Genomic DNA, 56,890 nt, shown 5'->3' with positions numbered 1-56,890 from the left:
GCCGTCTACGACGTGGAGCGCGTGCTGTTCCTGCGGCCCGATGTCGCCGCGGTCAACGTCCGCCAGCAGCCGGTCCGCCCCGACGGCACCCGGATCGCCGACAAGCCCGAGGGCCGGCCGTTCTACGTCCTGGTCAAGGAGGACGGCGCCTGGCGCGTCGGCGCCGCCCAGAACACGCTCGCGGTCGACTGACCCTCCCCCGCTCACCCCGTCAGGGCGGCGCACACCCCCCGCGCGCCGCCCTGACGGGCTCGCCGGCCCCGCCCGCCGTGCCCCGCTGCCCCGGCCGAACCCGTGAGGGCGTTGCAATGGATGGCCGCGCAGCGCAACGGCGTCCGCCAGGGCCATTGCAATGAGCCTGGGCCCCTGCCGGCGTGCCGCCGCCCGGCCGGAGGGCGTCAGGGCGCTGGGTCCGCTGGGCGCGGATATTCTGGGGAATGTGATCGAGTCCGGACGGCCGCGGCTCCATCGGCGTCCCGGCCCGGGACGGCTGGTGCGGCTGTCGCCGGTCATCCTGACCGTCGTGATCGCCAGTCTGGCGTACAGCACCCCGCCGGAAATGGCCTTCAGCCGCCTGCTGCCCGCGGCGCCGGCCCTCGCCGCCGCCATGTGGCCGGTCCTCCCGACCGTCCTGCTCGGGACGGTCTGCCTCGTGCTGATGATCGGTCTCAGCCTGGTCTTCCCCGACCTGGGCACGTGGTGGACGGTCGCGGGGATCGTCGCGGTCACCGTGGCCGCCGCGTACGGCAGCCACGTCCGGCTCCAGCGGGAGCGCACCCTGTTCCAGGTGCGGCTGGTCGCCGACGCCGCGCAGCAGGTGGTGCTGAGTCCCCTGCCGCGCCGCTTCGGGAGCGTCGAGATCGAATCGCTCTACCTCGCCGCCGCGGCGGAGGCCCGGATCGGCGGGGACTTCTACGAGGTGGTCGACACGCCGCACGGGGTCCGGCTGCTCATCGGCGACGTACGGGGCAAGGGCCTGCCCGCGGTGGGGGCGGCCGCGGCGATCGTGAACGCCTTCCGGGAGGCGGCGTACGGCGAGACCCGCATGGCCGATGTCGCGCGCCGGCTGGACGCCAGCAGCACCCGGTACAACGCCGCCTTCCCCCCGGACGAGCCGATGGAGCGCTTCGCGACCGCGCTCCTCGTGGAGATCCCGCACGGGGGCGGCCGCATCGAGGTCCTCAACTGCGGGCACCCGCCGCCGCTGCTCCTGAACGGCGGCGGGCTCCGGGTGCTGGAGGGCACCCCCTCCCCGCTGCTCAGCCTCGCGGAGCTGATCGGAGACCGCTACACCGTCGACGGTTTCGCGTGGGCACCCGGCGACCTGCTGCTGCTCTACACCGACGGGATCATCGAGACCCGCGCCCGTGACGGCGAGTTCTTCCCGCTGGCGTCGTGGATGCTGCGCCAGCCCCCGGGAACACCGCCCCGCGAACTGCTCAGCGCCCTGCACCGGGACCTCCTCCGCCACAGCAGAGGGGGGCTCGACGACGACATCGCGGCCTTGGCGGTACGCCTGCGCGAACCCTGAGGGAGGCGAGTTGCGGGCGCCGGCCCGCCCGGCCCGGGCTCCCCCTACTCGCCCGCGGATCCGTCGATCGCCTCGCGGAGGAGGTCGGCGTGGCCGTTGTGCCGTGCGTACTCCTCGATCATGTGTGTCGTGCGCAGAGTAGATGTCAGTAGGGTGCAGGGTTCTGTCAGTACCTGGCTGGCGGCCTGAGGTCGGGTCTCTGTCCCCGTCTGGTTCCACTGACCAACTCGCACACCGCGACGAGTTCCCCGGTCGGGTAAGTGCCGGGGCTTCTTCGCGTCCGAGCGTACGGGGGCGCTCTGGCCGGCGGAGGACATGTCGGCCCGCCCGGCCAAGCTTCAGGGGTGGCCGCTCAGAACCAGTTCTTGAGATGGTCGGCAATCTCGTTTACGACCCCGAGTAGGCCGTCGACTCCAGCCAGGGTGAGGCTCAGTCGGCCCAGTGCCTGAGCGACGCGGCCAGGATCGCGCTGATCCTCGGGTGCTTCGAGTTCACGGACGACCTGTCGTACATCGTCCTCGGCGCGCTCGCGGGTGAGCTGTGTCAGCGTCTCGTTGTCGCTGGCAGCGAGGGCCTGGTACAGATGCCCAAGGAGCGACTGCACGGCGGCGAGGTCGACGTCGTCGGGCAGCGGCTTCCCGATGTTGTTGTGCACGGTCGCATGCTGCATGCCACCGGAGATCGTTCCGGCGACGATCCCAGCTCCGCGCGCGTCTATCGCGGGCTGCGGCTTCTCGGCTTCGTTCATGCGCTCCACGTCTCCTCCGTGTTCCTCGAACAAGCGGCGCCCACGGGTGGTGAGTCGCCAGCAGCTCTTATTCCAGTCGTTGGGCCCACGCCTGCGACTGGGGTCGTAGATGGCCAGTCCCTCGCGCCTGCATCGCTCCAAGGCCTCGTCGACCTGCTCTCTGGTTGGCTCGATGGAGAAGCGGCCGAGGCGGAACGAATGTTGGTTGAAGCCGTGCGGGTCCATATTGCCCAGTAGGCAGTGAAGGACCGAGCGGTACAGCAGATCGGGCCATTCCGGGCGCGTATACGCGTGCTGAGTGGCGTCGTGCTGCTCTTGCCTCTCCTTGTCCCGCCTGGCGCGTTCTGCTTGCTCCCAGGCAGAAACCTGGGCAGCGAACGCGGAGGAGGGGGCTGAGCGACGAACACGGCGGGGACGTGGAGAGCGCCAGGCATCGATCACAGCACGGACCGATCCCAGCGTGATAACGAGCAACACCAACGACGGCACGGTGACAAGCCACAGCCACAACGGTGGCGGCTCCCCCGGGATGATCAATGCGTCCCCCTCGCACCAGTGTTCGTTGGGTCCGAGTGTGGCAGACAGGCGCGACGTCTGGGTCGACGGCGGAATCGACCCTCACGACACCTCCCAACGCCAGGCCCTGGAAGACCTCGCCGCCGCCGAGATGGTCGTACCCGGCGGCATCATCGACCGCTTCCACGACACCGCGCTCTAGATGTCGTGCGCAGAGTAGATGTCAGTGGCGCGCAGAGTTGTGTCGGTGGGATGGTTCTCAGCCCATGGAAGGGGCTGCGGTGTGTATGCCGGGTGCCTGACCCTGCGGTCCGTCAGGTTGGATGGCACCGTGGCGCGACGACCCAAGACGAAGAAGAAGCGGCCCCCCTTCGGCATACCGAAGGAGATCACCCTGCTGACTGGGCAAGACGTGTGGCCCTACACGTTCATCGCCGACGACTCGGGTGGCGGATGCGGCAAGGTCCCGATGCCCGCGGACGCGGCCCTTGAGGACGTACAGACGGCGATCTTCACGCAGCTTGCGGACCTCACCCGCATATTTCACGGCGTTGAGATCGACGTTGAGTGGTCCTCCCTGACGCCGGATTCGTGGGTAGGCCACATCCGGCGTGTCACCGCGGAGGAACCTGATCCGCCTGGCGCGGTACCTGAGGTCGGCTGGCCGCGGGTCGGGTCACCACAGCAACGCTGGTGAGCCGTCGCCGTGATCAGACGTCCGCCGCCGGGACCTGGTAGAACCGGGTCCTGGTGGCAGTTGGTGCACGAAGTTCTGGGGGCGGTATGGCGGGACCGGCAGTTGGACTGTGGCTCTTCGAACAACGCGGGTTCGCGGACATCCTGGCCGACGTGGTCCCGTGGTTGGAGACCTTCTGCGACCCGGTGGAGACCAAGGCCAGCGGCGATGTGGACTTCTGGGTGCGCGACGGTTCGGCCTTGGGCCTGCGGGCCTTCGATCCAGCCGGCTTCGGCGTGTTCTTCCTCTCAGAGGACGAGGAGATGCCTGCCGAGGACGAGGACTACTCATCCTTTTCGCGGCCACCGGCGCAGGGGCTGGTAGTCGGCGCCGGCTGCTCGGGTTCGGTGAACCATGTGCTGCTCGGTCACCTGACGCTCGCTCTGGCCTGCCGCCTCGATGCCATGGTCGACTTCGACGGCCTCTTGAGCAGCCGCCCCGGGACAGGAGAGGACACGGGGACCGAGACCGCCCTGGCCCGGGGGAGAGCACTGGCGTCAACCCTGCCGGGAACACTCGCGGAGGTCTCTTATGACACTGGGGGCGGTGGGCGGTGGCATCGACACGTCGGGGACGTGGAGTTTCTGAGGGCTTGGCTGCGGCATCCTGATTTCCACTTGATCAAGTAGCGGCGCGGCGTCGCCAGGCGACTGGCTCAGTTCGGTGTCATGGCCTCAGAGCCGGCTGCGCCGGACCTCATGAACCTGCATCGGCGGCCGTCCGTTCCATCCACTCCCGCACATTCACTGCTTGCTCGATGCGGTTGATGATGTCCTTCTTGGACTCCGTGTCCAAGGTCTCCGGGATCTTGTCGAAGGTGTCGGGAAGGACGTCGAGGAGGCCCCAGATCTGTTCGCCGGTGCTGACGGTCAGCAGTTGCTGGCACCTCCACTGCAGCGGCACCTCGGGACGGTGCGTGAGCCGCTGCACGAGTTTCGGGAACAGGTAGTGCGTCGCTTCTGCGGCGAGGTGCTCTCGTAGCCAGTCGACCGGGAGCCGCTGGCTGAAGCCATGCATGGCGGCCGCCTGGGCCAGGTCCAGGAGCTGAGCGGTGTCGACGGCTCGGACGGTGCGGGGAAGGGTCGGAGTCATGCCGCGATGATGCCAAGAAGCCTCCGCGGGGCCGAGCGGTCAGCCGGGCCGGGGTGCAATCCGGCGACGGGCAGACCCCCAGACTTCCTCGAACTCCTCGAAGGTGAGTGGGTCGGGGTCGTGGCCTTCCCATTCCGAGACGGGCAGCTCGGCGGTGATCCCGAACCTGCTGTTGTACTCGTCGAGGCGGCCTGCGTCGCGGGCCCTCCGCCACTCGGGGAGTGAGGCCGCTGCGATCGGGATCAGCTCAGGTCCTTTGAGTTCGACCTGCCGGATCACCCAGCCTTCGGCGTCGACCTCGAAGTGGAACCAGGTGTCTTCCTCGTCCCAGTAGCAACGCATCCAAGTGGTCACCAAACCAGGATGCCAGGCCAGATGCGTCGCGCTACTCCTCTCATGGCTGGGCGACGAACGGCACCCGTCGGGTGTCGGAGCTGGGCGTTAGCCTCGGTACATGATTCCTCCGCAGCATCTGAAGGCTGTTACCCGCCACCGCGACGGGTGGATCCACGCTTACGTGATCGACTCCGGTGCTTTCGGGGTGCTGGACCCCGCCGCGGTGTTCGAGCCGCGGGCCGGCGACGAGGTCGTGGCGTCGGTGGTATGGCCTGATCTGGAGCGAGTCGTCTACACGACGTTGAACCGGGTCGTCTGCCTCACGCGCGCGGGTGACCTGGTGTGGGCGTCGGACTTCGAGCCGCACTCCGACGTGCTCCACGGCCACCGGCCTGGCTGTGCGCTGTCCCTGGACGGGCGGACTGTGTGGGTCTACCGGCCGGACGCGATGGCGCGGCGTGGGGGCGGAGACCAGTGGGTCGTGTACGACGCCGACAGCGGGGCCGTCCTCGCCCGCCGGGAGCTGGAGACGGTCGGACACGGCGCCGGCCACCACGTGCACCCCGTGGACGGCAGTATCTACCTCGACATCGGTGAGGGCCAGGACGGCTCGGTCATTCTCCGGGGTACGGCCGGTGCCGACGGCGAGGTGGAGTTCGTGACGTACCCGTGGTCGGATCGCTGCCTGATCGACCTGGCGCCGGGCGGGGAGCAGTTCATGACCGTAGACCACGGGCAGGCGGACGTCTCCTTCCACCGCCACCCCAGCGGGGACGTGCTCTTCACCCTCCCTGTCGAGGCATTCGGGTACGACCCGGAGGAGACCTTCGTGGAATGGAGCGGCGGCTACCTGACCCCGGACACGGCTGTGGTCACCCTCGGCAGTGAGACCGAGGACGGGGAGGAGTGGTTCCGCTACCACCTGATCGACGTGCGCACGGGCACGATCAGTGGCGAGATGGCCGTCGAGGCGGCCCACCCTTACGACGTGGAGCCCATGGGTGACGGCTCCTGGCTCACCGCCGGCCCCGTCCGCTGGTCCCGTGATTCGTTGCCGACCGCACCGCCGCACTCGGCAGGCTGACGGAGCCCGCAGGCCGTTGACGACACGGGACGTGACGCGGTGGACGTCCTGCCGTGCCCAGCCGCATCCGACCTCACCCTGGATGGTGTCGAGGAGTCCGCAGTCGAGGTTGTGGGTCACCCCGCCGGTTCCCGGCCGGTGGCGATGGCTTCGTCGTACGCGGCCAGCGTCCGGTAGAGGGTGGAGCGGCCGATGCCGAGGTGCCGGGCGATCGAGGTGACGGACTCCTCGGCGTCGCGGCGGCGCAGGGCGACGGCGAGCATGTCCCCGTCGACTGCCGGCGGGCGGCCGCCATGGTTGCCATTTGCCGCGGCGGTGTCCAGGCCGATCAGGGTCCGCTCGTGGATGAACTCCCGCTCCACCTCGGCCATCGCGGCGAACACGACGAAGAGGACCTTGCCCGCGCCCTGCGGGTCGTACATCCCGGCGAGCGGACCGGAGAGGATCTCCAGGCGGTGGTCGCGCTCGGCGAGGTCCTGCGCGCTGGTGATGAGCTCGATCATGTTGCGGCCGAGCCGGTCGAGCATCGTGACGGTCAGGGTGTCGGCCGGACGCAGGTCTGCGAGGGCGGCGTTGTACTCGGGCCGGATCTTCTCCCGGGGTGCCGATCTTCTCGACGTAGATGCGCACGCAGCCGGCCCTCTTCAGGAGGCGAACCTGTCCGGAGAGGTCCTGGCCCTTGCTGGAGACACGGGCGTAGCCGATGCGGTCGCCGGCCCGCGCGAGAGTCTCGGGGTCGAGGTCAGGTTCCGGGTTGGGCTGCCAGGTGCGGCCGGGCCCGCGCGCGGCGGGGATACGGATCGCGGGCCCGGACTTCAGCGCGGGGATCTTCGCGTACCGGCCGGTGTGGTAGTCGACGGCGACGACGCCGGAGTTCGCCCGGCACACCGAGCCGGGCGGCGCCCCGCACCGCGGGCACGGCTCGCGCTCGATCAGCTCGGCGCGGGCGAGCTCGTCCAGGCCGCCGTCCACGCGTTCCCCATTCGCCCGTGCGCTCGGCACGGCCCGTCCCGAATACCCGTCCCGCATCCCGGCGGCGCCCGCCGGTTTCGGGACGCCTTTCGGGACGCCTCCACCGACCCCGGTGCCGCGGCAGGCGGCCGTCCCGGAATCGGCCGATTCCGGGACGCACGGGCGAGCGACGGCCGTACAAGTTTCCGGCCGGGCCCCGCGCCGTCGTGATCAGCGTGGACGGGCCAGGGACGACTGCCCGCCGATCACGCGTCGTTCACTCGTACGGGCGAAGGGGGCGGGTGTCCCGAACGCGTTTCGGGACGCTGCCGGAGACTTTCGATCATGGAGGGGGCGGACGAGTCGAAGCGTGCTGCGGCGGTGGCCCGGCTGATCCAGCTGCGCGACGCCGAGCAGCTGTCGGCCGCGCATGTGCGGCTGGCCGCCGAGGGCCTGGGCGTCAGCGAGCGCACGGTGTGGCGGTGGCTGTCCGCGCCCGCCCGCGTCCCCGAACACCGGGGGCCCGAGCCGTACGTGCTGAGCGAGACGGATCGGGAGGCGTACGCCCTCTACCGGGGCAACGTCTCCGCCGTACACCGCGCCCGCCAGGCCGTGGTCGACGGTGACGGGACCACCGCCGGCGCCCCGGTTCCCGACTTTCTGCGCGAGGGCTGGGCGGGCGCCGCCCCGGTCGCGCTGCGCACGATGCAGGTCGCGTTCAACCGCGAGCTGACCCCGGCCGAGCGGGCCGCGTGGAAGGTCGGCGAGTCCGGGCGCCGGGCAAAGTCGATGTACCTACGGCGCCCGGACGAGGTCCGAGGCCGGGTGTGGGAGATGGACCACAAGCAGCTGCCGATCCTCGTGCACCCGCCCAAGGGCAAGCCGCTCTCCCCGTGGATGACCACGGTCGTCGACGACGGCACCCGGGCCCTGCTGGGCTGGTCGCTGGCGGTCAGCCCGCACGCGGGCACCATCCTGACCGCGATGCGCATGGCCCTGGTCCACGACCCTGACGTCTCGCCGTTCGGCGCGGTGCCCGCGCGCGTACGGATCGACCGCGGCCTTGAGTTCGCCGCCGGCACCATCAAGGACGTGATGGCCGCGCTGTGCGTCACCGTCCACCGCCTCCCGGCGTTCACCCCGCACCGCAAGGGCAAGGTCGAGCGGGTCAACCTAACCATCGAGCAGACCCTCATCTCCCTGATGCCCGGCTTCACCGGAGGGCCCCGCGACGCCTCGGGCCGCCTGTACGGGCCGGTCGGCGACAGCCCGGCCGCCAAGCGCGCCGCCGAGAAGACGGGCGGTGGGCCGATGCTCCTCGACGACTTCGTGCACCGGCTCGCCGCGTGGGTGCGCTGGTACAACACCCAGCGCCCGCATCGGATGCTGGCCGGCCGTACCCCGCTGGCAGCCTGGCAGGAGGACGAGGCACCTCTGCACCGGATTGACGCGGACAAGCTGCGCCACCTGCTGCTGGCCGGCGACGAGCGCACCATTCAGAAGGACGGCATCCACCTCAACGGACACGCCTACGTCGCGTCCGAGATACACGGACGGGTCGGCCAAATCGTCCAGATCCGCTACATGCCGCACGACGACCGGTCCATTGAGGTCTACCTGGGCGGCAAACACCTCTGCACCGCGCTGCCGACCGGAACGCTCACCGCAGAGCAGACCGACGCCTTCCGCGTCCAGCAGCGCGAGGCGGTCGCCCGGCTCGGCCGCGAACGCCGCAAGGCGTCCCGCCGGGCCCGCCGCGAACTGGCGCCGATGACCGGCGAAAGCCCGGCCACCGAATCCCGGCTCGTGCCGGACAAGGTCGGCCGCGGCTCCTCCCGCCAAGCCCTGGACGCCGCCCTGCGCGCCCGCTCCTCCACCTCCCTGCTGGGCATTACCCCGATCACCAAGAACAACGAGGAGAGCTGAATGCCCCGGCACTTCGCCGACCTGACCGGCGCCGCGACGCTGCCGACCGGCACCTTCCAGCTCGCCCACCGCGTCGTGGACGACCTGGTCGCCAACAACGCCACCGGCGTCATCCACGGCCCGGCCGGCACCGGCAAGACGTACGCGGTCGAGGCCGCCCTGGAGGACCAGGCCCGCCGCGGCTGCCCCGCGGTGTGCGCGCTCTCTTTCACCGCCCGCCCCACCATGCGCCTGGTCGCCGACCACCTCCTGGCCGCGCTCACCGGCATCGAGGCCCCCAAGTCCCGCAACCGGTTCCACATCACCAACCGGCTCCTGGACCTGCTGTCCCACCCCAAGCGCCTGGTCGTCGTGGACGAAGCCCAGCGCCTCAACAGCGACTGCATCGAACTGCTGCGGCACCTGCACGACGACCCGAAGACGAAGTTCGCCCTGCTCTACGTGGGTGGCGACGGCTGCTGGGAAGTCCTCTCCCGCGAACCGATGCTCCGCTCCCGCGTCTTCCGCCGGCTGCCCTTCCGCCCGCTGACAGCCGAGGAGATCCCCGCCCTGATCCGGGACTACCACCCCATCTACGCCGGCGCGGACGACGCCCTGCTGCGGCAGATCGACGAGCTGTACGGGCAGGGCACCATGCGTGATTGGGCCGCTTTCACCCACACCGCCGCCGGACTCTGCCAGGCCGCCGCCCGGCCCCGCATCGACGTCGAGGTCCTCGACAACGCCCTCACCCTCCTCGGCGGCGGCGTGTATGCCTGAGGCCGCGCCCGCAGCACACGTCGTCAACCGCGACCTGCCGCCCGGCCCCCGCCTGGTGTTCGTCCGCAACCCCGGCGACGACCACCGCATCGTGCGCCGCCTCGCCGCCATCGAAGGCCCCGGCCGGCTCGTCGTCCGCCCCACCCCCGGCGGCCGCACCAGCGACCTCGCCCTCGACATCCTCACCGCCACCGGCCGCAGCCCCGCCACCCTACTCGCCGACCGCACCCCCGCACCCGAAGCCTGGCGCCAGCCGCCGCCTGGCTGACCACCGACCAGACACGCCACCTCGTCATCGACCGAGCCCACCGCCTCCCCGACGGCGCCTCGACCTGCTCGCCGAACTCGGCACCCGTGCCGACGCCACCGTGTGGCTCATCTGGCCGACCACCGAAGACGACGCGTACGTGAAACCGCCCGTGCGCGCCTTCCACGACGCCGGATACCGCTTCCAGGCGATCGACCTGACAGCCTTCGCCCGCGAGCTCCCGCCCTCGCCCCGCTCCCTCACCAACCCCCTGCGCGCCGACTCCAAGACCCCGTGGGCCGAAGGCGTCGGCCCCGTCCTGCCCATGCAGGACTTCCCCGTCTTCCTCGCCCCCTGCCGCGCGAAGCTCCCCGGCAACACCTTCACCGCCCTGAACGAGGTCTACGGCCGCGAGATCCACCTCGCCGACCAGTGGCTGGCCCACCGCGGCCTGGCCGGACACCACACCATCCCAGGCACCCTCCGCCACACCCGCGCCCTCGGCGCCCGCCTCGCCTTCTACCTGCGCGACCACCGCATCGGCCCCGCCCCCGACCAGGCCCACGCCCTCGTACGGCTCCGCGCCGTCCAGGTCGCCCTGTTCCTGCGCGGCTACCTCCTGCGCTGGCAGTACGAGACCCTCGGCGCCGCCCCCACCACCCGCCTGCTCAGCCAGCTCACCGAACGCCTCTGTGGCAAGATCCGCACCGTCGCCCCGCCCGAAGCCGCCGCCGCGACCGCCCTGTCCATCCACCTCTCCCACGGACCCACCGGCTTCGGCCTGATCACCTGCGGCAACACCGCCCCCGACGGCAGCAGCGTCCACGTGCCCGTCATCGGCAGCCCGTACGAGCCGGAGGAGACCCGCTACCTCCGCGTCCCCTGGCGGTGGAAGTTCCACCACCACACCCCGCACGAGCTCAACGCCCTCCAGGTCCTCCACCTCGAATCCGACGACCCCGTGCTCCTGCCGGCGCACGCCGCCCCGCTCGTCGCCGCCCACCTCGCCTACCGGCGCAGCCAGGGCGCCACCGACACCGACCCCCTGTTCATCCACGACAAGGCCCCAGGCAACAAAAGCCCGGAACTCCACCTGCGCGAAGCGGTCATCCGCACCTGCCACCGCATCCACTTCAACCCGGCCTGGCTCCACCGCTCCCACTGCCGCCACGGCGACGAGACCGCCCACGACGCCGCGGCCGCCGGATGGATGCACTACCGGGGCCTGGACCTCATCGCCCTCAGCGACAACGTGCGCAGCCGCCTGTGACCGAGCCGATTCCCTCCAGCCGTCGCCTTCGCCGAGAGGGCCCTCAGCGGCGCCGCGACTCGGTGCAGAGGTCGCACGTCATCAAGCGGCGCCTCCTGGCCGCCGGGATGACCGGCTGGCAGCTCGCTGACCTCCTCGGTGTCCACGAGCACCAGATAGACCTGGAAGAACTTCCGGACCTGCCCGTCCGGGTCCTGCTCGAACTCGCGCGCCGCCTCGACATGCACCCGGCCGACCTGATGCCCGGCTCCGACGAACTCTTCGAGCTACCCCGCCAACGCCAGGTCGTCGACCGCCGTCCGGCCGGCGCCGACCATGACGCGCTCACCTTCCTCACCGCGCTCGCGTACGCGGACGGCCCCCTCACCGCCGACGCCCTCGCGGCCGCCCTGTCCTGGACCCGCCTCCGGCTCGACGCCGCCCTCGACCACGCCCGCGCTCACCCCGACACCGGCGGCGTGCTCGTCCTGCGCCAGGTCCTGCCCGAGGCGTACACCGCGACCCCGCGCCTCGACATCCTCGCCCCACACCAGGTCGACGTCCTCACGGGGCAGAAGAAGCCCCACGCATCAGTACGCGGCCCGATCCAGCCCACCGAGGCCGAGGTCCTCCTCCGCGTCTGGGTCGACGGCGGAAGCGACCCGCACGACGCCGCCCAGCGCCAGGCCCTCGAAGACCTCGCCGCCGCCGAGATGGTCACCCGCGGCGACATCATCGACCGGTTCCACGACAACGTGCTCTACAGCCTTCGGATGCTCTCCGAACCGTCGCCGCCTACTGACACGGACTCTGCGATCCCACTGTCATAACCCTGCGCATCCCACTGACATCAACCCTGCGCACGACAATGTGGGTGAGGACGTAGCGGAGCGAGATCGTCTCGCCGCGGAACTCCACGGCGGCGTCGAGGGAGTCCACGGAGGCGGCCACCGCGCGGGAGCGGTCGCACTCCTCGTGCCACACCGCGAACGCCTCGTCGGCGTCGGCGTCCTCGACGTGGAACTCGGCGTGCGTGCCGTCCGCCGTGCCCGGCCAAGGCGGCCTGACGTCCTCGGCGTTGAGGACCGTACGGAACCAGCCCCGCTCGACCGCAGCCGCGTGCCGCACCAGGCCGAGGAGCGTGAGCCCCGAGGTCGGCACCGCCCGCTGCTTGAGCTGCTCGCCGGTCAGGCCCGCGCATTTCATGGCCAGGGTGGCCCGCTGGTAGTCGAGGAACGCGGTGAGCGACGCACGGTCGCCGGCCGCCTTCGAGGGGGGTGTGCGCTGGTCTTCGTCCATCGGACGATCATGGCACGGGGTGCCGGGCGTCGCGGCACGGTGGACCTTCACGGTCGCGGCCCTATAGCACCCCTGCCGACATGACACCCCGTCCTTCCAGGCACCTGCACGAAGACGACGAGGGCCACGCTAGGGCGCATCACGGCCGGATCGGGCCCTGGACCCGCTTCCGCGTCCCGGTTCACCGGGTGGAGGCACACCCACCAGAAGATCATTCAGCGCCCGTTTTGAGGCGTTGTTGTTCCGGCGCTGGGCTGCGGCCACTGCCCAGATGGCTTTCGGGCCGTCACGGTACCGGGTGACGGCGTGCCTGCCACGACCGCGGCCGGTGCTCCGCCGGTACTCGCCCACCTGCTCAGGACAGGGCGCGCGGGAAGTGCACGGTGATGGACAGGCCGCCTTCGAGGGGCGCGGCGGTGGTGAGGGAGGCGCCGTGGGCTCGTGCGACGGCGTGGACGATTGCGAGGCCGAGGCCGTAGCCCTCGCGCGGGCGGCTGCGCGGGGCCGCCAGCCTCTGGAAGGGCTGGAACAGCCGCTGTATCTGGTCTTCCGGGACGACCGGCCCACTGTTGGTCACCGTGAGGGCCGCCGCGGTGCCGGCGTCGCCGGTGCTGATCTCTATGTGACCGCCCGGGTGATTGTGGCGGATGGCGTTGTCGACGAGATTGGCCACGAGGCTCTCGACCAGCCGCGGGTCCCCGGTTGTCACCGCGGGCCCGAGGCGTTCGGCCACGTGGATGCCCCTGCCTGCGGCGTGGTCGTGGCGGGCGGCGAGCACCCCCGCGACGAGGGGGGAGAGGTCGAGCGGGTCCCGGCGGGAGATTCCGCGCTCGCTGGTCGCGAGGGCCAGGAGTGCCGTGACGAGCCCCTCCTGGTGCTCTCCGAGCGCGAGCGCCTCGTGACAGGCCGCGCGGAGGGTGTCGGCGTCGGCACGTGGGTCGGCAAGGGCGACTTCCAGGAGGGTGCGCAGGCCGGCGAGCGGGGTGCGCAGCTCGTGGGAGGCGTTGGCGACGAAGTGGCGTTGGGCGTCGAAGGAGTCTTGCAGGCGGGTGAACAGCGCGTCGAGGGTGCGGCCGAGTTCGGTCAGCTCGTCCACGGGCCCGCCGAGGTCCAGACGCCGGTGGAGGTCGCCGGCGGAGATGCTCCTGGCGGTTGCGGTGATGGCACGCAGCGGGTCCAGGAACCGGCCGGCGACGAACCAGCCGATCGCCAGCGCGACGGGAACCAGGACGACCAGCGCGACGCCCGATCCGGCCAAGAGGTGGGTGAGGCTGATCCCGCGCCCCGCCCCACTGGTCACGCCCGGCGGAGACTGCCCTTCGGGTGCGGACGCGTCGACGCTGGCGAGCGGCACGACGGTCAGGACGAGTACGAACACCCCGGCGGCGTAGATGCCCGCCGCGTAGGCGAGGGCGAGCCGGGTCTGCAGGGGCTTGCCGGCGGTCCGCAGGCGGCCGCGCCCGGAGTACCGGGACGTCATGACGGCCCGATGCGGTAGCCGCCTTCGCGGACGGTCTCGATCACGGGCGGGGTGCCGAGCTTGGCCCGCAACCGGTGCACGGTGTGCTTGACGGCGCTGCTGAAGGGGTCGGTGGCCGCGTCCCAGACACGTTCGAGCAGGTCCTCGGCGGAGATGACGAGTCCCGGTGCGGCAAGGAGGCATTCGAGCAGGGCGAACTCCTTGGGGCTCAGCTCGAGGCGCCGCCCGGCCCGGAACGCGACGCGGCGGGCCGGATCGAGGACGATGTCCCCGCACGCCAGCGTGGGCGGCACCGGTGGGGCGGCGCGGCGGCCCAGCGCCCGGACCCGGGCGACCAGTTCGGCGAACGCGAACGGCTTGGGCAGGTAGTCGTCGGCGCCGAGGCCGAGCCCCACGACGCGGTCCTCGACCGTGCCGGACGCGGTGAGCATCAGGACACGGGACGCGCAGCGGCCGTCGGCGATCCGGCGGCAGATCTCGTCGCCGTGGACGTCCGGCAGGTCGCGGTCGAGGACCACCACGTCGTAGCGCGTGACGGCGAGGTGCTCGAGGGCGGCGGTGCCGTCCAGGACGACGTCGACGGCCATGCCCTCCTGGCGGAGCCCGTTGCCGATGGAGCGGGCGAGGACCTCGAAGTCCTCGACGACGAGGACCCTCACCGGCCCTCACCCCCGGGCGTCGTAAGGGCGGGGCGGCCGGGCCGGCCCCCGGAGCGAGGTGACATGCGTCAACGATGTCAGACGCCGGGTCGCAGCGGGGTCGCAGCGGCTGCGACCCGGCCGGAACCGGGCGGCGCGTACAACCGTCGCCATGAGTCCGAAACCTGAGCGCGCCCCGACGACCGTCCCCGGGATCGTCGTCGACGGACTGCGCAAGCGATATGGGCCGACCCGGGCCCTCGACGGCATGTCCTTCACCGTCCGCCGCGGTGCTGTGACCGCTCTCGCGGGACCCAACGGCGCCGGCAAGTCCACCACGATGCGTGCGGTCCTCGGCCTCGACGCCGTCGACGAGGGCACCGCGCTCATCGAGGGCAGGCCGTACCGTAGCCTGCGCCACCCGCTGCGCCACATCGGTTCGCTGCTGGACGCCGCTGCGCTCCACCCCGGCCGCAGCGGACGCAACCACCTGCTCTGGCTGGCTCACACGCAGGGCCTGACCGCGCGGCGGGTGGACCAGGTTGCCGAGCTGGTCGGCCTCACCCCGGCGGCTCGGCGCAAGGCCGGCGGCTACTCGCTGGGCATGCGGCAGCGGCTCGGGATCGCCGCGGCCCTGCTGGGGGACCCACCGGTCATCATGCTCGACGAGCCGTTCAACGGCATGGACCCCGACGGCGTCATCTGGATGCGCGGATTCCTGCGGTCGCTGGCCGCCGAGGGCCGCGCCGTACTGGTCTCCAGCCACCTGATGAGCGAGGTGGAGGACACGGCCGACCACCTGGTCGTCGTGGGGCGGGGCAGGGCCATCGCCGACGCCCCCGTGGCCGACCTGATCACGGCGTCCTCCCGGAACCGGGTGACCGTGCGCACCACTTCCGCAACGCACGCGACGAGGGTGCTGGGGGATGCCGGTGCGGCCGTCGCGGCCACCGGCCGCGATGCCGTCGTCGTCACCGGCCTGCCCGCGGAACGGATCGTCACGCTCCTCCACCGGCACGGGGTGCCGTTCTCCGAGGTGGCGGCGTACCGCGCCGCCCTCGAGGACGTCTACCTCGAACTCACCCGCGCGGCCGTCGAGTTCCGCGCACCGGGAGACACGGGGGGCAGCAGGTGACCGCCGACCACGCACCGGACGGGCAGGGGTCCGGCCGCAGCGCTCTCGTCCACGCCCTCCACGCCGAGTGGACCAAGTTCCGCACTGTCCGCGGCTGGGTGGCCGGCCTGGCGGGGGCAGCGCTGGTGATCGTCCTGACCGCCCTGCTCGCGGGCGTGAGCAGTGATCAGAAGGACTCGCCGCCCGTTCCGGTCGGCCCCGCCGGAGGGCCGGTGACCGACAGCTTCTACTTCGTACACCGGCCACTCGCCGGAGACGGCAGCGTCTCCGTCTCCGTCACCACGCTCGACAGCCGCGTTGCAGCGGGCCCCGGAGGCCCGCGCCCCGGCACCGTGCCCTGGGCGAAGGCCGGGCTCGTCATCAAGGAGAGCACCCGTCCAGGATCGCCCTACGCCGCAATCATGGTCACCGGAAGCCACGGCGTGCGCATGCAGAACGGTTACGTCAACGACCTGGCCGGTCCGCCCGGTCCGGTGTCCCGGGCCTCCCCCCGCTGGCTGCGGCTGACCCGGTCCGGAGACCTGGTCACAGGCCATGCCTCCAGCGACGGCACGCACTGGACCGAGGTCGGCACGACCCGGGTGAGCGGCCTCGGAACCACCGCGGAAGTCGGACTGTTCGTGGCGTCTCCGCCTGCCGTCAGCGGCGGCGGCACCTCCGCCAGCGTGTCCACCTCCACCTTCGAGGATCTCCGCATGCGGGGCGGCTGGGCCGGTCGTGGTGCCTGGACGGGCAGTCAGGTGGGAGCGCGATCCGCCACCTTCGCCGGCTACCCGGAGCACGTGTCGGGTTCGTTCACGGGATCCGGCGCCCGCTTCACGGTGACCGGCGCCGGCGACATCGCCCCCGCCGTCCGCGACAGCCTGCCGACCGGTGGCCACCTGCGTGACCTCCTCACCGGTACGTTCCCCGCGCTGATCGCGGTCACCGTGGTGGGGGCCCTGTACGTCACGGAGGAGTACCGGACCAGGATGATCCGCCTCACCCTGGCAGCGATGCCCGGCCGCGGGCGGATGCTGGTCGCCAAGGCGATGGTGCTGTGGGCCGTCACCTTCGCCGCGGGGCTGGCGGGCACGGCCCTCGCGACACCGCTGGGAAGACGGCTCGCCGAAGACAACGGCGTCTACGTCTTCCCGGTGCCGGCCGCCACCGAACTGCGCGTGCTGCTCGGCACCGCCGTGCTGCTCGCGACCGCCGCGGTCCTGGCCCTTTCCTTCGGCGCCGTCTTCCGCAGCAGCACGGCCGCGGTCGCCACGGCCGTCGTCGCCCTGGTGCTGCCCTACCTCCTGATGGCCGTCCCGTTCCTGCCCGCAGGCATCTCGGATCAGGTGGCCACGGTGACGCCCGGCGCCGCGTTCGCCGTCCAGCAGACCCTGGTCCCGTACGACCAGGTCGCCGGCAACTACACGCCGTACTACGGCTACTACCCGCTGGCGCCCTGGACCGGGCTCGCCGTCCTGGCCGGCTACGCGGTCACGGCCCTGGCCGCGGCAGCCGTCCTGCTCGACAAGAGGGACGCATGAAGCCGGCCCTGCTGGCGGAGTGGACGAAGCTCCGCACCGTTCCCGGTCCGCTGTGGCTGCTGCTCACCACCGCCGCGGCGACCGCGGCCCTGAGCGCCGGGGCAGCCTCGGTACTGAGCTGCACCCCCGCCGGCTGCAACGGCGACGTGACCAGGGCCAGCCTCATGGGCGTCCAACTCGGGCAGGCGCCGGTGGCCGTCCTGGCCGTGCTGGCCATCAGCGGCGAGTACGGCTCGGGCATGATCCGCACCACCCTGACGGCCGTACCGCGGCGGGCCGCCGTCCTCGCGGCCAAGGCCGTCACGCTCGCCGGCGTACTGGCACCCGCCGCGACCGCCGCAGTCGCCGGCTCGCTGCTCGCCGGACGACTTGCCCTGCCCAGCCCCGCCGACCAGGCCCTGTCCCTCTCCCACGGTCCGACGCTGCGCGCGGCCGTCGGATCCGTCCTCTACCTGCTGCTGATCGCCCTCCTGAGCCTCGGCATCGCGACCACCGTGCGGGACTCCGCCACCAGCATCGGGATCGTCCTCGCCCTGCTCTACGTCGTCCCCGTCGTCGGTGCGGCCATCGGCGATCCCCACTGGCAGCGGTTGCTCCAGCAGACCGCGCCGACGAGCGCCGGACTGGCCATCCAAGCCACCACCGACCTCACCAGCCTCCCCATCACCCCCTGGGCCGGCCTGGGCGTCACCGCCGCCTGGTCCTTCACCGCCCTGTCCACCGCCGCCCTCGTGCTCCACAAACGAGATCCCTGACCCCCGCACGCCCCGGCGGCCGGCAGGGGACGAGGCCTCCTCGCCGGCCTCCAGGGCCCCAGGAGGGGATGGTGCGCCTGGCCACGGCGGTGGAGGCACGGCTCGCCAGGTTAGGCGTGGCGAGCAGCCGTCGTTTCGGCTACGGCTCCGAGTGCCGCCGGTGGATCCCGAGTCCTCCCGGGGCGCCCGTGCGGCCGCCGAGGCCGACGACGCGGCGCCGCCGATCCGGAGCTCGCGGTCCGGATGGCAGAAGGGACACGCTTCGACGCCGTCGGCCAGGAGGCGGAGAGCCTCGTGCCGGGTGATCTCCTTGCCTTGGCCGTCGGGCCAGTGGCCGGCGTGGACCCGGAAGGGGCGGGGACCGTAGCCGGTGCGGTGCACTTCGAGCTTCCAGTCGGGCACCCGCAGCTCCGGTCGGCGGGCCGCGGCGGCGGCCTCCTGCTGTTCCAGACGAGCCAGGGCCTCCCGGGTCTGGCCGAGCTGCCACTCCAGCCAGCCGACAACCGCCCGATGCCGGGCGATCGATTGTAGGTGGTGGGCACGTTCGGCTCCCGCCAGGGCTGTCTGATCAAGCGCGGCGGCGCGGTGTGCGGCCCTCGGCCGCCTTGGTGGTCTTCTTCTTGACGGGGAGCTCGTGGGCGGTGGCCTCGGTCTCGCCTCGGGCTTCCCGCGCCTTCTGCACGGACGCCTCCAGGGCTGCCATGAGGTCGATCACCGGGGCGGGTGCCTCTGGGGCCTGAAGGACGGGGCCTCCTCGAAGAAGAGAGGTGAAGGCGCCCGTGGCGGCCGGCCGGGCGCAGTTCCCGGCCCACCGGGGCCGGGATCCCGTTATCTGCGGAGGGCTTCGACGGGTTCGATGCGGGCGGCACGGGCGGCGGGATAGAGGCCGGCCAGCAGGCCCGTGACGAGGCCGATGGCGGGGGCGCCGGCGATCGTGGCGGGGTGGACCACCGGGGTCCAGTCGCGGGCGGCGCTGGTGGCGACGACGGCGAGGGTGCCGAGGCTGGTGCCGACCAGGCCGCCGAATACGCCGAGGGCGGCGGATTCGGCGAGGAACTGGCCTGCGATATGGCGTCCCTGGGCGCCGACGGCGCGACGCAGGCCGATTTCACCGGTGCGTTCCATGACGGCGACCAGGGTGGTGTTCGCAATCCCGACTGCGCCGATGACCAGGCAGATCCCGGCCAGCAGGAGGAAGAGGCCGCCCAGGTCGGAGGCGACGTCGTCGCGCAGTGAACGCGGGTCGGGCGGGGGGACGGGCTTGAAGTAGTCGGGGTGCTCGGGGCGCAGTGCGTACGGGGCCTCCGCCGCGACCTGGCGGGCGGCTCCGAGTTCGGTGGTGATGAGCATGGCGGCGCGCCGGCCGGCGTCGGGCGGTCCCCAGAGCGTCTCGGCGGTGGTGCGCGGGACGAGGACGGACAGCAGCAGGTCGGCTTTGCGTGCCGTGTCGGCGAGGATCCCGACGACGGTGAAGGGGATGTCGCCGATGAAGACCGCGGGCTGCGTCTCCAGAGTGGTGATGCCCAACCGGGTGGCCATGCCCTCGCCGATGACGGCGACACGCTCGGCCCGTGTCTCGTGGAACGTGTCCCAGGCGCGGCCCTCGGCGAAGCGTGCACCGGCGGCGGGCAGCAGGCCGCTCGAGGCGGCGACCACCTGGGCCTGCCGGCCGGCGGCATCGCGGCCGACCGGTGCGGCGCGGACGGTGGCGCCGGGCGGGAGGCGGACCCGCCAGTACACGCCTGCGCCTCTCACTCCGTTGAGGGCGCGGACGCGGGCGTCGGCGTCGCGGGTGAAGGCGAGCGGCAGCACCGAGGCGTCGGGCCCTCCCGTGTCCTCCACGCCGGCCTCGGTGGCGGTGAGCGCGTTGAACCGGTCGCCGATCTGGCCGGTCGCGGTTGCCGTCAGGCCCAGCACCGCGACGAACGTGCCCACGCCCAGAACCGTGCCCAGCATGGTGAGGACGGAGCGGGCCGGGCGTTGCAGCATCCCGGCGACCGCCTCGGAGAGGAGATCCCGTGCCTGCATCCGCCCGTGGGGCCGGTGTCGGGGGCTTGGAGCCGGGATGGTGTGCGTCGGGGTGGTGGCCCGGTCCGTCCGGATCGCGTGCGGTGCGTCGGCGTCGGTGCTCGCGCCCGCGGCTGTGGTCGCCCGCACTGCGGCAGTCGCACGTGTCGCGGTGGCAGCCGTGCTCGGGTCCGCGGCGGTGGTCGGGCTCGTCGCCGGGGTCGCGGTGGTGGCCTTCGGGTTCATGTGCGTACCGCCTGGGCGTCGGTCACCATGCCGTCGCGGATGACCATGGTGCGCTGGCCGCGGGCGGCCACGGCCGGGTCGTGGGTGATGAGCAGGATCGTCATGCCGTCGCGGTGCAGCTCGTCGAGCAGCGCCAGCACGCTGTGCGCGGTGGCGGTGTCCAGGTTTCCGGTCGGCTCGTCACACAGCAGGAGCGCGGGGCGCGGGGCCAGCGCGCGGGCGATGGCCACCCGCTGGCGTTCGCCGCCGGAGAGGGTGGAGGGCAAGGCGTGCAGGCGGTGGCCCAGGCCGACCCGCAGCAGTGCGCCCCGGGCCCGCGCGCCGCGTTCGCGGCGCGGCAGTCCGGAGTAGAGCATCCCCAGTTCGACGTTGTCGAGCGCGCTGCGGTGCGCGAGCAGGTGGAAGGCCTGGAAGACGAAGCCGATCCGGCTGCCGCGCAGCGCCGTGCGGCGGGCGTCCTTGAGGGTGCGGGTGTCGACACCGTCGAGGACGTACGTGCCCCGGGTCGGGCGGTCGAGGAGGCCCGCAACGTTCAGGAAGGTCGATTTGCCCGATCCGGACGGCCCGACGATCGTGACGAACTCGCCCTGCTCGACCCGCAGATCGACCGGGCGCAGGGCGGGGACGGGCGGCGGCCCGGGGTAGGTCAGGGCGACGCCTTCGAACACCATGACCGGCGCCGCGGGCGTCGTTGTGGGATGCGCCGGCGTCGTGGCCCGCCCGTTCACCGTGCACCGCCGGGGGCCGGACCGGCCGCTGCGGGCGGGTCCGTGACAGGGGTATCGCGCTTGACGCCGACGACGACGCGGTCGCCGGGGCGCAAGGTGCCGCCGACGGGTGTCACCTGGACGTATCCGTCGCCCGTCGTGCCGGGGCGTACGTCGGTGCGCTCCTGGCGGCCGTCCGCGCGCAGGACCGTCACGACGGTGCGCCCGTCGGCCCCCGCCGAGACCGCGGACAGCGGTACGACCAGTACCTTGCCCTCGGACGCCGCCGCCTCCACGGTCAGGCGTACGTCCTGGCCGGCGAGCTTGGGGGCGAGCGGGGTCGTCGGGGTCACGAGCAGCGCGAACGTCCGGCCGGCGGCCGGCCCGCCCCCGAATCCGCCGCTCCCACCGCCCGCGCCGTTCGCACCGGTCTCCGCGGTCGGCTCGTCGGCCACGGAGGTGATGGTGGCCGACGCCTCGATCCCGGACAGTTCGGAGAGGACCTTGACCTTCATCCCGGCCCGGACCAGCCCCTTCTCGTGCGGCGCGAGATTGCCCTTGACGACGAGCGCGCCTGCCGAGATGACGACCGCGCTGTCACCGACCGCACCGCCCACGCCGGCGCCCACGGCGTCCACGCGGCCCGGGAACCCGCGCAGGAACACCACCTCGGACGCCGGGACCATCGCCCCCTGCTTCGCCTGCAGTTGCGCCAGTGCCGCCTTGGCGCGCGCCAGGTCCTCGGTGGCGTAGGCCAGCTGCTGCCCGGCCTGCCTGGCGGCGTTCGCGTCCGCACCTGGAGGGTGCACAGGGGTGCGCGGGTCCCTGTCGGCCGCCTCGCTCGGCCGCGTGCCCGGCGAGGTGCGCGTGGGTGTCCTGGCCGGTGTGCCCGGCGACGTACCGCCCCCGCGCCCGGTCGCGGCAGCGGTGGCGTCCTTCGCCGCGGCGACGGCCCTCGCTGCCTGCGTCACCGCGGCCCGCGCGCTCTCGACCTGCTCCTCGGTCGCGTCCGGGGACACCGGTGCGTCGTACCCGATACGGGCGTAGAACCCGGCGACCGCCGCGCGCGTGCCCGCCCCGTACACCCCGCTCCTGTCTCTCCCCGACGCGAACCCCAGCGCCGTCAGTGCCTTCTGGAGTTGCTCGACGTCACGGCCCCCGCTTCCCGGTTTCAGGTCGCGGTAGACCGGTATCTCGCCGGAGAGGACGAACACGGGCCGTCCCGACACCTCGAGCAGCACCTGCCCCGGCGCCAACGCGTCCCCCGGCTTGACCCGCACCCCGGTGACGACCGGCTTGCCGCCGCCGGACTGTGCCGCGCCGCCGCCTTGCGGTGACACCTCCACGGTCTGCGCCGCGGAGACCTGACCCCTCAGCACCACCGTGTCCGCGAGGCGCCGTGATTCCACCGGCGCGGTGATGACGGACGGAGGCGGGGCTTCCGCCTCGGCCGCCTTCTGTCCCGGGGACTTGATGAACTGCGCCGCGGTCACGGCGCCGCCGGTCAGTACGAAGGCCACGGCCACCGCCGCGGCCATCAGGCGGCGGCGCCGAGCCATCAGTGCACCGGCGGGACGGGCCGAGCCGTGACCGGCGGGACGGCCGTCCTCGGCTTCCGGCTCCCCCGTGACGGGTGCAGCTGCGGGTGCGGCCGTCGGTGCGGGAGGTGTCAGGGCGGGTGCGGGCGTCGGTGCGGGTGGGGGTGCTGCCGGTGCCGCCGTCGTGTCGGAGTGCGTCGGTGGGGTGGCCTGTGTGGGTGCGTTCATGTCGTCCGCCTTGGTGTCCTGGCCGTCGTCGGGCCGATCGGGGCGATCGGGCGGGCGTCCGTCGGGGAGCGCCCGCAGGTACCGGGCCGTACGGGGGCGCCTCCGGGTTGCTGCGCACCACATCGGTGGCCCCGGGGCTCCGGCTCCGGCTCCGGCTCCGGCTCCGGTCAGTGGCCCTGGCTCCGGCCGCCGCCGCCCACCACCGCCGCGGCGCCCCGCACCATGGCCTCCTTGGCCTGCTTGACGGCGTCCAGAGCGGTCACGTTCTTCTCGATCAGAGCGTTTTGGAAGGCGACTTCGGCCGCGTACCAGACGCCGATCAGGTTCGTCCGCGTGCGGCACTCCAGGTCGGCGGCCGCCGTGGCGATCTCGGTGGCGGAGGCCGGCAGGGCGCCACCGAAGCGCCGGTCGTCCGGCGCGTCCATGGGCTTGGCGTAGACGAAACCCTTCTGCTTCATGCACTGCGACCATGCGGTGAAGGCTCCCGTCACGTTCGGGTCCTGCTGCGACTTGGCGTAGGCGACGTTGGCGAGGTCCTGTACGAGGTCGCTCACGGGCGAGCCGCCGGCCGTGACCCGGGTCCGGGCCTCGCCGAAGCACCCGCGGTTCGGAACCTGCTTCCCCGCGACGGTCGCCGTCCCCGTACGGGCCGGACGAGGCCCCGCACCGCCCGGCCCGACCAGCACCAGCCGCTCCGCATCGCTCATCGAGGCGTCCGCGCGCATCGACTCCTGGTTCGCGGCGGCTGCCGCCTCCAGGTCTCCCGCCGGGTGGTAGCCGCGCTCGGCGGCGAGCTCCGGGTCGTGGATGCCGTAGCGCAGGTCGGTGTCCGACACGGGGCCGACCGGCGGGGGTGGCGGGGGCGGCGCGTAGCGGAACCCGTAGCGCTGCATGCACTGGTCGGTCACCAGGTCCAGGGCCTTGTCGATCTGCCCCAGCTCGGTGTCGGAAGGGCGGTATGCAGCCAGCGGCAGCGGCTTGACGGCCGGGTCCGCGACCGGGGGCGCCGCCCGTCGGACGGGGACGGACACGTCGGTGCGCATCGCGGACGGCACTGCGGTGCCTGCGCAGCCGGTCACCGCCACGGCAACGCCGACGAGGCACAGGCCGGCGGACGACCGTGCAAGAGCATGCATGCGAACTGACTCCTTGCACTTCGGGGGGACGGAACGTGGGGGGAACCGCCCCGGGGCGCGGGCGGGGTGCCGCCCCCGGGCGCGCGCGGCAGCGTGCACCCGGGGGCGGCCCGGCCGGGGCGCGACGGGGCGTGGGCCCGGCCGGGGTCCGAGGGGAACGGGCGGGTCAGGCGCTGACGCGCTTGAACGACGCGTTCTCGTTGTACGTCGCCGAGAGGTTGCGTCCGTCGCCGCGGGCTACGTAGTCCGAGGCCCCCTGGTAGCCCTTGTTGAAGTAGACCTTCGCCGCCAGGTCGGTCTGGGCGTTCCAGGCGCTCGCCGCGTTGTTCTTCACCTCCTGGTTGGCGCCGTTGCCCCATTCGCAGAACTGGGCCGAGTAGTAGTCCACGCCGGTCTCCCGGCCCAGGTAGCCGAAGTCCCATTCGTCGTAGCCGAAGTAGCGGACCGCGCCGTTGTAGTTCGAGTTGTAGTACAGGCCGAACGTGAAGCCGCCGGTCCCGTCGCAGGCCTTGTTCTGGGCGTACATGTGGCTGTTGCGGATGTCGGCGCCGGCGGGCGTCGCCGTGGCCAGCACCGCCACCGCCGCGCCCGCTGCCGCAACAGCGGACAACAGTCGACGTGCCTTCATCGCGGATCCTCCTGTGGTCGTTTCAGCTCGGTTTCACGGCCGGAGATTCGGTTTTCGCGGCCGGGTCGGAAAGGGCGGGCCGAAGTGGTCGCGCCGCGGTGCCGGTCACGGCAGGGTGGTCAGGCCTTGGCTGACGATCTGGGCGTAGCCGGTGGTGCCGGCGCTCTTCGGGTGGAACGACTCCCTGCTGATGCAGAGCGTGCCGGCGAAGTGGCAGTTCGACCCGGATTTGTTGTCGCCTTCGCTCTGCGGGGCGCTGACCAGGCCGTTGAGCCATGCGGGCGACTCACACAGCCGGTGGCCGCGGAATCCCTCGGTCACGTCCACGAACCCGATCCGCATGCCCTGCACGTCGTGCAGGTGCCGGACCATGGCGGCCTGGCGTTCGGTCATGTACGCGGACGCCGCGCCCAGCCGCTGTGAGTCGTCCAGGTCGAAGAAGACGTCGAGGCAGGCGGGACCGTCGCCGTTGACGAGCTCCGGATAGCCGACGAGGGCGATCTTCGCGTTCGGTGCGAGGAAGCTGATGCGGTCCATCACCTGCCAGAGCGTCGGGCACTGCGGTTCCGTATCCGGGCAGTCGAAGGCCCCGTCGACGGATTCCCGGTTCTCGCTGTCGTTCGGGCAGGACCACTTGACGCAGTCGCTCACCGTGCTGGAGAACCCCGCGTCGTTGCCGCCGAGGCTGAGGGTCACGAGTGTGGTGTTCTCGTCCAGGAAGCCGGAGTTCAACTGCGCGACCTCACGGAAGTGGCCGTTGGCCTCGCCCTCGTCGAACTTCCATCCGTCCTTGGTCCAGTAGCCCTTGGGATCGTTCGTCATGAGATGTTCCGTGGTCGCCCCGGAGCATGCGACGAAGGCGAAGTCCAGCGAGGGGTCGGAGCTGTCTGCGCGCTGGCCGACCGGGGTGCCGTTGCCGGGCAGCGTCATCTTGCGGGGCCAGGCGTTGGAGCTCCGGTGGCAGGCGTTCCAGTCCCGGTTGCCGAAGTTGTTGTCGCTGACGACCGAATAGCCTTCGGCTCCTTCGCCCGCCGAGTAGGAATCGCCGAGGGCGACGACGAAGTCGGCCGGCTTGCCGGGCAGCGGGACGAAGGCCGCGGCGTCCCAGGCGATGTCGTCGTCGCCGGTGCCGTCGGCGGTGGGCGTGGCGAGCCGGACCCGGGGCGTCCCACCGCCGCGCATGTCGAACACGCCCAGGTTGACCCACTTGTCCGCGCGGTAGCGGGTCGGGATCGTCCTGGTTTTCTCCTGCCCGTTCGCCAGGCCCGAGATCGTGTAGGAGGCCTGCTGCGTGTGGGCCCCCGAGCTCGGCAAGTGGACCATGACCCTGGTCCAGGCGTTCGTCGGGCGGTCGAGGGACCAGGTTCCGGTGACTTTCAGCCGGGCTGCATCGGGCGTCTTCGGATCTCGGGTGTGGCTGAACCAGGTGTGGCTGCCGAAGCCGACGTTGCCGAGCTGGTGGAGATCGATGCGGCCGGGGAACTTCCCGAGGGCGTCTCGTTCGAAGTCGAACCGGAAGGTTCCGGCCGAGCTCCAGTTCCTGCCGCAGTTGTACCGCGGCACGTTGTCCTCGATGTCGTCCACGATCAGGGCGCCCGGCGGCAGGACGGAACTGCTGCACGAGGGGGCCGGCCGGACCTGGCCGTCACCGGGTTCGGCGAGCTTGGTCGCGTACGTCATCTTCTCGTTCCCGCAGGAGGTGGCGCAGTCCTTCCAGTTGATGGATCCCGTCCACCACAGCCGCTGGTAACAGGCCTCGTCCGGGCACTTCGGAACGTTGTCCGGGTCGCAGTTGTTCACCGCCGGCTTGCAGAGCGCGGTGCGGGGAGCGATGAGGGTGCCGCGGTCACTGGCCCTGCTCCACCAGGCGGCGGAGTAGCCGTGGGTGTTGCCGTTGTCGGGCACTCCCGCCTCGGAGTACGAACGGCCGGTGTCGATCGGCCAGGCGGCCCAGCCGAGCACCTTCTCCTGATACGGCCACAGCTGCGGCTTGGCCGCGTCCACGTAGTGGTTGTTGTCCAGGAACGGCATGCGGTCGGCCGGGTACTTGGGGTTGGCGGGGTTGTTGAGCCAGCCCATGCCCCACAGTCCGCCGGCTGTCTGGCCGGGCTTGTTGAAGCCGAGGTTGTAGTTCCACAGCGCCAGGTACCAGTTCTCCAGCTTCAGCGGGTCGTCGTCGTTGACCTTCATCGGCACCGGGAGTTCGTGCAGCTCGTTCCACTTGCCCTGGAGGATGGTCAGTGCGCGCGCCACGTTCGTGGCGTAGTCCACCGCGATCGCCCGCTTCTGGAACGAGGTGTGGATGCGGGAATTGGCCACCATGCCGTCGGTGACCTGTCCCACTCCGTAGCCGCAGTCCACCTTCTTCCCGCCGATGTCCCAGTCGTTGTCGGGGTTGGCGTCGTAGAGCTGGAGGCCGTAGTAGTCACCGATGAGCGGATTCCCGTACTGGCCGGGCAGTGTGTGCTTGGACGCCTGCCAGAGGTTGGACTCCTGCGCCATGATCCCCAGAAGGATCTGCGCGGGTACCCGCTTCCCGGGTGCGGCCCCGACCAGCGGCAGCGAGGGGAACAGGCCCTGCGGCGACCACGGCGCCCCCATGCCCGCTTGCTTCCACTGCGACAGCCGCAGCGCGTTCGTGTCGTTCAGCAGGTTCCGTACGGCGAGGTCGGCGGCCCATTCCACCTGGTTCGGGGTGGGCTGGTACACCTGCGTGAAGGTGTCGCCGCGGGGCACCGCGCACTCCTCCCCCTCCGCGGTCGGGGGGTCGGTCGGGGAGTGCGAGATGTCACCGGGGCCGGCTGCCGAACCCTTGGCTCCGGAGGGCTTGGCCGGGCGCCCGCCGCCGGTTCCGGTCATCGGGGTGCGCGTGACGGCGGCGGTCCCCATCGGGACGGTGAACTGCACCGCTTTCGCGCGGCCTGCGACCACCGCCTTGATACGGGCGGGGGAAGGCCCGTCGGCCGCGGTGCCGGCGGCACCTGTGGCCTTGGGCGCGCCGCCCGGCACGGTCTCCGGGAGCGCCTCGGTGATCGCGAGCCGGCCCTCGGTGGACAGCTCGGCCCGGGCATCGGCACGTACCAGGGCGGTGGATTTCGGGAGCGCCGCGACGTCCTGCGGGTGGCCGGTCAGGAAGACCCGGCCGGCCGCCCCGCGGGCCAGTCCCACGTCCCCGAGCCGGCCGTGCGCCAGGCGGCGCACCGGCGCACCGCCGCTCCAGCGGCGGATGTTCGCGCGGGTGCCGGAGGCCTCCATGAACTGGACGCCCCCCTCGGCGTCCGGGGTGATGCGGAACGGCGATCCGGTGGCCTTCGCCAGCCGGACCGGCTTGCCGCCGCCGACCGGGACCCGTACCAGCTCGGCGTTGCGGGCGGCCACGACGGCGCCCTTGACCGGGACCGCCGAGGTGGCCTGCCCGGCGACGACCGCGCTGCCCAGCCGGCGGCCCGTCATGCCGTCGACGGTGACCATGCGCGTCTTGCCGTTGCGCGTGAAGCCGGCCTGGGTGAAGACCGCGGACTCGCCCGTACCGCAGCCCGGGCTGTAGTAGTCCAGCGCCGAGCGGACCGCGAGCGGGGTGGTGCGACCGGTGTCCAGGTCGACCACGGCGGTGAAGCCGGCGCCCTCCGAGAGCGCCTCGGTGTTGGTGAATTCGCGGGGCGCGTACGTGACGAAGGCGCGGCGCCCCGATCCGGTGAGGCAGACGTTGCCGATCCAGCGGTCGGTCTCCAGGCCGTCCTTGCCGAGTACGGCCGCCTCGCGCCATGCGTACGCGTCACGGCTGCGGGCGGTGAGGACGTGCAGGCCCTCGGCGTCGCCGACCAGGGTGACCGCGCGGTCGCCCGTGGATCGCCAGCCGGGTGCGAGCACCTTGTCGGGGTCCGCCACCCGGGCAGGGCCGGACGGCCCGCCGGCCCGGGCGGCCGGTGCCGCTCCGGCCGCCGGCACGCCCGACGTGGCCGACGTGGCCGACGTGGCCGACGTTCCCGGTGCGGTGGGCCGCGGTCCGGCCACCGCTCCGCCTGCCCCGGCAGTGAGTCCCAGTGCGAGCGCGAGGGTCACGGTCGTGCCGGCCCGGCGCGGTGTGCTCCTCCTCATGCCTCCCCCTCCTCGAATCGCATCGGGGGGCGACTCAGTTGCAGGGGGTGGCGTAGGTGACGCGGTCGACCAGCGCGGTCGTGGAGCTCGCCGAGTTCTTCATGATCGCCGTGACCTTGGAGCAGAACACCCCGTTGCCCGCGATCCGTACCGGGCCGGCGTACTTGCTGTAGGTGCCGGCGTCCGACACGCAGCCTTCGTCGATGATGTTCGAGCACAGCTTGACCTTCATGTACTTGGCCGAGCCGGTGTTGTTGGTGAACACGGCGCATGCCGAGTCGAAGTTGCCGCCGTTGTAGACCCAGAGGGTGCCGAGGACGTTGGCGTGCGGCGGCAGGTTCTCCGCGGACTCCAGGTACATGCCGGGTCCGCAGAGCGCGGCGGTGTCGACGGCTGCGGCGGCGTTGGCCGCCGCGACGGCCCGGGTGGACGCACTCGCCTCCGCCGCCACGGGGACGGGAGCCGAGGCGCCGGACGCCTGCGGCGCCGCGAACCCGAGGGTGGACAGCGCGGCGAACGCGACGAGGCTGCGGAGCGCGTGGTGGCGGTAGTGGTGACGGTGCAGGGTCATGGGGCGGTCTCCTCTGTGGGCGGAGGGGCTGGTGGAGGGGGCGGGCAAACAGGTCTTCGGTCAGCCGATGGAGGTGAAGACGGTCTGGACGGTCCCGGCCCGCGAGCTCCAGCCGATGGCCCGTACGGGCATCCCGTCGCGCGGGTAGCGCACCGGCCCGGCGTAGTAGCGGAAGGTGCCCGAGTCGCGGGGGCTGAAGCCGCCCTCGCTGCCCTCGATCTGGATGGCCGTCGGGTACGCGGTCCCGTAGGTGCCGTTCACGTGCACCGCCACCGCGCACCAGTAGTCGGCTTCCTTGTACAGCTCCACCCGGAGGTCCCCGACCGGCTGAACGGTCTCCCACACCTGGCCTCCGCAGCCGTACGCCGCATGGGCCGTGCCGGTGCTGACCACGGCTGCGCCGGCCAGTGCGGCGGCGGACACCGCAAGGCTGAGGACACGCCTGAACTTCATGCTCGACTCCTGAGTCTTGTGTGAAGGGGGCTCACAGCGGTGCTCAGAGTGGCGATGCCCGGCAGGGCTCGTATTGTCGGAACGCGACAGCTTCCGGATGGTCGAGATCCGCTTGGCTGGCGCTTGGGAATCCGGCCACCGGAAGACCTCTGGTTGGCGGAAGACCGTGTTGTTGTGCGGGATTCCGGGCGGCACGATCAGTGCCGAGCGCGCCGCGATCTTGTCCCGTCCCGCGGCGCCGGCGGCGGCCCCGTCCTGCCCCCGCTCCGGTCCCGCGCGCCCACCCGTCCCCTTCGACCGGCAGACGTCCGCGACCCGCAGCACCGGCGGTCGCGGCTCCTCATGCGAAGGAGTTCATCCGTGTCCGCACCCGCAGCCACCGATCGCCACGGCCGTCACATCGCACCGAACGCCGCACTCGCCGGACTCGTCCACGGCTACTCGGGCTTCTCCTACGGGCGCATCAAGCCGATGAAACGGCTGATCACGCCGAACACCCTGGCCACCATCAGCTTCAGCTTCGGCACGCCCATCTCCACGGACAGCCTCGTCGACCCCAGCCGCTCCCTGACCTGCCACTCCCGTGCCGACCTGCCGGCAACGACCGCCGTGACGGGCCGGCACGCCGGCCAGGTGCGGGGCATCACCCTGCGCATGAACCCGCTCGGCGCGTACCGGCTCTTCGGCATCCCGATGCACGAGTGGGACCAACAGCACCTGGACCCCGCCCACCTGCTGCCGCCCGCGCTGCGCCACCTCCCCGAGCAGCTGGAGGCGTACGCCGCCGCCAACCAGGCCCGGCTCCTCGACGAGGCCCTGCTCCCCCTCCTGGACCGCGGGCCGAGCATCGCCCCCGAGGTCCGCTGGGCCTGGTACGAGCTGCACCGCACGCGCGGCCGGGTCCGGTTGAAGGACCTGGCAGCCCGTACGCACTGGAGCGTCCGCCATCTCGAACGCCGCTTCCGCGAGCACGTCGGGCGCTCCCCCGCCGCGATCGCGGGGATCCTGCGGTTCACGTACGCCCTGCGGTTGCAGGACCGGGGCCTGCCGCTGGCCAAGGTCGCGCAGCTGGCCGGCTACCACGACCAGGCCCACTACAACCACGTCTTCAAGGCCAGAACCGGCCTGACCCCCACCCAGCTGCCCACCGACCGCCTCGACTGGACCCCCCGCCACACCCCGCTGCCCGCCCTGGCCTGAGCCGGCGGGCCGGTGTGTGCCGGACGCGGGCGGAGAGGCGGAGAGGCGGACCGACTGGAAGGATCGACCGGACACGGGCGGCGTCACCGGCCCCACGAGGAAGAAGGAGCAGCCGGCATGGCGATTCAGCGGATGGACCACGTCGGCATCGTCGTCGAGGACATGGACGCCGCAAGCCGCGGCCCGGCCATGACGCGTACGTCGAGCACCTGATCATTCATCAGCGGGCCACGGCTCACCCCTTGGTACGCGTCCTCCCCGAAACCGGCGAACGCGTCCTGTTCGTGAACGGCTTCTACGTCGAGCAGATCATCGGCCTCTCCCGCTCGGAGAGCCGGAAAGTGCTGGAGATGCTGCTGGAGCAGGCGGTCCGCCCCGAGTACACGGTGCGCTTTCGCTGGGAGCCGGGCAGCGTCGCCTTCTGGGACAACCGTGCCACCATCCACATGGCCCCTCGCGATGCCGCACACCTCGATTTCCCGCGGATCATGCACCGGGTCCTGATCGCCGGAGACGTGCCGGTCGGCGTGGACGGCAAACCGTCAGAGCTCCTCACGGGTGGCGATCCGCAGCACGACCACCCGTAGCCGGTACACGGGCCGGACCCGAGGGGCGGTCGGTGGGGGTCAGGGGGTGGTGTGGTGGCGGAGGGAGTCGGCGAGGATGATGCCGAGGGTCGGGGACACAAGGTAGGACCTGAGCGCATGGGCGTTCGAGGCGCCCGTGTCGATCTCGTGGTGCGCCGCTCCCTCGTAGTTGTTCCGTACGCCGTCCCGTGGGATGGCCACGACGTCGGCGGAGCCGGCCAGGTTGAACCACCGCCCCACGCCGGGGGGCCGTCGGCCGCCGTGCGCGGCGAGGCGGGTCACCACGGCCTTCAGGCCCAGCGGCGAGCCCGTGGTCACCAGGGTGCCGACATACGGGTGGGGGGCCCGCCACAGTGCCTCGTACGCCCCCACCGACCCCAGAGAATGGGCCAGTAGGACGTGCGGTCGGGTGTTCGTGACGGACTGGTGGATGCGGGCGATCACCTGGTCGCGGATCTCGTCCGTGAAGTAGCGCGACAACTCGCGCAGGCCCGTCGTGAGGACCCTTTCCGCCGCCCCGGACGGTGTGCCCCCGGCAACCAGTCCGGCCACCCGCCGCACGGCGGCGTACACGTTCAGGAGCCGTGGCTTGGCGCCCTCCGCCGCATCGATCCACTCGGCGAGGAGATCGGCCTCCGCCGGAGTGGAGTCGTCCGTGCCCGTGTGGTCGTCCGTCCCTGCGGGGTCCTGGACGTCGTCGCCGTCGGGCCCGTGCGGGCCTTGGGCGCGTGGCGTGCGGAGGAGGTCGGCGAAGTACGCCACGCTCACTTCGATGGCGGACGTGTCGAGCGAGGGGTCGGCCCGTCGGACTCCGTCGCGGATGAGTGGAAGCCATTCCGCGGCCAGCGCACGGGGGCCGCCGTACTGGTGGCCGAAACCGTGGACCACGAGCACCCGCAGCGGCCGCGACGGGACCGGTTGTGACGGGATCTGTGGCGGCGGGGCCACGACCGGGATGAACGCGGGGTCGCCCCCGCTGGGTCGGGGCCCGCTGAACGTGACCGTCTGCTGCACCGAGGGCATCGCCTCGCGCATGCCGCGGTCGAGGGCGTCGACGAACGTGCCGAGCGGCACCGCCGCGCCGGGCCGTCCCGGAGCGAGCCTCCCTTCCGCGGCCCGTGCCAGGACCTCGGCCAGGCTGTGGCTGAAATTGTTGTCGTACGAGGTCTCGCCGGCGGCGCAGGACGCCACCACGTAGGCGGAGGGTGCGGTGTCGTTCGGATGGAAATCGGCGGCACGGCCGGAGAAGCAGGCGTCCAGCAGGAACAGGGTGTGCGCGCCGTGTCCCGAATCCACGAGCAGGCGGTGGAATCGGCGGTAGTCCACGCCGGTGACCTCGACGAGATCCGAACGCGTGTCCCGGGCGGCGAGGAACAGGTCGCCATCAATGGTCACCAGCCCGTGCCCGCTGAAGTACACGATCCGCAGCCCGTCGCCCCGATCCATGAAGCGCTTGGTCTCCGTAAGGACCTGCCGCGCGGTGGGGTCGTTGAGCATGCTGCACACGTAGCCGAGGCTCGTGAGCACCCTCACCACGTCGCGGCCCGCCCGGTGCGCGCCGGGCAGCGGATCGAGCTCCTCGTACCGGCTGCTCACGATGCACAGGGCCGTCCGCCGCGGAGCCGGTTCCGGCGGCACGGTCTCCGACCCCGCCGTCCCCCGCCCCGCCGTCCCCCGCCCCGCCGTCCCCTGCCCCGCCGCCTCCGGTCCTGCCGTCTCCAGCTCCACCACCTCGTAGGCCGGGTGCGGCTCTTCCCCGGTCCGGCGCGCAGCGGCCGCCGGCGCCTCGTGGACGTCCACCGGTACTTCCACCGATCCCATGACGATGCCGTTCGAGGTCAGCGGGGTCAGTCGCAGCGCATGGCGGCCCGGCGCCGACCGGGCGGTCACCACGAACTGCGCGGGCCCGTACGAGCCGCCGAAGCGGTGCACCACCACGCTCGCGTCGTGGACCGCTTCGACCCGGAAGTGCCGTGCCCCGTCGAGGACACAGGTGAACTCGAACTCCTCGGCCTCGAACGGCCAGGACTCGGCCCCTTCGCCGACCAGGGCGAGGTCCACCGACACCAGGAAGGGCTCGCCGGGCACGACGGAGCGCGGCCAGGTGACGCGCGGCTCCACTCGGGGGGTGCTCATGTTCCCGCCGGGCGGGGTGTCAGGGCGACCCGGGTACGGGGACTGCCGTAGTAGACGTACATGAACCGGTAGAGCAGGGGGAGCAGCCGTCGCTGCGCCTCCTTCGGCTCGGCATCGAACACGTCGGACGGCGTCAGGTGGGCCAGCTCCGAACGCAGTTCGCGCAGGGCCGCGGCAACCGGCGTGCCGGGGCGGTCCCGTAACAGCCGCAGCAGTTCGCCGGCCATGCGGTGGGCGTCGGCGTCCCCGACCTCCCCGCTGGTGGCGAGTACTCCGGCGGCACCCGACCGCAGGAAGAGCTCGGAGAACCCCCGCTGGTTCTGGTCGGCGTAGTCGCCGTCCTCGGCGAGGAGCCGGCCCGAGTGGCAGGCGTTGAGGAACACGAGGGTGGCCGCGGAGACGAGGCGCTCGAAGGCGTCGTCCTCGCCGCCGTCCAGCATGACCAGTTTGACGTTGTCCAGGTGGCAGTCGTCCTCGTCGGAGCCGAAGGTGCCGTGGCAGGCGATGTACACCATGCCGAGCGGATCCCCCGCGGAGAGTGTCTTCGGCAGGCCGCGGATGCCCCGGATGGGTTCCGAGGCGAAATCCTGCAGCAGCGCCTCGTCGTGACTCATGTCGTCGGCGATGTAGGCGGCCACCGGGCCCTCGCACGCGTAGGGCGACGCGTAGTCGCGCACGACGGACCAGGCGCTGTGGATGGACAGCCAGCGGGTGACCGTGACCAGGCCGCCGAGCCAACCCGGCCGGTGCGGTGAGCCGGGCGGGGCGCCCAGCCAGAACAGCTCCCAGGGGATGCCGTAACCCGTCTCGTCCCAGATCACCAGCTCGAGTGCGTCGCCGTGGGCGCAGCGGCGGGCGTGCAGCCAGCGCATCAGCTCGGGCTTGCCCCTCGACCACGTCCGCATCGTGGCGACCACCTTGGCGGGCAGGCTGCCGCCCTGTGTCACGAGGTCGGCCAGGGCGATGTCGGGGCGCGAGTACTCGGGGAACTCCTCGGCCGCACCGCAGCAGCAGACGGCGCGCATCCGGAATCCGGGCCCGTGGCTGCGGCGGACGGGCAGCACGACGAGCAGGGCCATCCCGGCGGGGAGTCTGCGGTTCAGGTCGGCGCCGAGCGCGCCGAAGGTGCGCGTCTGGCCTGCGGCCGTCCCGGGGGACGGTCGAGCCGGCGCCGGAACGGCGGGCAGGGGGCGGCGGCGGTACGGGGTGCGGCGGACGAACGCGGCCTGCCGGTTGCCGCGGTTGAGCTGGGCGATGTAGCGGCGCGCCTGGGCGCGTTCGTCGTCAGGCGGCATCCGTCCCCGTCCGGTCCACGCGTACGGCTTCGGCGCCGAGCTCGTCTGCCAGGCGGGTGACGAGGTGCTCCTGTGCCCGGGGCCCGGGGTGCAGGAGCAGACTGGTGACCCGTGACAGCCGGGCGATCCGCCGCGCCTGCTCCCACGCGTCCTGCAGGCCCCGGCCACCGACGTCGCTCGGTGGGTTGAAGGTCAGGGAGGCGTCCAGGGGAACGTTGGCCCGGCCGTCGGTGAAGACGAGCAGCAGCGCGTCGTCCACGGGGGCGCCGCCGTGCTGGGTCTCGTGGCGCAGGAGTGATGCGGTCAGGTGCAGGGCGTGGGCGAGGGGCGTGGCGCGTCCCGGGGTGCGGGCCAGGGCCTGCATGACGCGGCGGTCCAGCAGGCTGCGGCAGACGGACAGGGACGCGGCGAGCTCGGCGGGTGCATCGCCGGCGCCCACCTCGACCACGGCCACCCGCGAGCGGGAGGTGTAGGCCCAGTTCAGGTACGGCGACAGGACCGGGTACCAGTCGATGCCCCGGCGGCTGGTGTGGTCGAGGAGGAGGACGAGGAGCCGGGAGGACTCCGCCGCTCTGCGGTGGGCTCGCAGGTCGGCGGCCGTCAGGTGCAGCGGATGGCTGCCGTCCGCGTGGTGGTCGGGGCAGCGCAGGGCCTGGTACTTGGCCGCCTCGCGGGCCGTCGCGGTGAGGGAGAGGTCACGCATGGAGGTCGCCTTGACGGCGCCCACCGGCAGGCCGCGCAGGGTCGCCGCCGTCGACCGGTGGTGGGGCGGGCGCAGCGGGGTCGCCTCCCGCTCGTCGAGGAGGGTGTCTTCCGGATACGGTCCTGCCCCCACCGCGGGCAGTGGCTGGGACGGCAGCGGGGTGGGGGCGTCGCCGGCGGCGCGTACCCGGCGCTTGTGCCGCTCGGCGCGGGGCGGCTCTGCCGGAGATGGCGGGGCTTCGGAGCGGTGTCCGGGCTCGTCGGGGAGTGGACCGGGAGCCGGGAGGTCGTGCGGTCCGGCGGGAGGGTGCAGGCCGATCAGGGCCGCCGCCGCGTCGACGTGGTCCGCTTCGGTGGAGCGGTCCCCGGCGAGCAGTGCGAGGGCGCGGGCCGTGCGCGCCAGTGACAGGTCGCGGCGGGTGCCGGTCCGGCTCATGGGGAGCAGGGACGTGACGCGGTCGGCGGCGGCGCTCGTGAAGGACGGGAGCGGTCCGCCCTCGTCGGCGGCGCGTACGGCCTGCCGCCACCTGTCCGGCGGATCGTCCAGCACGGTCGGGCGGTGGGAGGAGGACATCGGACCGTGGGACGAAGGTGCCGAGCCCTGGGGAGGTGGGGGCGTCAGGCCGGGGGACGTCGGGCCGGAGGACATCGGGCCGCAGGAGGGGGGTGTCAGGCCGCCCGCGTCGACGCGCAGGCCGAAGCGGTCGAGCAGATGCCGGGACACGCGGGCCGTCCGGTCCGCGGCGCAGCCGGCGATCCAGCGGTCCGCAGGGCCCCAGGTGACGCTTTGGCCATCGCGTTCCAGATGGGCGACGGCCGCGGTGAGGGTCGTCACCGCGGCCACTGCCACGGCCAGGCCCGACCGGGCGAGGTCGGGGACCACCACGACGCCAGGCCGGCGCCCGGCGGCGAGCAATGGACCCGGAGCCGGCCGGAACGTCCGCTCCGCGCCGACAGACGGACGCATCGTCACCCAGAGGTCTTCGTCGGTGGCGTCGGAGGGCAGCACCCTTGGCCGCCCGTCTCCGGGCAGGAGCGCGGCGAGCCATGCGCCGAGCGGCGCTGCGAGCGCCGGGTCGAGGTCGAGCAGCAGGACGCCCCCCAACCCGGGGTCGAGCGCGGCGCACGCCAGCGCGGTGGCCACGTGCTCACGGACTTCCATGCACCTGCTCACCCGCCCGTACGTCGGCCTCGGCCACGGCCTCGTATTCGGCCACGGTGTGGTCCAGCAGTTCCTCGTCCTCCGGTTCCCAGGTGGCGGCGTCGCCGTACGCTGCTTCGGGCCGCCGGTGCATGAGGGCGTACGGTGCCACGAAGGCCACGTCCCGGGCGGTGACCTCGCTGCGTCCGTCAAGTGCGGCGACGGCGCGCGCTGCCTCGGCCATGACGATGTCGCCGCGGTGACCGGTCACGCCGAATTCCACGGCGAGGCGCGCGCACAGCTCCGCCGTCTCGGGCCCGAGCACGACGTGGCCGACGGCCGCCCGGGCCGCCTCGATCCGCGCCCGGTGGGCGCGGTCGGCGGTGGCGCCCTCGGCCAGCCAGGCGGAGTCCGCCTTACGGCGCTCCTCCTCGAAGCGCAGCACGGTCAGCAGGATGTCCCTGCGCACGGCGGTGTCCCGTTCGGTGGTCACCGGGACCATCAGGCCGAACCGGTCGAGGAGTTGCGGCCGCAGCCCGCCCTCTTCGGGGTTCATCGTGCCCACCAGGGTGAAGGAGACGTGGACGTCGGCGCGGTCCAGGCCGTCGCGCTGGACCACGAGCAGTCCGGTGGACACCACGTCCAGGATGAGGTTGACCACGTGGTCGTCGAGGAGGTTGACCTCGTCGACGTAGAGCAGCCCGTCGTGGGCCTCCTCCAGCAGCCCCTTCATCTGTTTGGGTTCGCCCCGCAGGAGGGCGTCGACCTGCCAGCCGCCGACGATGCGGTCGTCGGTGGCGTTGATGGGCAGGGTGACCGGCAGCCGTCCGTACATCATGTGCGCGAACGCCCGGACGGCGGTCGACTTGGCGGTGCCGCGTTCCCCGCTGGCGAGCACTCCGCCGACCGAGGGCATCACGTAGGCGATTTCGAGGACCTTCTTGAGCTCGTCCTGCCCGACGATCCGGCTGAAGGGCAGGATCGAAGGCTGCAGGTCCAGGCGTCCGGCGGTCACTGAGCGAGCGGCCGCTCGCCGTTCGGGCCGTCCTGCGGCGCCTTCCACCGCAGGACCACCTGGAACTGCGCGCCCGCCGTCGCCTCGACGATCTTCGCGCCGACCTTGGTGTCGAGCTTCACCGCGAACTGCATCTCCAGCTCCTGCGGGCGCCTGCCCTCCGGCAGGGCGCGGAAGGTCTCGTGTACCTCCTCGGCGCAGGACCCGATGAGGTCGAGTGCCTCCGAGAAGAGCGGTCGCGCCAGCCGTACGACCTGCTCGCGGACGGCGCGTGTCCTGCCCTCGTAGATGTCCGAGGCGTCTTCCGCCTTCTCGTCCGGGATCTCCGAGACCTCGACAAGGATGGGCGCTGCCCCCGTGCGCTGCTCTACCTCGATCACCGACGCCAACGCGACCTCCCGCTTTCGACCCCTGCGCGAACGGCCCCAGTCTGGCCCAAAGGCGCGTTCTCCCGCGCCGATTCGCCAGAAGAGCGGGACGGGGACAGGAGGCGGACAGGAGGCGCAGACCCGACCCCGTCGCGCTCCGACGCGAACGGTCAGGAGTCCGTCTGCCGTTCGCCGCACGCGGCGAGCTCGCCCTGTACGAAGGCATCGGCCTCTGCCGTGTAGGGGCCGTCGTGGCCGGCCAGCAGGTCGGTGATCCGCTGCCATTCGGCGACGGTGGCCCGGGTACCGGCGTCCGCGGCGTCGAGGGTGCCCGCTGCCCGCTCGGCCGTGTCCAGGGCTTCGGCAGCCTGGTGATGTCGCATACCGGCGGCTTGTCGACGGACCCGGTCGCGAGCCGCGTGCTCGGTGGGAGTCGGGCCGTCCGGCTCGATCGACGGGGCAGGCTGGTCCTGCGTCATGGCTGAAGACCCTTCTCGAAGACACCGGTCGTCTGGTCGCGGATACCCCGTACCGCCCGAAGCATCCGTGACGCGGGCGAGTGGCCTGGCCGGAGGGTTCGTGGGCGGTTTGTTGTCCTAGGACAGGTCGAAGAGGTGCGGCGGCTCCTCGGCCGGTTCGGCCAGGGGGAGTTCCTCCTGCCAGGCGCGGGCGTCGCGCAGCGGCACGTGGACCATGCTGCCGGGGCACAACTGGAGGGAGCGGGGCTCCCGTTTGTGGTCCACGACGCTCACCATCCCGATGGCCCGGGTGGGCGCACCCCCGTAGACCCCTCGGCATTCCGGGCACTCCACCCGCGGATATCTGGCCATGCGCCCAGTCTGACGCATGGTCACCGGGTAGCGGCAGGGCGTGCGTCGGGCCGGATCAGCCGGGCCGGTCCTCCGAGGCCGCCGACGCCCCCGGTCCCGTCGGCGGCTCGGGCTGCGCGGGCGGGACGACACCGGCTCCGGCCACGATGGCGTTGAGGGCTGCGATGTGGCGCTCGTACGCCCGGCGGCCGGCGGCGGTGAGGCGGTACCAGGTGGCGGCGCCCCGGCCGCGGCCGGTCTTGTTGACCTTGACGTAGCCGGCGTGCTCCAGCGCGGTCATCTGCTTGGAGAGGTCCGAGTCGCTGATGCCGAGGTGGTCGCGGAGGAAGCCGAAGTCGGCGTGGTCGCTGTGGGCGAGGACCGACATGGCCGCCAGGCGCTTGGGTGCGTGGATGACCGGGTCGAGGTCGGCGAGGCTCACGCCGCGCCGCCGAGGCGGCCGCGGGTGCGCTCGGCGGCCCGCTCGTACGCCTTCTCGTACGCGTACAGGCCGGTGGTCACTCCGGCCAGGGTCACGGGCACGGCGGCCACTGCGCCGACGAAGAGGGCCAGGGCCGCGACGACGGCCGTCAGCGCGCCCGCGCCGAGCACGAACGCCCGGATGGCGGGCTTGAATTCGGCGGGGGCCGAGCCGATCTTCGGCCAGGCGGTGCGGACCTTGCGGTACCAGGTCGCGAAGGCCAGCTCCAGGGCCACCAGTCCGGCGACGGCCCCGGCGAGCGCCGAGCCGTCCAGCTCCGTGACGGCCAGCACGAGGGCGGCGGCCCAGAGGCCGCCGGCCGGGTAGTACCAGGCGGGGGTGCGGGGGTAGTCGATCCACGGGGCGGCGGCCCCGCGCTCGGCCACGGCCAGGGCCTGCTGCGGAGAGAAGTCACTTTCCATGCCGGAAAACTATCCGAATGCTTTCCACTTCCGCAAGTAGAAAGTGACCGGCCGGTGCGGGCCCGCGCCCGGCGGGCGGCCTCACGCCCCCGGCGCCCCCGGGGCGGGCAGGGGCGGGAGGGCGGGTTCCCGAAGCCAGGCCGCCAGGAGCTCGTCCACCGGGGCCGGCGCATAGCGGGCCGCGTGGGCGGTGAAGGCCTGCGTGGTGACCGTCCCGTGCCGGTTCGCCGCCGTCCAGTCGCGCAGCATCGGGAAGAAGGCCCCGTCGCCCAGGGCGCACCGCAGTGCGTGGACCGCGAGGCCGCCGCGCTGGTAGAGGCGGTCGTCGAACATCAGCTTGCGTCCCGGGTCCGCCAGGTGCAGGTCCTGGGGCAGGCCGGCCAGCAGGCGGTGGGCCGCGGCCGCCTGTTCCTGGGCGGTGCGGCCGCCGGAGCGTTCCGACCAGAGCCATTCGGCGTACTTCGCGAAGCCCTCGTTGAGCCAGATGTGCCGCCAGTCGGCGATGGTGACGCTGTTGCCGAACCACTGGTGGGCCAGCTCGTGGGCGATCAGCCGCTCCGAGCCGCGTACGCCGTCCACGTGGTTGGTGCCGAAGTGGGACAGGCCCTGGGCCTCCACCGGCACGTCGAGCTCCTCGTCCGCGACGACCACCGCGTACTCGCCGAAGGGGTACGGCCCGAACAGCTCCTCGAACAGCCGCATCATCGCCGGCTGCCGGGCGAAGTCCCGGGAGAACTGCGGCAGCAGGCGGGCCGGGACGTACGCGCTCTGCGGTACGCCGCCCAGGCCCGGCTCGCCGAGCAGCACGGTCTGGTACACGCCGACGGACAGCCCGACCAGGTAGCTGGAGGTGGGGGCGGGCTGTTCGTAGACCCAGGTCGTGGTGCTGGCCCGGGTGGTCCGGGTGAGCAGCCGGCCGCCGGCGACCACGGTGTACGCGGACGGGGTGTTGACCGAGATCTGGTACGAGGCCTTGTCGGCGGGGCGGTCGTTGCAGGGGTACCAGGAGGGCGCGCCGACCGGCTGGCTGGCCACCAGCGCGCCGTCGGTCAGTTCCTCCCATCCGAGGCCGCCCCAGGGGCTGCGCACCGGCCTGGGGTTGCCCGACCAGTGCACTTCCACGGTGAACGCGGCCCCGGCGGGCAGGGGTTTGGCCGGGCGCAGCCGCAGGCGGCCGCCGCGGTGGGTGTAGTGCGGGGCGCGGCCGTCGACGAGGACGCGGCTGGTCCTGAACTCGGCGAGGTTGAGGAAGAACTCGGCGAGCGGGGCCGGTCCCGCTATGGCGCTGAGCCGGGCGGTGCCCGCGAGCCGGTTGGGGCCGGGGCGGTACTCCAGGGCGAGTTCGTACCGGTGGACGCGGTAGCGCGGATCGCCGTTGTCCGGGAAGTACGGGTCGGCCGCCGGGCCGCTGCGGCCGTCGGGTCTGCCCGGGCCGCCCGTACCGCTGCCGCTGCCCGTCCTGGTCTGGCCGCCCATGGCCGCCGTCCTTCCCTGCACCGTGCTCGTGCCCTCCGTCACGGCCGCCAGGCCTCGATCGGATTGCCCAGCCAGCGGGTGTCGGCCGGGACGGATTCCCCGGCCATCACGAGGGAGGCCGGGCCCAGGGTGCTGCGTGCTCCGACCGTGCTGCCGGGCAGCACGATCCCGCCCGGTCCCAGGGTGGCGCCCGCACCGAGGACCACAGTATCCGTCCGCAAGATCCGGTCGTGGAAGAGGTGGGTCTGCACGACACAGCCGCGGTTCACCCCGGCCCCGTCCCCGAGCGTGACGAGGTCGGTCTCCGGCAGCCAGTGGCTCTCGCACCACACGCCGCGGCCGACCCGGGCGCCCAGCCCGCGCAGCCACAGGGCCATGAGCGGGGTGCCCGGCACGGCGCCGACCAGCCACGGCACGGCCAGCATCTCCACGAAGGTGTCCACCAGCTCGTTGCGCCACACGAAGCCGCTCCACAGCGGGTGCTCGCCGGTGCGGTGCCGGCCCACGAGCGCCCATTTGGCGGCCGCGGCGATCAGGCAGGCGGTCACCCCGGCGGCGAGCAGCACCACGCCCGACAGGAGCGCGCCGCCCACCAGGCCGAGGCCCGGGACGCCCGGGTCCGGGAGGCCGCCTCCCAGAGCGCCCGGCCCGCCCGCGGCCCCGGTGAGGCCCTCGGCGGCGGTGAGGGCTCCGGAAGCCGCCCCGGCTCCGCCGCCCGCCGCGACCCCGGCCCCCGCCCCGGCTCCGGCCCCCGCCCCGACCGCGGCGGCCGCCCCGCTGCCGCCACCTGCTCCGCGTGGGGCCATCAGGGCGCAGAGTGCGGCCGCGGTCATGGCGGCCAGGGCCGCCGAGCAGCACACCGGCACCAGCCGGCACAGCTCCACCAGCCCCCGCGCCCACAGCAGCCGGGCGGGCGGGTCGTACGTGCGCCCCTGGTCCCCGGCTGCGGCGGAGCGCGGCAGCCGGACGGGCGGCAGGCCCAGGTACGAGCTGCCCTTCTTGGCCTTCTTCGGGGTGGCGGACAGGACGCCGACCAGGCCGTCGTCGGGCACCCTGCGGCCCGGCGCGGTCATGCCGGAGTTGCCGAGGAAGGCCCGGCGGCCGATCTCCGAGCGGCCGATGCGCATCCAGCCGCCGCCGAGTTCGTAGGGCGCGGTCAGGGTGTCGTCGGCGAGGAAGGCGCCCTCGCGCACGGTGGTGAGGCTCGGCAGTGCCAGCACGGTGGACACCTCGGCGCCGGGCCCGATGCGCATGCCGAGCAGCCGCAGCCAGACCGGGGTGACGAGGCCGGCGTAGAGCGGGAAGAGGGTGCCGCGGGCCAGGTCCATCAGCTGGGTGACCGTCCAGGCCTGCCAGGCGACGCGGCTGTGGGTGGGGTGGGTGCCGGGGTGCAGGCCGGTGCCGAGGAGCCGTACGGCCGCGAGCACCAGCAGTGCGTACGCCGTCCCGAAGGCGAGGGCCGCGGGCACCGAGGCGAGCAGGGCCCCGCGGAGCGCGGCGGCGAGCCCGGCCCCGGCGGGCACGAAGAGGTCGGCGACCACCAGGGCGGGCACGGCGGCGAGCACCGGCAGGAGGGTCAGGCCGAGGCCGGTGGCCCCGTACAGGACGCTCCAGCGCGCGGCCCGGGGCGGGCGTTCGCGCGGCCAGTTGTGCTTGGCCCGGCCGGTCTTGGCGGCGGGGGCGCCGGCCCAGCGCTGGCCGGTGGGGATCTGGCCGGCCACGGCGGATCCGGGTGCCACTTCGGCGCGCTTTCCGACGCGGGCACCGGGGAAGAGGATGCTGCGGGTGCCGACCACGGCGCCGGCGCCGACCTTGACGGTGCCGATCTCCAGCCGGTCGCCGTCGAGCCAGTACCCGCCGAGGTCCACCTCGGACTCCACCGCGCAGCCGCGGCCGAGCCGGAGCAGCCCGGTGACGGGCGGCAGGGCGTGCAGATCGACCTCGCGGCCGACCCGGGCGCCGAGGGCGCGCGCGTAGCGTTCCAGCCAGGCCCCGGTGAGGGCGGTGGCGCCCGCACATGCGGCCAGCCGTTCGGCAGTCCAGAGGCGCAGGTGGACGGAGCCGCCGCGCGGGTAGCGGCCGGGGCCCACCCCGCGCAGCAGCAGCCGGGCACCGCCGGCCGCGAGGGCGAGGCGGCCGGGCGGGCTGTAGAAGAGCAGCGCTCCGGCGGCGACCTGCCACCAGGGGGCGGCCGGGGCCCACGGGTACGGCCCGAGGTGGTGCAGTACGGTGCCCAGGGCCAGCAGGGCGGTGGTCCAGCGCAGCCCGACGAGGGTGAACAGCGGCAGCAGCAGGAGCGACTGCACGATCTTGGCGCGGGTGGGCACGGGTGCGACGGTGCGGGGGCGCTCGTCCCGGTGGACGGACTTCTCCAGCCGGCGGGCGAGTTTGCGCAGGGTGGGCTGCTGGTAGACGTCGAGCACGGCGGCGCCGGGGTAGCGGGTGCGCAGCCGGGTGGTGAGCCGGGCGGCGGCGAGGCTGGTGCCGCCGATGGCGAAGAAGTCGTCGTGGGGGCCGGTGACGGCGACGCCGAGGGCTTCGCGCCACTGCTCGGCGAGCCAGGCCTCGGTGCCGTGGAGCGGTTCGGCGGGGCCGGCGGCTTCGAGCGCGGGCAGGGGCCAGGGCAGGGCGTCCCGGTCCACCTTGCCGGAGGTGCGGGTGGGCAGGGCGGGGACCTCGGCGAGGAGCGGTACGAGGGCCGCCGGGAGCGCCTCGCGCAGCCGCTGGACGGCCGCGGAGCGGTCCCAGCCCCCTCCGGTGACGAGGTAGCCGACGAGCAGTTGGTTTCCGCTGCGCGCGGTGCGGACGGCGGCGGCCGCGCCGGCCACGCCGGGCAGGGCCCGGAGGGCGGCGTCCACCTCGCCGAGTTCGATCCGGCGGCCGCCCAGCTTGACCTGCTCGTCGCCGCGGCCGAGGAAGACCAGGCCTTCGGGTTCGGCGCGGACCAGGTCCCCGCTGCGGTAGGCGCGGTCCCAGCCGAGGGAGTCCAGGGGGGCGTACATCTCGGCGTCCTTGGCCGGGTCGAGGTAGCGGGCCAGGCCGACCCCGCCGATCACCAGTCGGCCGCTGCCGCCCATGGCGACCGGTTCCCCGGAGTCGTCGACCACAGCGAGTTCCCAGCCGGGCAGCGGGAGGCCGATCCGGACGGGTTCCTCGCCGGTCATCAGGGCGGCGCAGGCGACGACGGTGGCCTCGGTGGGGCCGTACGTGTTCCAGACCTCGCGGCCTTCGGTGACCAGGCGCCGGGCGAGCTCGGGCGGGCAGGCCTCGCCGCCGAAGATCAGCAACCGGACCTCGTCGAGGGCCTCCTGCTCCCAGAGCGCGGCGAGGGTGGGCACGGTGGAGACCACCGTGATCTCCTGTTCGACCAGCCAGGGGCCGAGGTCGGGCCCGCTGCGCACCTGGGCGCGGGGTACGGGCACCAGGCAGGCGCCGTGCCGCCACGCCAGCCACATCTCCTCGCAGGAGGCGTCGAAGGCCACCGACAGCCCTGCCATGACGCGGTCGCCGGGTCCGATGGGGTCGTCGGCGAGGAAGAGGGCGGCCTCGGCGTCCACGAACGCGGCGGCGCTGCGGTGGGTGACGGCGACGCCCTTGGGCTTGCCGGTGGAGCCGGAGGTGAAGATGATCCACGCGTCGTCGCCGGGGCCGGGGCGGATGCCCGCCGGGGCGGGCCCGCCGGCCGCCGCGGTCGCCTGCGCTCCGCCGTCGCCGCCGGAGCCGCGGGGTCCGAGGTGCCCGCCGGCGCCCAGGACGGCGCGTACCCCGGCCTCGCCGAAGACCAGTTCGGCCCGCTCGTCGGGGTCCTCGGCGTCGACGGGCACGTACGCCGCGCCCGCCGCGAGGACCGCCAGGATGGCGAGGTACAGCTCGTTGGTGCCCGAGGGCACGCGCACGCCGACCCGGTCGCCGGTCCGCACCCCGGCGGCCGCCAGCGCCCGCCTGCGGCGCCCGACTTCCGCGGCCAGCGCCCGGTAGGTGAGCCGGCGGGTGCCGTCGTCGAGGGCGAGCTCGTCGGGGTACGCCCGTACGGTGGCGTCCAGGATGTCGAGGAGGGTGCGCGGCGGGGCGGCCGGGCCGGCGCAGTAGCGGGCCCCTTTGGGCTCTTCGGGCGCGCCGCCGGGGCTCGCGCACCCTGCGGGGCCGCCGTGGGGCCGGGTCGGGTCTGTGCGCTCAGGTGTGGCTGCCATCGCCCCTCGCGTCTCGTCCCCGGACGGATCCGGTCCGTCCGCGGAGACCGGGTGGGCCCGGTTTGTTCCGGTACGACGGAGAACAGCCCGTCAGCATAGTGCCGGGGCACCGGTTCCCCCGGTCGAAAGGCGGTGCCTGGCCGGGAAAAGACACGGGAGGCGCCGCACCGCTCGGACCGGACCGGACCGGACCGGGTGGGCCTGCGTACGGCGCGGTGCGCAGGTTCACCGGGGCGGCCCTGTCGTAGGACTGGTCCGACTGTGCGATCTTCTTACGCCGGACAGGGGGGTGGGTGAACGTCGGAGCCCGGCGGGCCGGAAGTGGGCGCCACCATCGCAACTGGCCCCGGCAACAGCCTCCGGGGCCCACGCCGCGAGCCCTCCGGAGGGCCGGGCCACACCGCTGCGGTGTGCCCCGCACGCAGGCGGCTTGTCCCCCTCTCCGGCCACCGCCCGCCGGCCGGCGGCCCCGTCCCCCGGGAGAGTCCCTTGCCCCGAATCCTCACCAGCCGACGCGCCATGACCGGCGCAGCAGTTGCCGTGGTCGGCGCGGCCGCCCTGACCGGTGCCGGCCTCGCCCTCGCCGATGCGGGCAACGGCGTGAACCGGGGCGAGGCGCCGTATGCGCAGCTCGCCGTGGACTCCGAGGCCGACGGAACGATCCTGCGCCAGCGGCACGTGGCCTGGGTGGTCCGGAAGGGCCCCGGCGAGTACTGCGTGAAGGCGAGCCGCGAGGCGAACATCGACATCCGCTCGACCATCCCGCTCGTCAACCGCTACTGGGGCACCGGGTTCGCCCGGGTGGACACCGTCCCGAGCCCCGTGTGCGGCAATGCGACCGACACCTTCCACGTGTCCACGTACGACAGGAACTGGAACCGCGTCGACGGCCGCTTCCGCCTGCTCGTACCCTGACCGCTCCGTCCTGCCCCCGCCCTTGGCGGCGGGGGCAGTTGATGACGTTTCAGTTGCGGTGGCCGATAATCTGGCCGAAAGCCTTCCGGAGTGATGCGACATGTGAAATTTTACATGTCACACGTCAGACGCCCGTGTTACGTGCACGTGGCCATCCGGCCCCGGAGGCCCCCACAGATGCATCCCTTCCGGATATCCAAGGCCGCGCGCAGGCTCCCTGCGCTCGGCGCAGCCGTCTTCATGGCCCTCGGCCTGTTCACTCCCCCGAGCCAGGCCGCAGCCGGCACCGCCCCGGCCCCGGCCGGAGCGCTCGCGGGCGCCACCGCGGCCTCCGCGCCCCGGTCGATCCCGGTCCCCAAGTCGCCCCACGCGACGGCGAAGAACCCGCGCTTCCGGATCTCCGCCCAGGACAGCCCCGAGGAGACCGCCCCGGCCCCGGCCCCTCTGACCCAGCCCGCCACCAAGCCGGCCAAGCCCTCCACGACCGGCAAGCAGCCCTCGGCCGCCATCGCAGCCGACGACTGCGGGGACCTCTCCGGCATCGTCAACGCCACCGGCAGCGCGCTGGTCCAGCAGCTCAAGGCCCTCCCCCGCATCAACTGCACCTACCCCCTGTTCGGCCTCACGGGGGACAACGCGCGGAAGGCCTTCCGCGAGGCCCAGATGGTGACCGTCGCCGACGCCCTCCGCGAGGCCTCCGCCGGGTACACGGGCGGCAACGGCGCCTCCATCGGACAGCTGGTGCTGTTCCTGCGCGCGGGCTACTACGTGCAGGACAACAACGCGGACGTCGTCGGCCCCTACGGCACGGCGCTCGACACCGCCGCACGCGGCGCGCTCGACGCCTTCTTCGCCGCCCCGCGCAGCAGGGACGTCACCGACGCCAACGGCGAGATCCTCAACGAGGTCGTCACGCTGATCGACAGCACCCACACGGCCGGCCGGTACGCGGGGGTCGTCAAGTGGCTGCTCGGCAGCTACAACGGCACCTGGCCGGGCCAGATGAACCTGGCGATGCAGCACGTCGAGTGGGTCGTCGAGAACGGCTTCAAGGCCAAGAACGACGCCCGCGGCTGGCGGGCCGCGCTCAAGGCCGACCCCGCCATCCTCGACACCTGGGCCGGCTTCATCACGCGCAACGGCGCGCAGCTCAACCGCCTCGACGTGGTCAGCAACGTGGGCCGCCACCTCGGCTACGCCCTGGACGTCCCCGAGCTCAAGGACCGGGTCCGGCCGCTGCTGAAGGACCTGATCAACCGGTACCCCCACATCGGTCCCACCGCGCCGATCACCATGAACCTGGGCTGGTCCACCCGCCAGTTCGACCGGGGCAACTGCGCGGCGTACGCCATCTGCGACCTGGGCGACCGGGTGCTCCCCCTGGTCCTGCCGATCCAGCACACGTGCAACCCCGGGCTGAAGATCCGCGCCCAGGACATGTCCCCCGGCCAGCTGGAGAGCACCTGCACCAGCCTGGTCAACCAGGACGCCTACTTCCACCGGATCATCGGCGACACGGGCGCGATCCCCGGTGACGTGAACACCGACCTCGAAGTGGTCGTGTTCGACGACTACACCCAGTACGCGCTGTACGCCTGGGCCATCTACAACATCGACGTGGACAACGGCGGCATGTACGAGGAGGGCAACCCGGCCGCGCCCGGCAACCAGGCCCGCTTCATCGCCCACGAGGCCCACTGGCTGCGCCCCGAGTTCCAGATCTGGAACCTCAACCACGAGTACACCCACTACCTCGACGGCCGCTTCAACATGGCCGGGGACTTCGAGGCGGGCATCGTCACCCCGACCATCTGGTGGGTCGAGGGCATCGCGGAGAACATCTCCTTCGGCTACCGGGGCGAGCGCAACGCCGAGGCGATCGCCGAGGCGGGCAGGAACACGTACAAGCTGAGCGAGCTGTTCGACACCGTCTACGGCCAGGAGGAGGACCCGCAGGTCAACTCCAACCGGGTGTACCGCTGGGGCTGGCTGGCGGTCCGCTACATGCTCCAGGCGCACCCCGCCGACGTGCAGACCGTGCTCGGCAAGTACCGCGCCGGTGACTGGAACGGTGCCCGCACCTTCCTGAAGCAGACCATCGGCACCTCCTACGACGCCGGGTTCGCCACCTGGCTGAGCACCGCCTGCGCCACCCGCGACTGCGGCCCGCTGCCGGACGCCCCGTCCCCGGCCGCCCCGCTGTGCACCCTCCCCGACCCCCGCCAGTTCGACCAGAACTGCCGCCGGGACAACCTCGCGGCCGCCGCCGGCAACTACAGCTACCACTTCGTGTACCTGCCGGCCGGAGTCAGGCAGCTGACCGTCACCAGCAGCGGCGGCACCGGCAACGCCGACCTGTACTACGGCGGCGGCAGCTGGGCCACCACCGCCGGCCACCTGGCGAAGTCCGTCAACGCCGGCAACGGCGAGACCCTGACGATCGACAACCCCCCGTCCGGCTGGGTCTACTTCAGCCTCGCCGCCGCGCAGGACTTCAGCGGCGTGAGCCTGTCCACCCGGACCAGGTGAGCCGGTCCGCCGGACCCCTGGGCCCGACCGCCTGAGCACCTGGGCGCCGGCGGCGGCCCCCGCCCTCCCCCAGCGGGACGGGCGCGGGCCGCCGCCGCGGCGTTCAGTCCAGGAGCTCCACGTACCCGCCGGTGCCGTGCACGCGGATGCGCTGCCCGTCCCGGATCAGCCGGGTGGCCCCCGCCACGCCGACGACGGCCGGCAGGCCGTACTCCCGCGCGATGACCGCACCGTGGGTCATCAGTCCCCCGACCTCGGTCACCAGGGCGGCGGCCGTGACGAACAGCGGGGACCAGCTGGGGTCGGTGAAGGGGGTCACCAGGATCTCGCCCGGTCCGAGATCGGCCTGCGCCATGTCGAGGATGACGCGGGCCCGCCCCTCGACGGTCCCGGCGGAGACCGGCAGGCCGCTCAGGGCGCCGGCCGGCACGTCATCGCGCCGGTAGGACCCGTTCAGGGCCTCGCCGTCCGAGGTGAGGACCCGGGGCGGGGTGAGGGCGCGGTACGAGCGGAACTCCTCCTTGCGCCGTGCCACGAGCCGTCCGACCTGCCCGGCGTCCGCCCGTTCGGCGCGCACGAGGTCGTGGAGCTCCCGGAACGTGAGGTGGAAGGCGTCCTCCGGCTCGTGCAGCAGCCCGGCCCGCACCAGGCGCCCGGCCTCCGCCAGCAGGGCCTGCTTGTAGACGTAGGAGCGGCTGACGATCCAGTACTTCGGGTACTCCCGGTAGCCGATGAAGGTGCGGACCCGGTCGATCATGCGCTTGGCCTCGGCGGCCTTCCGCTCCCCGTCCGGCAGGGCGCGCAGGCGGGCCAGCACGTCCCGCTCCTTCTCCTGCGCCTTGCGCCGCCCTTCCTCGAAGCGGCGTGCGGCGGCCCCCGGCCCGAAGTTCGCGACGTGGTCCAGGATCACGGGCACCAGGGTGCCGGGGCGCTCCCGCCAGCGCGGGCGCGTGATGTCGATCTCGCCCACGCAGCGCATCCCGTACCGGTCGAGGTAGTCCTCGATGGCGGCGCGGGCCTCGGGGCCGCCCGGGAGCCCGGCCAGCTCCGCCGTGAACTCCCCGTCGCCGACGCCCTTGAGGAAGGCGACCACCTCCGGGTGCGGGCGGATCGCGTCGGCCACGTCGAGCAGCGCCAGCCCCATTTCCGAGGTGATGTTGCCGGGGGCGGACAGGGTCAGCGTGTCGGCGGCGTTCTTCTCGCCGAGCCACTCCTCCAGGGTGTCGTTGAGCCACCAGGTGGCCTCGATGCCCGCCATGACCGCCTGGATGTTCAGCGGGTCGCCGAGGAGGCGCTTGTGCTCCTCGAAGGCTTCGAGGAGGAAGTCGAACAGGGCCGGCCCGCTCTTCGTACGGATCTCCCGCGCGAGTTCGTCGACCGAGGCCCGGCTGCGCTCGACCAGTGCGTCGACGATCGCCGGATCGGTCGCCACCGGGGCGGGGGCGGCGCCCCCCGGGGGCCCGGCGGTCGGCGCCGCGTCCGGCAGCAGCGGAACGAAGTCCGGCCGGTCGAGTACGGTCTCCAGCGCGTCCCTGACCAGCGGATCGCCCTTCCCCAGGACGTCCAGCAGACCGGCCCGGGCCGCGGGCGTGGCCAGGCGGCCCGTGACGTCCACGAACAGCCGCCCGCCCGCCTCGTGCATGGGCACCATGGCCGTCAGCTGCCACAGGGACAGCCCCAGGGCCTTCATGGGGTCGGTCATCATCTGCTGGTGCCCGACCGAGACGTAGACGCGGTTCTCCCCGTCGCCGCGCTCCGGGACGGGGAACAGGGTGGTGACCGGTCGGCTCTGGACGAACCGGAACCCGTCCCCGGCCAGGCACCACTCGATGTCCTGGGGGCGGCCGAAGTGCGCCTCGATCCGCCGCCCGAGCCGGACGAGCTCCAGCACCTGCGCATCCGTCAGCGCCGGGCGGTCCGGGCGCGGTTGCGGAGCGGAGTCCGCGGCGTCCCGGGCGCCGGCGGCCGATCGGGCGACGATCTCCCCCTCGCGCACCGTGAACACGTCGGGGTCCACCAGGCCGGAGACCAGGGCTTCGCCGAGGCCGAAGCCCGCGTCCACGGTGGCGACCTTCCGGTTCCCCGTGACGGGGTCGGCCGTGAACAGGACCCCGGAGGCCTCCGGGTGGACCATCCGCTGCACGACCACGGCCATGTGCACCGTGCGGTGGTCGATGCCGTTGCGCAGCCGGTAGGCGACGGCCCGCTCGGTGAACAGCGAGGCCCAGCACCTGACCACGTGCCGCAGGACCTCCGCCTCCCCCACGACGCCGAGGTACGTGTCGTGCTGGCCGGCGAAGGAGGCCGTGGGCAGGTCCTCGGCCGTGGCGCTGGACCGGACGGCGCAGGCCGTGTCCGCACCGAGCCGGGCGAGCCCGCGGGCGACGGCCGCCGCGACCTCGGGCGGGACGGTGATGCCTTCGACGGCCCCGCGGAGCTGCGCGCTGAGCGAGCGGATCGCCTGCCGGTCCTCCGGGTCCAGGCCCGCCAGCCGGTCGAGCAGCGGGCGGACGGACGGCAGGTCCGCCATGACCCGCCGGAACGCCTCGGTGGTCACGCAGAAGCCGTCCGGTACGCGGATCCCCCCGATCCGCGACAGCGCGGCCAGCTGCGCGCCCTTGCCGCCGACGGCCTCCGCCTGCGTCTCCTCGACGTCCTGCACGTCCCACACGTACTGCTCGATCACTGCGCCACCTCCGGGTCGGACCGCCGATTGTGCGCCGTACCCCGGGCCTTGCGGCAAGGCCCCCTCCGGGCTGTACCTTGAAAGTGGCGAGGAGTGCGCCGCTCCCCGGATCCCGGGTCCGAGCCCGGCGCACCCGCCGTGTCTCACAGGGGTTCCGCGTCCAGGAAGGCCGACAGGTCCGGTTCCGGGCCCTCCACGGCCTCCGGGCCGCCCGCCGGGGACAGCCGGGCCCAGATGACCTTGCCCTCGGGCGTGTAGCGCGTGCCCCAGTGTTCGCTGAGGTGGGCCACCAGGAACAGGCCGCGCCCTCCTTCGTCGGTGGTGGCCGCGTACCGCAGGTGCGGGGCGCTGCTGCTGCCGTCCCACACCTCGCAGGTCAGACCCTGGTCGTGCAGCAGCCGGACCCGTACGGGCGCGCTGCCGTGCCGGAGGGCGTTGGTGACGAGTTCGCTGAGGATCAGCTCCGTGGCGAAGGCCAGTTCGGGCAGTTCCCATGCGTCGAGCCGGCGCGCGGCGGCGTTGCGGATCTCGCCGACGGCGCTCGCTTCGAAGGGCAGGTCCCACTCGGCGACCCGGTCCGGGCCGAGGGTCCGGGTGCGTGCGATCAGGAGGGCCACGTCGTCGGCCGGCGGGGTGGGCAGCAGGGCGTCGAGGACGGCCCGGCAGGTGTCCTGGGGGTCGCGGTCGGGGTGGCTGAGCGCCGCGCGCAGCAGTTCCAGGCCCTCGCCGATGTCCCGGGTCCGCTCCTCCACCAGCCCGTCGGTGTACAGGACCAGCTGGCTGCCCTCGTCGAGGTGCAGCTCGGCGGTGTCGAAGGGCATGCCGCCCAGCCCCAGCGGGGGGCCTGCGGGCAGTTCCACGATCTCCGTGCTGCCGTCCGGTGCGACCAGCAGGGGCGGCAGGTGGCCCGCCCGCGCCATGGTGCACTGCCGGGAGACCGGGTCGTAGACGGCGTACAGGCAGGTGGCGCCGAGGATTCCGCCGTCGGTGCGGCCGCCGTCCCCGTCGTGGTCGATGCGCTGTACGAGGTCGTCCAGGCGGGCGAGGAGCTCGTCGGGCGGCAGGTCGAGGGAGGCGAAGTTGTGGACGGCCGTGCGCAGCCGGCCCATGGTCGCGGCGGCGTGCAGGCCGTGTCCGACGACGTCGCCGACGACGAGTGCGACCCGGCTGCCGGACAGCGGGATCACGTCGAACCAGTCCCCGCCCACCCCGGACTGCGCGGGCAGGTAGAAGTGGGCCACGTCCACGGCGCTCTGCTCGGGCAGGGCCCGCGGCAGGAGGCTGCGCTGGAGGGTGACGGCGAGGGCGTGTTCCCGGGTGTAGCGGCGGGCGTTGTCCATGCTGACGGCGGCGCGGGTGACGAGTTCCACGGCGATCGAGAGGTCGTCTTCGTCGAAGGGCTCCGGCTTCTCCGAGCGCCAGAAGTTGACCACGCCCAGGACCACGCCGCGGGCGGTGAGCGGGGCCGCGATCAGCGAGTGGATCCCGTACTCGACGATGGCCCGGGCCCGGGGCGGGTCCTGGGCGTGCCAGCCGGGAGCGGCGGCGAGGTCGGGGACGAGTTCCGCCTTGCCGGTGCCGTAGCCGCGGGCCTGGGGGGTGGACGGCAGGAAGGCGATGAGGCTGCCGCGGGGGTAGAGGGGGTGGTCGGAGCGGATGCCGCTGACCGCGGTGCGGCGCATGTCGGTGTCCGGACCGGGTTCGTCGCCTTCGAGTACGGGGAGGGCGAGGTCGACGGTGACGAAGTCCGCGAAGCGGGGGACGGAGACCGCGGCGAGTTCCTCGGCGGTGCGCACCACGTCGAGGGTGGTGCCGATGTCCCCGCTCGCGTCGTAGAGCAGCTTGAGCCGGCGGCGGGCCGCGTCGGCCCGGCTGCTCAGGATCTGCATCTCGGTGGAGTCGCGGATGGTGATGGCGGTGCTGCCGTCGGCCCGGCCGCCGGGCCGGGTGGGCCGCTGGTTGACCACGAGCAGCCGGTCGCCGGTCTCCAGCACCTCGTCGGTGGCGACCCGGCCCGACAGCATGAGCCGGGCCATCCGGCGGTCCAGGCCGGGGACCTCGGCGATGAGGCGGCCGTCGGCGTCCTCGGGCAGCCCGAGCAGGCGCTTGGCCTCGTCGTTGGCCAGCAGCAGCCGCCCTTGCCCGTCGGTGATGACCACCCCTTCGCGGACGGCGTGGAGCACCGCGTCGTGGTGCTCGTACATCCGGGTCATCTCCAGCGGGCCGAGGCCGTGGGTCTGGCGCCGCAGCCGCCGGCTGATGAGGGCGGTGCCGGTGGTGGCCAGGGCCAGGCCGGTCGCGGTCACCAGGAGGATCACGGGGAGCTGGCGGTCGACGGCGCCGGACACGTTCTCGACCGTCAGGCCGGCCGAGACGAGGGCGACGACCCGGCCGTCGGGCGCGGTGACCGGGACCACGGCCTGGATCTCCTGGCCGAGGGGGCCGTTCACGCTCTCGGTGCGGGTGAGCCCGGCGAGGGAGGGGCCGATGGTGCCGACGAACCGTTTGCCGATGCGGTCCGGCTGGGGGTGGGTGTAGCGGATGCCCTTGGTGTCCATGACCACGATGAAGTCGACGCCGGCGTCCTTGCGCGTCTTCTCGGCGAGCGGCTGCAGGACGGCGGAGGGATCGGGCGCCTTCAGCGCATCCAGCAGGCCCGGGGCGTGCGCGAAGGTCTGGGCCACCGCCACCGACCGGTTGCGTGCCTCCTGGTCCACGTCGTGCTGCGACTGGAGCAGCAGCGCCAGGAGCGCGCCGCCTGCGAGCAACACCACGATCGCCACCTGGAGGACGAATACCTGGCGGGCGACGCTCGGGGATCGGCTGCTCAGGGGTGTCCGCACTGGCGTGCCCGGCACCGGCGGCGAGGAGGGATCACGCACCCAGTTGTAGCACTTTCGGCGGCCGGGCCGCGGTGGGCGCGGCGTGCGTCCGGTCGGTCACGTGCTGTCGCGGGGGTGCCGGGTGGTTCACGGCCGGGTTTCGGTGAGGGTGTGGACGAAGTGGTCGGCGAGCCGGGGCAGCCAGTCGGCGCGGGCGTTGCCGAGGAGGTGGTCGCCGTGCGGGACGGACAGGTGGGTGCCGCGGGGGGCCAGGCGGGCCAGGGGCTCGCCGTTCGTGACGCCGGGGATGAGGTCCTGTGCCCCGTCCACGACGAGGAGGGGGGCGGTGATCCGCGGTGCCAGGGCGGTCAGGTCCACCTGCCGTGCGAGGGTGCGGGCGGCGCCCGCTCCCCCGGCGCGGCGGGTCATGATCTCCTTGACCGGCGGGGGCAGCTCCTCCCAGTCGAGGCGGAAGGGGCCGCTGACGGTGGCGGCGGCCTTGACGCGCGGCTCCAGTGCGGCGGTGCGGGCGGCGAAGTAGCCGCCCAGGCTGAGGCCGACGAGCCCCGCGTGCGGGAGGCGGAGGGCGTCGAGGACCCGGCCGACGACCTGCTCGTACTCGGCGCGCAGGCTGGTCGTGGCGGCGAGGGCGCCCTGTCCGGGGCCGTCCATGGCGAACACGGCCAGGCCCCGGGCGAGCAGCGCGGAGGCGAGGTCGAGGAACTCCTCCTTGGCGGAGTCCAGGCCCGGGACGAGGATCACGGTGGCCGGGGCGCCGGCCGGGCCGCGCAGCCAGCCCGTGAACCCGTCGCCGCTCACGCGGCGCGCACCGGGCTCCAGCAGGGTCAGGGCCCGGCCCAGGGCCCGGTCCGCGTCGGCGGCGGCGCGGTGGGCCCCGGGGTGCGGGGCGAGCGTGGCGAGGTGGAACCAGCGGGCCGCGGTGAGGAGGTGGCCGCCGGCCGAGGTGGGCGAGCCCGCCCGGTCCGCGCGGGCGAGGTGGGCGCGTGCGGTGCGGACCAGGGCCGGGCCCCAGTCGGCCGCGGAGGCGAGTGCGTCGGTGACCCACCGGTACTCGTGGGGGTCCACTCCCGCGCCGGTGGCCCGGGTCCACTGGGCGGCTGCGAACGCGTGGGCGTCCATGGTGCGGTTCCTTCCGTCGGGGGCGCGGCCGGCCGGGCGGGAGGCCCGTGGGAAGCGGTCGCTGCGTACCGGGCATGCAACCCCGGCAGCCGCCCGGTGGGCCAACAACCGGTGCGCAGGATCGACAACCGATGGTTGTCGCCTAAGGTGAGGGCCATGGATCTCGACGTGGCGCAGGTCCGCGCGTTCGTGTGCGCCGCGGAGGACCTGCACTTCGGGCGGGCTGCCGGGATGCTCGCCATCTCCCAGCAGGCGCTGTCGAAGCGGGTCGCGCGGCTGGAGTCCCTGCTCGGCACCCGGCTGTTCGAGCGCGGGGGCGCGGGCGTGCGCCTCACCGAGGCCGGGCGGCGCTTCCTGGCACCGGCCCGACAGGCCGTGGCCGCCGCCGACTCCGCGGTCGCGGCGGTGGCCGGGGCGGACCGGCCGCTGCGGGTGGACGTGTGGGGGCACCTGTACGCGCCGATGCGGACCCTGGCCAGGGTCGCCGAGGAGGCGGGGGAGCTGGTGCCGGGGCACGGCCGGGACCTGCCCTCGGTCACGGCGTCCCTGCTGAGCGGCGAGATCGACGCGGCCTTCGGCCGGGTGCACCCGCCGCTGCACCCGGCGCTGGCCCACCGGCTCGTCCGTCTCGAACCCGTGGACGCCGTCCTGAGCACCGCCCATCCGCTGGCGTCCGAACCGGCCCTGGAGCCTGCGCAGCTGCGGGCCGGTGTGCTGTGGGCGCCCGGGCCGCTGGACCGCCTCGACTTCCTGCACCGGTTCGCCGAGCGGTTCGGCATCGCGGAGCGGGCCGCGGGCCTCAACCTGGGGCTCGCCCCCTTCCTCTCCGGGATCACCGAGGATCCGCGCCGCTTCGCCCTCGTGCCCGCGGACCTGCCCCTCCCCGAGGTCCCGGGGCTGCGTTCCGTCCCGCTGGTGGACCCGACGCCGCTGTACGCGTGGTCGCTGCTGTGGCACGGCGACAGCCGGCATCCGGGGCTGGCGCGCCTGGCCGCGGCCTGTGCGGGGCAGGCGGGGCGGAGCCGCTGGCTGGAGTACGACCCGGCGCGCGACTGGCTGCCCGAGCCCCCGGCGGACCCCGCCCGGGAGCGGACCGGGGGCCGCTGAGACCGCCCGGCCGAGCGCCCCGGCAGCGCGCGGGTGCCGGGGGCGGGCGCGGGCCGGCGTGGGCGCGGGGGGCGGGGAAACGGCGGAACGCCCGCCGGGAGGTCCGGGCGGGCGTTCTCGTGCGTGCGGGTCCGGCCGGTGCGGCCGGTGCCGGCGGGTGCGCCGGCTCAGTACCAGTGGTGGGTCTGCCAGAAGTTCCAGGCGCCGACGGGGCTGCCGTAGCGCTCGTTCATGTACTCCAGGCCCCACTTG

49 protein-coding genes and 4 pseudogenes (1 of these 53 cut by a window edge) are annotated in these 56,890 nt (G+C 73.1%); 19 read left to right on the top strand and 34 right to left on the bottom strand.

All coding sequences use genetic code 11. The features are described 5' to 3' along the window. Together ACZ407_RS13230 and ACZ407_RS13225 are read left to right on the top strand one after the other, a co-directional pair. Nucleotides 1-192, top strand: the final stretch of a protein-coding gene (locus ACZ407_RS13230) for an SgcJ/EcaC family oxidoreductase (RefSeq protein WP_468128146.1). It extends 1,119 nt beyond the left edge of the window; 192 of the gene's 1,311 nt are visible here — the last part of the coding sequence; its start codon lies off the left edge, out of view; it ends in the stop codon at nt 190-192. Nucleotides 193-439: 247 nt separating this feature from the next. Next, nucleotides 440-1,531 carry a PP2C family protein-serine/threonine phosphatase gene (locus ACZ407_RS13225; protein WP_468128144.1) on the top strand — a complete coding sequence of 364 codons (1,092 nt, stop codon included), beginning with the start codon at nt 440-442 and terminating at the stop codon, nt 1,529-1,531. Between the two features lie 44 nt (nt 1,532-1,575). Here ACZ407_RS13225 and ACZ407_RS13220 read toward each other — a convergent pair. Next, nucleotides 1,576-1,698, bottom strand: a pseudogene (locus ACZ407_RS13220) (mycothiol transferase); the annotation flags it as partial. A 185-nt stretch (nt 1,699-1,883) separates the two neighbouring features. Next, a complete protein-coding gene (locus tag ACZ407_RS13215) occupies nt 1,884-2,816 on the bottom strand; it encodes a hypothetical protein (protein WP_468128142.1) in 933 nt (310 codons plus the stop codon). 37 nt (nt 2,817-2,853) lie between these two features. Between ACZ407_RS13215 and ACZ407_RS13210 the strand changes: the two genes are divergently transcribed. From ACZ407_RS13210 to ACZ407_RS13200, 3 genes are all read left to right on the top strand, one after another. Continuing rightward, entirely contained in the window at nt 2,854-2,997 is a 144-nt protein-coding gene (locus ACZ407_RS13210) for a hypothetical protein (protein ID WP_468128141.1), read from the top strand. A gap of 129 nt (nt 2,998-3,126) precedes the next feature. Next, on the top strand, nt 3,127-3,492 hold the full coding sequence (locus tag ACZ407_RS13205) for a hypothetical protein (RefSeq protein ID WP_468128139.1): 366 nt from the start codon (nt 3,127-3,129) through the stop codon (nt 3,490-3,492). 86 nt (nt 3,493-3,578) lie between these two features. Then, nucleotides 3,579-4,160 (top strand): DUF6368 family protein, encoded by a 582-nt coding sequence (locus ACZ407_RS13200; RefSeq protein WP_468128137.1) that lies wholly within the window; start codon nt 3,579-3,581, stop codon nt 4,158-4,160. Nucleotides 4,161-4,227: 67 nt separating this feature from the next. Here the strand turns inward: ACZ407_RS13200 and ACZ407_RS13195 are convergent, their stop codons facing one another. Further along, nucleotides 4,228-4,623, bottom strand: a complete 396-nt coding sequence (locus ACZ407_RS13195; RefSeq protein ID WP_468128136.1) for a hypothetical protein — start codon at nt 4,621-4,623, stop codon at nt 4,228-4,230. A gap of 39 nt (nt 4,624-4,662) precedes the next feature. After that, nucleotides 4,663-4,965 carry a hypothetical protein gene (locus tag ACZ407_RS13190; RefSeq protein WP_468128329.1) on the bottom strand — a complete coding sequence of 101 codons (303 nt, stop codon included), beginning with the start codon at nt 4,963-4,965 and terminating at the stop codon, nt 4,663-4,665. A 112-nt stretch (nt 4,966-5,077) separates the two neighbouring features. Between ACZ407_RS13190 and ACZ407_RS13185 the strand changes: the two genes are divergently transcribed. Further along, nucleotides 5,078-6,043: a hypothetical protein gene (locus ACZ407_RS13185; RefSeq protein ID WP_468128134.1), complete on the top strand. Its 966-nt coding sequence runs from the start codon at nt 5,078-5,080 to the stop codon at nt 6,041-6,043. Between the two features lie 116 nt (nt 6,044-6,159). Here ACZ407_RS13185 and ACZ407_RS13180 read toward each other — a convergent pair whose 3' ends face one another. Further along, nucleotides 6,160-6,366: a helix-turn-helix domain-containing protein gene (locus ACZ407_RS13180; protein WP_468128328.1), complete on the bottom strand. Its 207-nt coding sequence runs from the start codon at nt 6,364-6,366 to the stop codon at nt 6,160-6,162. Further along, nucleotides 6,352-6,639: pseudogene (locus ACZ407_RS13175) on the bottom strand (recombinase family protein); the annotation flags it as partial. The gene ACZ407_RS13180 and the pseudogene ACZ407_RS13175, both read right to left, overlap by 15 nt. Nucleotides 6,640-7,339: 700 nt before the next feature. Here ACZ407_RS13175 and ACZ407_RS13170 point away from each other — a divergent pair. The 5 genes from ACZ407_RS13170 (at nt 7,340) to ACZ407_RS13150 (ending at nt 12,005) form a co-directional block, all read left to right on the top strand. Next, a complete protein-coding gene (locus ACZ407_RS13170) occupies nt 7,340-8,920 on the top strand; it encodes a transposase (RefSeq protein WP_468128133.1) in 1,581 nt (526 codons plus the stop codon). Then, nucleotides 8,921-9,679, top strand: a complete 759-nt coding sequence (locus tag ACZ407_RS13165) for an AAA family ATPase (RefSeq protein ID WP_468128131.1) — start codon at nt 8,921-8,923, stop codon at nt 9,677-9,679. Continuing rightward, complete coding sequence (locus tag ACZ407_RS13160; RefSeq protein ID WP_468128129.1) at nt 9,672-9,947, top strand: hypothetical protein; 276 nt, start codon at nt 9,672-9,674, stop codon at nt 9,945-9,947. The genes ACZ407_RS13165 and ACZ407_RS13160 overlap by 8 nt, the downstream gene beginning before the upstream one ends. Before the next feature lie 100 nt (nt 9,948-10,047). Then, the gene (locus ACZ407_RS13155) at nt 10,048-11,196 is read left to right on the top strand and encodes a hypothetical protein (RefSeq protein WP_468128127.1); all 1,149 of its coding nucleotides are present in this window, start codon (nt 10,048-10,050) and stop codon (nt 11,194-11,196) included. Nucleotides 11,197-11,258: 62 nt separating this feature from the next. Then, nucleotides 11,259-12,005, top strand: coding sequence for a hypothetical protein (locus tag ACZ407_RS13150; RefSeq protein ID WP_468128125.1), 747 nt, complete (start codon nt 11,259-11,261; stop codon nt 12,003-12,005). On the opposite strand, the gene ACZ407_RS13145 is transcribed toward ACZ407_RS13150, so the two are convergent. From ACZ407_RS13145 to ACZ407_RS13135, 3 genes are all read right to left on the bottom strand, one after another. Beyond that, on the bottom strand, nt 11,971-12,474 hold the full coding sequence (locus ACZ407_RS13145) for a mycothiol transferase (RefSeq protein ID WP_468128123.1): 504 nt from the start codon (nt 12,472-12,474) through the stop codon (nt 11,971-11,973). The two genes, ACZ407_RS13150 and ACZ407_RS13145, sit on opposite strands and share 35 nt — an antisense overlap. Before the next feature lie 355 nt (nt 12,475-12,829). After that, entirely contained in the window at nt 12,830-13,954 is a 1,125-nt protein-coding gene (locus tag ACZ407_RS13140; RefSeq protein ID WP_468128121.1) for a sensor histidine kinase, read from the bottom strand. Then, the gene (locus ACZ407_RS13135) at nt 13,951-14,613 is read right to left on the bottom strand and encodes a response regulator transcription factor (RefSeq protein WP_468128120.1); all 663 of its coding nucleotides are present in this window, start codon (nt 14,611-14,613) and stop codon (nt 13,951-13,953) included. The genes ACZ407_RS13140 and ACZ407_RS13135 overlap by 4 nt, the downstream gene beginning before the upstream one ends. A 151-nt stretch (nt 14,614-14,764) precedes the next feature. Between ACZ407_RS13135 and ACZ407_RS13130 the strand changes: the two genes are divergently transcribed. From ACZ407_RS13130 to ACZ407_RS13120, 3 genes are read left to right on the top strand one after another with little or no spacing between them, the layout of a single operon-like run. Continuing rightward, entirely contained in the window at nt 14,765-15,727 is a 963-nt protein-coding gene (locus tag ACZ407_RS13130) for an ABC transporter ATP-binding protein (RefSeq protein WP_468128118.1), read from the top strand. Further along, nucleotides 15,724-17,250: a DUF1349 domain-containing protein gene (locus tag ACZ407_RS13125; protein ID WP_468128117.1), complete on the top strand. Its 1,527-nt coding sequence runs from the start codon at nt 15,724-15,726 to the stop codon at nt 17,248-17,250. Before ACZ407_RS13130 ends, ACZ407_RS13125 begins: the two co-directional genes overlap by 4 nt. Further along, nucleotides 17,247-18,005, top strand: coding sequence for an ABC transporter permease (locus ACZ407_RS13120; RefSeq protein ID WP_468128115.1), 759 nt, complete (start codon nt 17,247-17,249; stop codon nt 18,003-18,005). Before ACZ407_RS13125 ends, ACZ407_RS13120 begins: the two co-directional genes overlap by 4 nt. 237 nt (nt 18,006-18,242) lie before the next feature. Here ACZ407_RS13120 and ACZ407_RS13115 read toward each other — a convergent pair. From ACZ407_RS13115 to ACZ407_RS13070, 10 genes and pseudogenes are all read right to left on the bottom strand, one after another. Then, nucleotides 18,243-18,386, bottom strand: a pseudogene (locus tag ACZ407_RS13115) (DUF6233 domain-containing protein); the annotation flags it as partial. 187 nt (nt 18,387-18,573) lie between these two features. Continuing rightward, a complete protein-coding gene (locus ACZ407_RS13110; RefSeq protein WP_468128113.1) occupies nt 18,574-18,720 on the bottom strand; it encodes a hypothetical protein in 147 nt (48 codons plus the stop codon). Between the two features lie 113 nt (nt 18,721-18,833). Next, complete coding sequence (locus ACZ407_RS13105; RefSeq protein ID WP_468128111.1) at nt 18,834-20,033, bottom strand: ABC transporter permease; 1,200 nt, start codon at nt 20,031-20,033, stop codon at nt 18,834-18,836. A gap of 221 nt (nt 20,034-20,254) precedes the next feature. Then, entirely contained in the window at nt 20,255-20,929 is a 675-nt protein-coding gene (locus ACZ407_RS13100; RefSeq protein ID WP_468128109.1) for an ABC transporter ATP-binding protein, read from the bottom strand. 53 nt (nt 20,930-20,982) lie between these two features. Beyond that, nucleotides 20,983-22,524: a peptidoglycan-binding protein gene (locus tag ACZ407_RS13095; protein ID WP_468128107.1), complete on the bottom strand. Its 1,542-nt coding sequence runs from the start codon at nt 22,522-22,524 to the stop codon at nt 20,983-20,985. A gap of 374 nt (nt 22,525-22,898) precedes the next feature. Then, nucleotides 22,899-23,867 (bottom strand): hypothetical protein, encoded by a 969-nt coding sequence (locus ACZ407_RS13090; protein WP_468128105.1) that lies wholly within the window; start codon nt 23,865-23,867, stop codon nt 22,899-22,901. A gap of 166 nt (nt 23,868-24,033) precedes the next feature. Further along, on the bottom strand, nt 24,034-24,495 hold the full coding sequence (locus tag ACZ407_RS13085; RefSeq protein ID WP_468128103.1) for a hypothetical protein: 462 nt from the start codon (nt 24,493-24,495) through the stop codon (nt 24,034-24,036). A gap of 105 nt (nt 24,496-24,600) precedes the next feature. Next, a complete protein-coding gene (locus tag ACZ407_RS13080) occupies nt 24,601-28,593 on the bottom strand; it encodes an SGNH/GDSL hydrolase family protein (RefSeq protein ID WP_468128101.1) in 3,993 nt (1,330 codons plus the stop codon). A gap of 34 nt (nt 28,594-28,627) precedes the next feature. Next, on the bottom strand, nt 28,628-29,164 hold the full coding sequence (locus ACZ407_RS13075; protein WP_468128099.1) for a hypothetical protein: 537 nt from the start codon (nt 29,162-29,164) through the stop codon (nt 28,628-28,630). A gap of 60 nt (nt 29,165-29,224) precedes the next feature. Then, nucleotides 29,225-29,617: a hypothetical protein gene (locus tag ACZ407_RS13070; RefSeq protein WP_468128098.1), complete on the bottom strand. Its 393-nt coding sequence runs from the start codon at nt 29,615-29,617 to the stop codon at nt 29,225-29,227. 360 nt (nt 29,618-29,977) lie between these two features. On the opposite strand from ACZ407_RS13070, the gene ACZ407_RS13065 reads away from it, so the two are divergent. Next, nucleotides 29,978-30,817: a helix-turn-helix domain-containing protein gene (locus ACZ407_RS13065; protein WP_468128096.1), complete on the top strand. Its 840-nt coding sequence runs from the start codon at nt 29,978-29,980 to the stop codon at nt 30,815-30,817. A 170-nt stretch (nt 30,818-30,987) separates the two neighbouring features. Further along, a pseudogene (locus ACZ407_RS13060) lies at nt 30,988-31,404 on the top strand (TauD/TfdA dioxygenase family protein); the annotation flags it as partial. 39 nt (nt 31,405-31,443) lie between these two features. Here ACZ407_RS13060 and ACZ407_RS13055 read toward each other — a convergent pair. The 11 genes from ACZ407_RS13055 to ACZ407_RS13005 all read right to left on the bottom strand — a co-directional run bounded on the left by ACZ407_RS13055 (nt 31,444) and on the right by ACZ407_RS13005 (nt 45,439). Then, on the bottom strand, nt 31,444-33,540 hold the full coding sequence (locus tag ACZ407_RS13055) for a caspase family protein (RefSeq protein ID WP_468128094.1): 2,097 nt from the start codon (nt 33,538-33,540) through the stop codon (nt 31,444-31,446). After that, complete coding sequence (locus ACZ407_RS13050) at nt 33,537-34,835, bottom strand: CHAT domain-containing protein (RefSeq protein ID WP_468128092.1); 1,299 nt, start codon at nt 34,833-34,835, stop codon at nt 33,537-33,539. The genes ACZ407_RS13055 and ACZ407_RS13050 overlap by 4 nt, the downstream gene beginning before the upstream one ends. Beyond that, nucleotides 34,825-36,699 carry a magnesium chelatase gene (locus tag ACZ407_RS13045; protein ID WP_468128090.1) on the bottom strand — a complete coding sequence of 625 codons (1,875 nt, stop codon included), beginning with the start codon at nt 36,697-36,699 and terminating at the stop codon, nt 34,825-34,827. The genes ACZ407_RS13050 and ACZ407_RS13045 overlap by 11 nt, the downstream gene beginning before the upstream one ends. Beyond that, on the bottom strand, nt 36,686-37,693 hold the full coding sequence (locus ACZ407_RS13040) for an AAA family ATPase (protein WP_468128089.1): 1,008 nt from the start codon (nt 37,691-37,693) through the stop codon (nt 36,686-36,688). Before ACZ407_RS13040 ends, ACZ407_RS13045 begins: the two co-directional genes overlap by 14 nt. Further along, the gene (locus ACZ407_RS13035; RefSeq protein ID WP_468128088.1) at nt 37,690-38,073 is read right to left on the bottom strand and encodes a CU044_2847 family protein; all 384 of its coding nucleotides are present in this window, start codon (nt 38,071-38,073) and stop codon (nt 37,690-37,692) included. The genes ACZ407_RS13040 and ACZ407_RS13035 overlap by 4 nt, the downstream gene beginning before the upstream one ends. 158 nt (nt 38,074-38,231) lie before the next feature. Further along, entirely contained in the window at nt 38,232-38,444 is a 213-nt protein-coding gene (locus ACZ407_RS13030) for a hypothetical protein (protein ID WP_468128086.1), read from the bottom strand. A 213-nt stretch (nt 38,445-38,657) separates the two neighbouring features. Beyond that, nucleotides 38,658-38,891, bottom strand: a complete 234-nt coding sequence (locus ACZ407_RS13025) for a hypothetical protein (RefSeq protein WP_468128084.1) — start codon at nt 38,889-38,891, stop codon at nt 38,658-38,660. Nucleotides 38,892-38,946: 55 nt separating this feature from the next. Continuing rightward, nucleotides 38,947-39,312 carry a winged helix-turn-helix domain-containing protein gene (locus ACZ407_RS13020; RefSeq protein ID WP_468128082.1) on the bottom strand — a complete coding sequence of 122 codons (366 nt, stop codon included), beginning with the start codon at nt 39,310-39,312 and terminating at the stop codon, nt 38,947-38,949. Beyond that, nucleotides 39,309-39,773, bottom strand: a complete 465-nt coding sequence (locus tag ACZ407_RS13015; RefSeq protein ID WP_468128080.1) for a hypothetical protein — start codon at nt 39,771-39,773, stop codon at nt 39,309-39,311. Before ACZ407_RS13015 ends, ACZ407_RS13020 begins: the two co-directional genes overlap by 4 nt. A gap of 81 nt (nt 39,774-39,854) precedes the next feature. After that, the gene (locus ACZ407_RS13010) at nt 39,855-41,249 is read right to left on the bottom strand and encodes a M1 family metallopeptidase (RefSeq protein WP_468128078.1); all 1,395 of its coding nucleotides are present in this window, start codon (nt 41,247-41,249) and stop codon (nt 39,855-39,857) included. Between the two features lie 38 nt (nt 41,250-41,287). Beyond that, nucleotides 41,288-45,439 carry a Pls/PosA family non-ribosomal peptide synthetase gene (locus ACZ407_RS13005; RefSeq protein ID WP_468128076.1) on the bottom strand — a complete coding sequence of 1,384 codons (4,152 nt, stop codon included), beginning with the start codon at nt 45,437-45,439 and terminating at the stop codon, nt 41,288-41,290. 489 nt (nt 45,440-45,928) lie between these two features. On the opposite strand from ACZ407_RS13005, the gene ACZ407_RS13000 reads away from it, so the two are divergent. Together ACZ407_RS13000 and ACZ407_RS12995 are read left to right on the top strand one after the other, a co-directional pair. Further along, on the top strand, nt 45,929-46,354 hold the full coding sequence (locus tag ACZ407_RS13000; RefSeq protein ID WP_468128075.1) for a hypothetical protein: 426 nt from the start codon (nt 45,929-45,931) through the stop codon (nt 46,352-46,354). A 177-nt stretch (nt 46,355-46,531) separates the two neighbouring features. Further along, the gene (locus tag ACZ407_RS12995) at nt 46,532-48,883 is read left to right on the top strand and encodes a M9 family metallopeptidase (protein WP_468128074.1); all 2,352 of its coding nucleotides are present in this window, start codon (nt 46,532-46,534) and stop codon (nt 48,881-48,883) included. A gap of 103 nt (nt 48,884-48,986) precedes the next feature. Here ACZ407_RS12995 and rph read toward each other — a convergent pair whose 3' ends face one another. The 3 genes from rph to ACZ407_RS12980 form a co-directional block, all read right to left on the bottom strand. Further along, nucleotides 48,987-51,569 carry a rifamycin-inactivating phosphotransferase gene (gene rph / locus ACZ407_RS12990; RefSeq protein ID WP_468128072.1) on the bottom strand — a complete coding sequence of 861 codons (2,583 nt, stop codon included), beginning with the start codon at nt 51,567-51,569 and terminating at the stop codon, nt 48,987-48,989. Nucleotides 51,570-51,712: 143 nt separating this feature from the next. Continuing rightward, on the bottom strand, nt 51,713-54,352 hold the full coding sequence (locus ACZ407_RS12985) for a SpoIIE family protein phosphatase (protein WP_468128070.1): 2,640 nt from the start codon (nt 54,350-54,352) through the stop codon (nt 51,713-51,715). 186 nt (nt 54,353-54,538) lie between these two features. After that, a complete protein-coding gene (locus ACZ407_RS12980) occupies nt 54,539-55,531 on the bottom strand; it encodes an alpha/beta hydrolase family protein (RefSeq protein WP_468128068.1) in 993 nt (330 codons plus the stop codon). Nucleotides 55,532-55,687: 156 nt separating this feature from the next. Between ACZ407_RS12980 and ACZ407_RS12975 the strand changes: the two genes are divergently transcribed. Next, nucleotides 55,688-56,638 carry a LysR family transcriptional regulator gene (locus ACZ407_RS12975; protein WP_468128066.1) on the top strand — a complete coding sequence of 317 codons (951 nt, stop codon included), beginning with the start codon at nt 55,688-55,690 and terminating at the stop codon, nt 56,636-56,638. A gap of 167 nt (nt 56,639-56,805) precedes the next feature. Here the strand turns inward: ACZ407_RS12975 and ACZ407_RS12970 are convergent, their stop codons facing one another. Further along, nucleotides 56,806-56,880, bottom strand: a complete 75-nt coding sequence (locus ACZ407_RS12970; protein WP_468125452.1) for a hypothetical protein — start codon at nt 56,878-56,880, stop codon at nt 56,806-56,808. Nucleotides 56,881-56,890 lie beyond the last annotated feature (10 nt).

It is taken from the genome of Streptomyces sp. NPDC030809 (genome assembly GCF_055572195.1).
Note: the sequence above shows the minus strand (reverse complement) of the source record. Positions and strands in the feature narration are given on the sequence as shown.

Excerpts from the sequence above, each read along its gene's own strand:
- ACZ407_RS13130 (WP_468128118.1), top strand. The coding sequence starts at position 14,765 with ATGAGTCCGAAACCTGAGCGCGCCCCGACGACCGTCCCCGGGATCGTC.
- ACZ407_RS13005 (WP_468128076.1), bottom strand. The coding sequence starts at position 45,439 with ATGGCAGCCACACCTGAGCGCACAGACCCGACCCGGCCCCACGGCGGC.
- ACZ407_RS12980 (WP_468128068.1), bottom strand. The coding sequence starts at position 55,531 with ATGGACGCCCACGCGTTCGCAGCCGCCCAGTGGACCCGGGCCACCGGC.
- ACZ407_RS13025 (WP_468128084.1), bottom strand. The coding sequence starts at position 38,891 with ATGGCCAGATATCCGCGGGTGGAGTGCCCGGAATGCCGAGGGGTCTAC.
- ACZ407_RS13030 (WP_468128086.1), bottom strand. The coding sequence starts at position 38,444 with ATGCGACATCACCAGGCTGCCGAAGCCCTGGACACGGCCGAGCGGGCA.
- ACZ407_RS13075 (WP_468128099.1), bottom strand. The coding sequence starts at position 29,164 with ATGACCCTGCACCGTCACCACTACCGCCACCACGCGCTCCGCAGCCTC.
- ACZ407_RS13165 (WP_468128131.1), top strand. The coding sequence starts at position 8,921 with ATGCCCCGGCACTTCGCCGACCTGACCGGCGCCGCGACGCTGCCGACC.
- ACZ407_RS13050 (WP_468128092.1), bottom strand. The coding sequence starts at position 34,835 with ATGCCGCCTGACGACGAACGCGCCCAGGCGCGCCGCTACATCGCCCAG.
- ACZ407_RS13095 (WP_468128107.1), bottom strand. The coding sequence starts at position 22,524 with ATGGCTCGGCGCCGCCGCCTGATGGCCGCGGCGGTGGCCGTGGCCTTC.
- ACZ407_RS13200 (WP_468128137.1), top strand. The coding sequence starts at position 3,579 with ATGGCGGGACCGGCAGTTGGACTGTGGCTCTTCGAACAACGCGGGTTC.
- ACZ407_RS13045 (WP_468128090.1), bottom strand. The coding sequence starts at position 36,699 with ATGGAAGTCCGTGAGCACGTGGCCACCGCGCTGGCGTGCGCCGCGCTC.
- ACZ407_RS13145 (WP_468128123.1), bottom strand. The coding sequence starts at position 12,474 with ATGGACGAAGACCAGCGCACACCCCCCTCGAAGGCGGCCGGCGACCGT.
- ACZ407_RS12995 (WP_468128074.1), top strand. The coding sequence starts at position 46,532 with ATGCATCCCTTCCGGATATCCAAGGCCGCGCGCAGGCTCCCTGCGCTC.
- ACZ407_RS13010 (WP_468128078.1), bottom strand. The coding sequence starts at position 41,249 with ATGGGCGGCCAGACCAGGACGGGCAGCGGCAGCGGTACGGGCGGCCCG.
- ACZ407_RS13185 (WP_468128134.1), top strand. The coding sequence starts at position 5,078 with ATGATTCCTCCGCAGCATCTGAAGGCTGTTACCCGCCACCGCGACGGG.
- ACZ407_RS13080 (WP_468128101.1), bottom strand. The coding sequence starts at position 28,593 with ATGAGGAGGAGCACACCGCGCCGGGCCGGCACGACCGTGACCCTCGCG.
- ACZ407_RS13085 (WP_468128103.1), bottom strand. The coding sequence starts at position 24,495 with ATGAAGGCACGTCGACTGTTGTCCGCTGTTGCGGCAGCGGGCGCGGCG.
- ACZ407_RS13100 (WP_468128109.1), bottom strand. The coding sequence starts at position 20,929 with ATGGTGTTCGAAGGCGTCGCCCTGACCTACCCCGGGCCGCCGCCCGTC.
- ACZ407_RS13120 (WP_468128115.1), top strand. The coding sequence starts at position 17,247 with ATGAAGCCGGCCCTGCTGGCGGAGTGGACGAAGCTCCGCACCGTTCCC.
- ACZ407_RS13190 (WP_468128329.1), bottom strand. The coding sequence starts at position 4,965 with ATGCGTTGCTACTGGGACGAGGAAGACACCTGGTTCCACTTCGAGGTC.
- ACZ407_RS13140 (WP_468128121.1), bottom strand. The coding sequence starts at position 13,954 with ATGACGTCCCGGTACTCCGGGCGCGGCCGCCTGCGGACCGCCGGCAAG.
- ACZ407_RS13015 (WP_468128080.1), bottom strand. The coding sequence starts at position 39,773 with ATGGAAAGTGACTTCTCTCCGCAGCAGGCCCTGGCCGTGGCCGAGCGC.
- ACZ407_RS13170 (WP_468128133.1), top strand. The coding sequence starts at position 7,340 with ATGGAGGGGGCGGACGAGTCGAAGCGTGCTGCGGCGGTGGCCCGGCTG.
- ACZ407_RS13195 (WP_468128136.1), bottom strand. The coding sequence starts at position 4,623 with ATGACTCCGACCCTTCCCCGCACCGTCCGAGCCGTCGACACCGCTCAG.
- ACZ407_RS13160 (WP_468128129.1), top strand. The coding sequence starts at position 9,672 with ATGCCTGAGGCCGCGCCCGCAGCACACGTCGTCAACCGCGACCTGCCG.
- ACZ407_RS13055 (WP_468128094.1), bottom strand. The coding sequence starts at position 33,540 with ATGAGCACCCCCCGAGTGGAGCCGCGCGTCACCTGGCCGCGCTCCGTC.
- ACZ407_RS13070 (WP_468128098.1), bottom strand. The coding sequence starts at position 29,617 with ATGAAGTTCAGGCGTGTCCTCAGCCTTGCGGTGTCCGCCGCCGCACTG.
- ACZ407_RS13105 (WP_468128111.1), bottom strand. The coding sequence starts at position 20,033 with ATGCAGGCACGGGATCTCCTCTCCGAGGCGGTCGCCGGGATGCTGCAA.
- ACZ407_RS13090 (WP_468128105.1), bottom strand. The coding sequence starts at position 23,867 with ATGCATGCTCTTGCACGGTCGTCCGCCGGCCTGTGCCTCGTCGGCGTT.
- ACZ407_RS12975 (WP_468128066.1), top strand. The coding sequence starts at position 55,688 with ATGGATCTCGACGTGGCGCAGGTCCGCGCGTTCGTGTGCGCCGCGGAG.